Below are 56448 nucleotides of genomic sequence, written 5' to 3' on the forward strand. Positions count from 1 at the left end.
TATTATGGCTTAGCAAACCTTTATTACAATGGGGAACGCTATGCTGAGGCTGTAAAGCTTTATGAACAAGCACTTAAGCATCATATCGAAGGCGCAGATGTGTACTATATGATGGGGAAATGCTTTGAGCGTATGGAGAATCCAAAATTAGCATTGCCTTATTTACAAAGAGCCGTGGAAATTGCTCCGGAAGATGCACAGATTCGATTAGCCTATGCAATTGTGCTATGTGCATTAGAGATGTTTGAGCAAGGGAAGAAGGAGCTGGATCTTTTAATTGAACAGGACTGGAACAATGCAGATGCCCACTATAATTTAGGTGTACTGTATGCAGTGTCTACAGAGCAAACAGAGGATGCGATGTATCATTTAAAACAGGCCTTTACCTTACAGCCAGAATACGATCAAGCTCGTTATATTTATGATATGATTGCTCAGCGATTTAACTAATAGATAAAAGCAGCAAGTGTGATTGGCTGAACTTGCTGCTTTTTTATGCAGTTCTATAGTAGGATGTCGATGGATTGTGGATTGAATTATTATGGTCATTTGATATTTTGTATAAAAATTATCCTATCCTCTTTTATTTTTAGGTTAAATTTGTTAGTGTATGTCATGCAGGAAAGGAATAGGTGACACGATGAATAAAGTATTTATGGCACTATTACTTGTAACAGCGCTTGCGGCAATTGAAGGAACGATTGTTAGTACAGCTATTCCAAGTATAACGGCAGATTTATTAGGCGTAGACTTAATAAGCTGGATTTATTCTGCTTATTTATTAGCCTCTGCTATCGCTGCGATTATTTTTGGTAAGCTAGCCGATTTATTTGGGCGTAAACGGATGATTATTACGGGTATTATTATTTTCTTATTAGGTTCCATGTTATGTGGGTTAGCACAGTCTATGGAACAATTAATTGTCTTTCGTGCGATTCAAGGGATAGGTGCAGGCTCGATTTTACCAATTACATTAACGATGGTTGGTGAACTATTTACGACTGAAAAAGCACGTGCTAAAGGACAAAGCTATTTAAGCATGGTATGGGGCGTATCAGGCGTAGTTGGTCCACTTTTTGGAGGTTTTATTGTTGACCAAGTATCATGGCACTTTATCTTTTTCATTAATGTACCATTTGGTTTAGCTTCTATCTATCTTATTGTTAAACATTATAAAGAACAGCTTGAGGCAGTGAAGAGGAAAATTGATTATTTAGGTGCTGGCCTATTTACGGTCGGAATGGTTTCGCTCTTATATGTCATTATTGAAAACAGTAAGACACAAGCATGGTTATCGAGTCAATCGCTCATGATGTATGTCGTTGCAGCTGTATTTTTAGGCGTTTTTATATGGGTGGAGCTCCGTGCAGAAGAGCCGATTATTCCATTAACATTATTTAAAAATGGTCGTCTCATGGTGATTAATTCACTCACATTAAGTACGATGTCAATTGTCATTGGTGTGACGGTCTATATTCCGATATATGCGCAAAGTGTTCTTGGAAAAAATGCCACGCAAGCTGGCCTACTTCTAACACCCATGTCTATTTTCTGGACGATGAATTCCATTGCAGCAGGCTATTTAATCGGTCGTTTATCGAATAAACGAATTATCCAAATGGGGACGATTTTATTAGTTACGGGAACGATTATGCTGGCTAGACTATCCTCAGGCTCTAGTGATTTAAGCGTGTATCTTGGCTCTTCATTAATCGGGCTTGGTATGGGCTTTATTATGCCAATGTTGATGATTTCCATTCAAAAGGTGGCTAATCCAAAGCAACTGGGTATTTCAATTGGCCTCAATTCCTTTACCAATACATTTAGTCAAGCGGTAGGTGCAGCGCTATTTGGTATGGTTTTTAACCTTGCCACGAGTGAGAAAATGGCTTCATTAGGTAAAGGTGAAATTCAGCTTAATGGTGAATTTGCAAAAGGCGGCTTTAGTCTAGAAGAAATAAGCTTTTTGAAGGGAACCATTGCGAATGGTGTAAGCTATGTATATATAACAACTTTAGTATTTGCCATTTGTGCCCTTATTTTATCTTTCTTTATTGTGACGAAATCCAAAGACAAGGCTTAAATATGAATGAAAATCCACTTTGCTTCCAGGCCGATATTTTTGCTGGAGCAAGGTGGATTTTTTGTTCAAGAGGATTTAATCATGATGATTCAGGTTTGGAAGTTGTGCAAAATATTTAGCTAGCTGTGATATAGGTGTACTATCTAATAAAGTGGGCTCGGCCTCATTTTCCTTTAATATATTAATCTCTTTATTGAGTCGCTCCATTTTTCGATCTAACTCAGCAGCTTGTAGTGCCGCTTCTTTTAATTCAACACGAATATGTTCTGGCACTTCTTTATTATATTTATAATAAATTTTATGTTCCAGGCTGGCCCAAAAGTCCATCGCAATGGTCCTGATTTGAATCTCTGTATAGACCTTCTCCATATGATCTGACATGAAAATAGGGATTTTTATAATAAGGTGTAAGCTTTGATAGCCATTTTCTTTAGGACTAGCAATATAGTCCTTCACCTCTACAACCTCAATGTCATGCTGTGCCTGCAACATGGCACTAACTTTATAAATATCCTCGACAAATGAACAAGTAATGCGAGCACCTGCAATGTCACGAATGTTTTCGCGTACGTCCTCCATCGTTGGAGAAAGTTCCTTTTTTAACATCTTTGTTAAAATGCTTTTCGGTGACTTTACGCGTGTTGAAATATGCTCAATGGGATTATATTCATGAATAAGCTTAAATTCCTCTTGCAAAATATTAATTTTCGTTTCCACTTCCTGTAAAGCAAATTTATAAGCTAAAAAGAAGCGTGTTAACTCCGTTTGAAATGATTTTAAAGAGTTTACTTCGAGTTCGGTTTTCATATTAAAAAAATCCTTTCCCTTATGTCTGTGGACACTTAATGATGTTCCACTTCTCATTCTATGTAGAATAGTCCTTCATCTCAATAAAATAGCAGCCAAAGATTGGCAAGGTTTAAATGTTAGGATAGTTTTTCATAAGGATAAAACCCTTCTACATCATATATAACTCACATAAGAGGTAAAAGGTTTCAAAAAGGCTAAAATGGATTGTAAAAGGTGAAGGAGGGGGAGTATTGTTGCAAACAAAGGGGAGAAAACTACCCCTTTGTGTTAACTAATAATTTCAGCATTTAAGTTATACCGTTTATTAAACTCATCCACAAATATTTGTAAGTCAATAGAGGTTCCTATATAGGGCTCTGTTTCTTGATCGCGGAGGAAACCACAAGTTGCCTTTAACGATTTAGAAAACTCTAGTAGCATTTGTTCATTATCAAGTTGAACATGAATGGCAAGCGAATGATCTTTTTTATTTACTTTGAAATACTTGCCATCAATGATACGTTCCAAATTTGTTTCTTGAAATGGAAAAACATAATCTTTATAAATGAGGTTCACATAATCCCGCCTTTTTTACAATATTTCACGACATCTGTATAGGGTAGCTCTCCTCCAAAAATAGAGAGAGCACTCCCGATTGTGATATGAAGCTTTCCATTGGCTATTTGGTTAAACTTTTCTAAGTCTTCTATTGAACGAATGCCTCCTGCATAGGTGGTTGGGATGGAGGTCCAGGCTGCAAGATCTCGTACCAAGCTTTCCTGCATCCCACCTTTTTTTCCTTCCACATCGACTGCGTGAATTAACAGTTCATCACAATAATTCTCAATATCTTGAATAGAGGCCGCATTAACTTCGAAGTGACTAAATTTTGTCCATTTATCCGTCATCACAAACCACTTACCGTCTCGCATTTTGCAGCTGAGATCAATGACAAGATGTTCTTTACCAATCAATTTGTTTAAATGTTGTAAACGTTCTAAATCTAGCTTGCCATCATGAAAGATATAGGAAGTGACAATCACATGTGAGGCACCAGCATCAATATATTTTTGGGCATTTGCAGCGGTAATGCCACCACCGACTTGTAAGCCTTGTGGAAATGTAGCTAAAGCAGCTAGAGCAGCATCTTCATTTCCCTGACCAAGCATGATGACGTGTCCACCTGTTAAGTGATCCTGTGCAAACATTTGTGCATAGTAGCTAGAATCATAACTAGAAATAAAATTCTCAACGACTGTTTGATTGGTAGTACCTAAAGTACTCCCGACAATTTGTTTTACTTTGCCTTCATGTAAATCGATGCAAGGTCTAAATTCCAATTACTTCACGATCCTTCCGTGCCACTCATTCTATTTATCATAGCATGGAAATATGGATAAAAGCTGAGAATTGTCATTTGTCGAAATAATGTAAAAATAATAAAGGGGAAATATTTTTATCAACGATATTTCGAAAGGTCTATGGTAAAATAAAAAGATTGAAAACAATTAGAAAGGGCGGACCGAATATGACAGATCATCTCGATTTATTTGAACTCAATAAATTTTTTATTCTCGGACGTCCGATTGTCTCTATTTTTCATAACACACAAAATATGTATTCCATTATACGAGTGAAAATTCAAGAGACAAACTTACAGTATGAAGATAAAGAAATTATTGTTGTTGGCTATTTTCCACCGTTACAAATGGATGAGCAATACCGCTTTACAGGTATATTGAAACAGCATCCTAAATATGGTGCACAATTCCAAATCGAGACATTTACAAAAGAGGTACCCGCTACTGAACAAGGAATTATTCATTATTTATCTAGTGACTTATTTGTAGGAATCGGGAAAAAAACGGCTGAAACCATTGTTGAAAAACTAGGTGCTAATGCATTACGTCTTATTTTAGAAGATCCGAGTGCACTGGATGCTGTTCCACGTTTATCATCTGAAAAAAAAGAAGTGATCCATCGCACGATTGAGCAAAATCTTGGTTTAGAACGGGTAATGATCCAGCTAAATGAATGGGGCTTTGGTCCACAGCTTGGAATGAAAATATATCAAACCTATCGAACTGAAGCCATTGAATTACTAACTGAAAACCCATATCGCTTAATAGAAGATGTGGAAGGGGTAGGGTTCTTTCGAGCAGATGAGCTTGGTGCCAAATTAGGCATTACCGGAAAACATCCTGACCGTGTCAAAGCAGCGATTTTCCATGTTTTAAATACGGCTGCACTATCTGACGGGCATGTTTATCTAGATGCGGAGCATGTTCTACCACTTGTAAAGGAAATGCTTGAACAAAGCCAACGTCAGGAAATTCCGTTTGAAGACATCTCAAAAGCATGTATCGAGCTACGAGAAGAAGGCAAAATTTGTGGGGAAGAAACAAGATTATATTTACCCTCTCTTTATTTTTCTGAGGTGGGAATTGCTTCTAAAATATTGACGCTTGTTGAACGAAATAGCAAGGCTGAGCATTTTAGCAAAGATGAGATTCGTAAAGCGATTGGTGAAACTGAGGAACTACTCCATGTGACTTATGCTGAAACACAAGCAAATGCCATTGAACAGGCTTTAAATTCAGCCGTAATGATTTTAACAGGTGGACCTGGTACGGGTAAAACGACTGTTGTACGTGGGGTTGTTGAAGTTTATGCGAAGCTTCATGGCTTATCATTAAATCCAAAAGAATATGCTCAAAAAGAGGAGCCTTTTCCTATTATCCTTTGTGCACCCACTGGGCGAGCTGCGAAGCGCTTAGCTGAATCGACTGAACTACCAGCTATGACTATTCATCGTTTACTCGGCTTTACTGGTCAAGAAAAAGAAGAAGAGACTGAACGAGAGGTCACAGGTAAGCTTATTATTGTAGATGAAATGTCAATGGTGGATACGTGGCTTGCTCATCAATTATTAAAAGCTTTACATGAGGATGTACAGGTTGTCTTTGTAGGGGACCAGGACCAATTACCGCCTGTAGGACCAGGACAGGTGTTGAAGGATTTATTAGCATCCAAGCAGCTTCCAACGGTGGAATTGACAGATGTTTACCGACAAGCAGAGGGCTCTACAATTATTGAACTAGCCCATCAAATCAAAAAAGGAACCATTCCGAAAGATTTAACATCGAAAACTACTGATCGCTCGTTTATTAAATCATCCGTCGATCAGGTAGGAAATGTTGTGACACAGGTAGTAAAAAGTGCTGTTGCTAAGGGGCAAGAAATTCGTAATATACAAGTATTAGCTCCGATGTATAAAGGTCCTGCTGGCATTGATAATTTAAATAAAATGATTCAAGAGCTTATTAATCCTAATGATACAGGGACAAGAAAGGAACTTGTCTTTGGGGACGTAACATATCGAATAAAGGATAAAGTTCTGCAGCTCGTCAATCAGCCTGAAAGTAATGTTTTTAATGGTGATATGGGAGAAGTCATTAGTATTATTAAGGCAAAAGAGACAGTAGAAAAACAAGATTTACTGATTGTCTCCTTTGATGGCATTGAAGTGACCTATCAACGAAGTGACCTCAATCAATTGACACTAGCTTATTGTTGCTCCATTCATAAATCTCAAGGTTCAGAGTTTCAAACCGTCATTATGCCTGTTGTCAAAGGGTATTCTAAAATGCTGCGGCGTAATCTTTTGTACACAGGTATTACAAGAGCGAAAAACTTTTTGATTTTATGTGGGGAACCCGATGTCCTGGCAGATGGTTTGCAGCGTACAGACGATTTACAGCGTTTTACTTCGTTGCGCGCTCGATTAAATCCAATGGATGTCGACGAAGTCATTGTTGAAGTCGAGGCAGTTCCAGTAAAACAAGAGGTTGTGCAAGAAGCGGCTATCGAGGACCCTAAATTAACAGTAGAAACAGCTCCTTATATTCATCCAATGATTGGTATGGATGATGTCTCCCCCTATGATTTTTTGGAAAAGTAACGATTGTACCCGATTAGATTCTTCCTAATCGGGTTTTCTAATACGCTGTATCGTCACCTAATATTTGGACATTTCATATACTACATAAGTACAAAAACATAGGAAATGTTTAGGAGTGACAACATGCCAATAATGACAGGACAGCAGTATATGGAACGTATCGATGCTTTAAATACGTATATTTCAATTGATGGGGAAGTTGTGACGGGCAAGGTGTCAGAACATCCTGCATTTAAGGGAATCATGCAAAGTCAGGCAAAGCTTTTTGATCTACAACATCAAGAAGCATATCTTGAAAAAATGACTTATGAATCGCCAACTAGCAAAGAGAGAGTCGGCATGTCTTTCCTTCAAGTCATGAGTCCCGAGGATCTAGTAAAAAGACGTTTGGCCGCAAGAGAATGGGCTTTACAAACAAACGGTTTGATGGGAAGAAGTCCTGACTACATGAATACGACATTGATGGCTTTGGCATCAGCATCGAACTTTTTGAAAGATAAGCCAAATTGTTTTCCAGACCATTTGCTGAAGTTTTATGAATATGCCCGTGAGAATGATATTTCCATGACACATACCTTTATAGAGCCGCAAGTAAACCGCAAGCGTTATTACTATGAGGATGAAGAAGTAACGATAGCTGCTAAAATTGTTGCAAAAACGGGCGAGGGCTTAGTCATTAAAGGAGCTAGATTACTAGCCACACAGGGAGGAATAACGGATGAACTTCTTGTTCTATCAACAAATGGCTATGATGAAGGAAAAGGTTTTGGCTTTTCTATACCGAGTAACACAAAGGGCTTAAAGTTTTTATGTCGGCAATCTTTTGTCGGAGGAGATTCTAGGTTTGATCATCCTTTAAGTGCACGCTTTGAAGAAATGGATGCGATTGTTGTTTTTGATGATGTAGTTGTTCCATGGGAGCGTGTATTTTATTATGAAAATGTTGAAGTAGCCAATCAATTTATGAATGTTAGTGGCTTCCAAGCGTATACATTGCATCATGTGCTATCACGTCAAATTGCTAAGACCGAATTCATCCTAGGGGTTGTACAAACGATTGTGGATACCATAAATATCGGGGATTACCAGCATGTCCATCAAAAAGTGGTAGATGTCATCGTAGCATTAGAAACGATGAAAGCACTGCAATTAAAATCAGAAATTGAGGCACAAAGGGATTCCTTTGGCTTTATAAGACCAGACCTATCGACATTACAGGTCGCTATTCATATTTTCCCGAAAGTATATCCTACCTTTACAGATATCATCCAGCTACTTGGAGCAAGTGGATTAATGTCCATACCGAGTGCAAAAGCTTTTGCAACGGATGATGGGGATCTTGATCATTATCTGCAATCATTTCAAGACAAAGGGGAGGAACGAGTTAAAAAATTCCGTTTAGCTTGGGATTTAACGATGAGTAATTTTGGCACAAGGCAAACGCTGTATGAACGATTTTTCTTTGGCGATCCTGTTCGTCTGTCAAGCCTACTCTATCAATCGTATAAGCGCGATCATTTAGTACAAAGAGTAGAAGACTTTTTGAATAATGATTGATTAAAAGTTTGACAGTTGTGAAACTATCCGTTATTATGTACAGGAATAAAAAAATAAGACTCCCTTCGTTAGGTGAGGCTCCTATGTGGAGATACGCTACTACCCAAAAATGTCGAGAGACGCCAATGGGTCAACAGAAATCATCGAAATAAGGTGTTTTTTAACGTAGCTGGATAATTTCCTATGCCGCATAGTGCTAAAACTCAACGTTTGAAGGTAACAAATATGCAAAGTTTTTTTGCTATTTTTTGATATGTGTATTCAACACGCCTTCATTCGTAGAAGGCGTGTTTTTGTTATGAAAGGAAGGTGATGAGAAATGGATAGTAGTCCTGAACCGAGTAAGCTTGAGGTAGATAGTCAGCATTTATGGAGACAGCCGTCGTTTCTTATCGCCAGCACCGACAGAAGGGTTTAAACAATGACCTTTTGTTACTTTTTATAATAAAACACGAGGTGAAGTATCATGATTAAAATTCACTATTTCAATCACAATAGCAAAACAGTTCAACACGATTTCAATATGAATGATTTACGACTTCCCATTCATAGCGAGGATTTATTATGGGTGGATTTATATGCGTATAGTCATAATGAATTAAATAATATAGCAGATGTATTTGGCTTTCATCCACTAGCAGTGGAAGATTGCTTACATGAAGGCTCACGCCCGAAAATGGATAGTTATGGGGATTATAAATTTTTCGTTTTCCATGCACCTATCTACAATGAAAAAAGTAACAATGAAATTACAACGGTCGAGTTAAATATTTTTATGGGACCCAATTATATTGTTACGGTCCATAAACAAAAATTACAATGGCTTGGGCATATAGAACAAGTTTGTTTAAATAGTGCGAAATACTTGGAAAAAGGCACTGATTTTTTATTGCATACGATTATTGATGGAATTACAGACGAGTATTTCCCTGTATTAGAGCGAATTCGAGCACGGATTGATGAGCTAGAAGAAGAAGTTTATGATTATCAACCGAAAGTTGTAACAGAAGAATTCCTTTCTTTAAAACGAACAATTATTTTAATTCGTCAGGCTATCATGCCACAACGAAGAATTTTTTCTACAATTAATGGCCAATGGAAATTTGATATACAAGAGGAAAATATCCCTTTCTATAAGGATTTAAATGATCATCTTGAGCGGATTGTCGACTCCACTGAAACGTATCGAGACTTAGTCAACAGCACATTAGATACGTATTACTCGATTATTAGTGGCAAGTCTATTGAAAAGCTGAACTTATTAACCGTTATTTCTACAATTATGTTGCCTTTAACTGTTATTACTAGCTTCTTTGGCATGAATGTACCATTACCTTATCAAGATTCACCTATTACTACGATTGCGCTGAGTGCCTTTTTAGTGTTATTTACATGGGGAATGTGGGCATACTTCAGAAGAATGATTGCTTAGTATGATTTGTAGTAGTAGTGCCAATTGACAGGTGAATAGATTTTTCTTATAATTTCGTTAGAAAAAGTAAACACGACGATGGAAAAAGTACGTAATTGCACGTGTAGAAGAAAGGGATTTCTTGGCTGAAAAAATCCTCACAGTGCAAATACCGAAAGCTACTCCGGAGTGCAGTTAATCCCTGCCGTTCACTGACGTTACAAGTGCTAAAGAGGTAAGTAAGAATGTTTACTTACAACTAGGGTGGTACCGCGAGACAGATGATAAGTCCTCGTCCCTTTTTGGGGATGAGGGCTTTTTTATTTTCGTTTAGTAAAATAATTCCAATTATAGTGGTTGGTACCAATATTTGTTTGCAGGGAATAGATAGGGCGTCAAGGTCTGATTCATATCGTGATTTTACAATATAAACTAGGAGGAATTTATCCAATGAAAGCAGTAGATATTCGTCAAATGTATTTGGAATTTTTTAAAGAAAAGGGGCATCACCATGAACCGTCTGCGCCTCTAGTGCCAATCAATGATCCATCCCTACTTTGGATTAACTCAGGTGTTGCTACACTTAAACCGTATTTTGACGGTCGTGTTATTCCTGACAACCCTCGAATTACAAATGCACAAAAATCAATTCGTACTAACGATATTGAAAATGTAGGTAAAACGGCGCGTCATCATACTTTCTTTGAAATGCTAGGAAACTTTTCTATTGGGGATTACTTCAAAAAAGAAGCTATTCATTATGCTTGGGAATTTTTAACGGATAAAAAGTGGATGGGCTTTAATCCTGAATTACTATCTATCACTATCCATCCTGAAGATCAGGAAGCATATGATGTTTGGCATCAAGAAATTGGTATTCCTGAAGAACGTTTAATTCGTTTAGAGGGGAACTTTTGGGATATTGGTGAAGGTCCATCTGGTCCAAACTCAGAGATTTTCTATGACCGCGGCGTAGAATATGGCTCAGACGAAAATGATCCAGAAATGTATCCAGGCGGGGAAAATGAACGTTATCTAGAAATTTGGAACCTAGTGTTCTCTCAATTCAACCATAATCCTGATGGTACGTATACACCACTGCCAAAGCAAAATATTGATACTGGTATGGGACTAGAACGTATTGTCTCCGTGGTTCAAAATGTACCAACGAATTTCGATACGGATTTATTCATGCCTATCATTGAAAAAATTGAGGAATTTGCCAACCGTAAATACAAACGCCCAAGTGAAGTAGATTTAAATGAAATCTTTGGCTCTGAAGAAGATATAAATACGCCATTTAAAGTTATTGCAGACCACATTCGTACGGTAGCGTTTGCTATTGGTGACGGTGCCCTTCCTTCAAACGAAGGCCGTGGCTATGTATTACGCCGCTTACTACGTCGTGCTGTACGCTATGCAAAACAAATTGGTATTGAGAAACCATTTATGTTTGAATTGGTCCCAACAGTGGGCAAAATCATGGAAGGCTTCTATCCAGAGGTAACGGAAAAAAGTGAATTTATTCAACGTGTTATTAAGAATGAAGAAATTCGTTTCCATGAAACATTAGATGGTGGTCTTGCAATTTTTAATGAAGTAGCAGAATCACAAAAAGCGGCTGGTCATGATTTTATCCCAGGAGCAGATGCTTTCCGTTTATATGATACTTACGGTTTCCCAATCGAGTTAACGGAAGAATATGCAGAAGAAGTAGGAATGAAAGTCGATCATGAAGGCTTCGAAACGGCGATGGAGGAACAACGTGAACGTGCGCGTGCGGCTCGTCAAGATGTTGACTCTATGCAAGTACAAAATGAAGTATTAGCAAACTTAACGGTTGCCAGCGAATTTGTTGGCTTTGACACATTAGTAGCTAAAACTGAAATTGCTGCAATGATTGTGAATGGTCAAGTAGAAAAAGTAGCATCTGAAGGCCAAGAAGCTTTAGTTATTTTAGCTCAAACACCATTCTATGCTGAAATGGGTGGTCAAATTGCCGATAGCGGTATCATTTCTAATGATAGCTTCACCGCTGTAGTAAAGGATGTTCAAAAGGCACCAAATGGTCAGCCACTCCATACAGTAGTTGTTGAATCAGGTGAAATGCATGTGGAAGATGCTGTCCAAGCAATTGTTAATCGTGATGATCGCAATTTAATTATTAAAAACCATACAGCTACACATATTATGCAACGTGCGTTAAAAGATGTATTAGGTGATCATGTCAACCAAGCTGGATCATATGTAGGCCCTGATCGTTTACGCTTTGACTTCTCTCACTTTGGTCAAGTGACTAAAGAGGAATTACAGCAAATTGAACGTATTGTAAATGAAAAAGTGTGGGATGATATAGAGGTCGTTATTGAAGAAATGGCCATCGATAAAGCGAAAGCAATGGGTGCAATGGCTTTATTCGGCGAAAAATATGGCGATGTTGTACGTGTCGTTTCAATCGGAGACTATTCCATCGAGCTATGCGGTGGTATCCATGTAAAACGTTCTTCTGAAATTGGTTTCTTTAAAATTGTTTCAGAAGGTGGAATTGGTGCGGGTACTCGTCGTATTGAAGCTGTTACAGGTAAAGTGGCTTATGAAGTAGTCAAAGAAGAAGAAGCTCTTTTAAATGATGCAGCAGCATTGTTAAAAGCAAATCCTAAAGATATCGTAACAAAAGTACAAGCCTTACAAGGTGACTACAAAGAATTACAACGTGACAATGAAGCATTATCTCAAAAAATTGCCAATGCTCAGGCTGGGGCAATTGTTGATGCAGCACAAACAATTGGAGATGTCACAGTTCTTTCTACAAAGGTAGAAGCAAAAGACAATAACCAACTGCGTCAGATGATGGATGATTTGAAGGCGAAAATTCCAAAGGCTGTTATCGTTCTTGGAGCAGTGGATGGCGATAAGGTTATGCTATGTGCTGGAGTATCAAAAGAATTAGTTGGTGGCAATTACCATGCTGGAAATATCGTGAAAATGGTTGCAGAAGCTTGTGGTGGTAAAGGTGGCGGTCGTCCGGATATGGCGATGGCAGGAGCAAAAGAAGCTTCAAAACTTGATGAAGCACTACTTTCTGTGTATGATTATGTTAAATCCATTTAATTAATTCACCAAAACATGTTATAATAAAGAGAAATTGGAGATGAGCTTGTTCGCACATCTCCTTATTTCTGAAAGCGAGGTGCTGGTCATGAGTTCATTTGATCAAACGATGAAATTTAATTTTCCAGAAGAATCAATGGAACAGGAAGTCAAGCAGGTAATGTTGAAAGTTCATTCTTCATTAGAGGAAAAGGGATATAACCCTATCAATCAGATTGTTGGTTACTTACTTTCTGGTGATCCGGCGTATATTCCTCGCCATCAGGATGCTCGTAATTTAATTCGCAAGCTTGAGCGTGACGAAATTCTAGAAGAGCTTGTTAAATTTTATATCAAAAAGAATAACGAGGACTAGAAATGAGAATTATGGGATTAGACGTTGGGTCGAAAACCGTTGGCGTTGCTGTCAGTGACGCACTTGGTTGGACTGCCCAAGGTATTGAAACCGTAAAAATTGATGAGGCTAATGGCGAGTTCGGTATCGATCGTATCGCTGAGCTAGTAAAGGAATACGCAATAACAGAATTTGTTGTAGGCTTCCCGAAAAACATGAATAATACGGTTGGACCGCGTGGAGAGGCTTCTGAAAACTATAAAACGTTATTGGAAGAAACGTTCTCACTACCGGTTAAATTATGGGATGAACGTTTAACAACGATGGCAGCGGAACGTATGCTAATCGAAGCAGATGTGAGTCGCAAAAAGCGCAAGCAAGTCATTGATAAAATGGCAGCTGTGATGATTTTACAAGGCTATTTAGATAGCAAAAATTAATTGATGAGGTGACTATACATGGCAAACGAGCATAACCATGAAGAAGAATTACACGTTCAACACATTACAGTGATTGATGAAAACGGAAATGAACAGCTTTGTGAAGTGATTCACGTACATGAATCTCCAGAGTTTGGAAAATCATACGTATTTTACTCAATGGTAGGCGCAGAAGAAGATGAAGATGGCTCAGTTGAAATTTTCGTTTCTTCATTCGTACCGTCTGAAAACGGTGAAGATGGTGAACTAACACCTATTGAAACTGAAGCAGAATGGGATATGGTAGAAGACGTATTAAACGCTTTAGAAGATGAAGACGAAGAATAAGAATAATCTTCTTTCTTAAAGCTTGGAACAAGGATCGCAGCTTGCAGTCCTTGTTCCTTTTTTATTGAAAGTATGTAAATATCCGAATAATGGTGAGATTCTGCTCGAAGATATTTAGTACGTGTAGAAGTAACTACTTAAGTAAATGACATTAAACTGTCAGAAGGAGATAATCGAATGAATGAAGAAACACAAGAATTTATGATAATCGATGAAAATGGGAAGGAACAACGTTGCCATGTGGTCTTTACATTTGATGCAGAGGATAAATCCTATGTGCTATTTTCTTTGTTGGATGCCAATGGTGAAGAAATTCCAGGAGATCTATCAGCGATGACTTTCGATTATGACGATAACAACGGCGAGATGACCAATCTACAGCCTGTCGAAACGGATGCTGAATGGGAAATGATTAATGAGGTGGTATTAACACTTCTAGATGAATTTGAAGAAGAGCCACAGCTTATTACCGTGACAAATGAAGATGGAACTGATCAAGTTTGTGAGGTAATTCATACTTTTGCATCCGAGCAATTCGGTAAATCGTATGTATTATATGTGCCCGCGACAGATGAGCCAATGGATGAGCGTGAAATTTTCGCGGCTCAATATCTGGCTGGAAACGATGGTTCTATTGAAGAGTTATTACCAATAGAAACAGATGAAGAATGGGTGTACGTTGAAGATATATTAAACGAACTATAAGAACTTTGAGTGGTTAGGAGCCACTCGGAGTTTTTTGTTTTAGTAAAGAATCTTACCATCAAGTTTAAACATTTCTATTACAATAATCGAACATCTTAGAAGAGCAATTATGACGGTCTGTTAGTATTGTAAAGTGATACTATTAAAGTTTTTAGCAAGACAATCTGCTGGAATAAATAGCTAGCAGATTTTTTTATATATGCAAATTCTCCTGAATTGTCGATTTCTGTTTGTCGTGATAGTTGATTTCTAGTATGATATTGGATAGTGATAGGGGGGAAACCCGTGGATAACGGTACTAAAAAACAAGAAATGTTTTCAAAAATGCAGGAAAAAAAATCAGAGGTAAAAATCGTGAGAAAAATCGTTGCCATTGTGGCAATTGTTTTTGTCCTCGTTATAGGGATTGTCGGTTTATTCGGGTACAATTATGTTAAGGGTGCTTTAAAACCACTAGATCCTGACGCGACAAAAGCAATTGCAGTAGAAGTACCAATCGGTTCTAGCTTAAGTTCTATTTCTACATTATTAGAGAAAAAAGGTGTTATTAAAGATGCACGTGTTTTTAAATATTATGCAAAATTTAAAAACGAGTCTCAATTCCAAGCGGGGAATTACGATTTAACGCAAGCGATGACATTTGATGAACTTATTGAAAGCTTAAAAACAGGGAAGGTATACCGAAAACCTGTCTTTACAATGACGATTCCTGAAGGCTTAACAATTGAGCAAATTGGGAAAGTTATTGAAAAGAAAACGCCATATACACAAAAGGAATTTATGGATTTAGTAACGAGTGACACATTTGTTCAACAAATGATGGCCAACTACCCTGAGCTCGTAACGGATGCAGTGTTAGCTGACAATATTCGCTATGATTTAGAAGGCTATTTATATCCAGCAACTTACTCGTACTATGAGGAGAAACCATCTCTAGAAGCGATTGTTGAAGAAATGATAGGGGCTATGAACAATGTGGTGAAAAATTACAGTGATGTTTTAGTGGAAAAACAAATGTCCGTTCACCAACTGTTAACATTTGCATCATTATTGGAAGAAGAAGCTACGGCTCAAACAGATCGAGAGACAATAGCAAGTGTCTTCTATAATCGTATTGATGAAGGGATGCCACTACAAACAGACCCGACTGTTTTATATGCGCTTGGTGATCATAAAGATCGTGTGCTGTATGAAGACCTAGAAGTAGATAATGCCTATAATACTTACAAAAATAAAGGCCTACCACCAGGCCCAATTGCGGGTGCTGGAAAGACTTCTATTGAGGCGACATTAAACCCTAGTCAAACAGATTATTTCTATTTCTTAGCAGATAAAGAGGGTGTCAACCACTTCTCGAAAACATATGATGAACATTTACAGAAAGTAGAAAAATATTTACGAAAAGAAGAATAAGCGTTAGCAAAGAGTAAATGGCATAGAGCAAACAAAGGAAGTAGAAGGAAAGAAAAATAGCTTTCCTTCTATTTTCATGCTATTATAAAGTGTGATTTTTGATCAATCCGTTTATTCGGGACAAATATGCGTGGTGGCAATTGTTTGAGCATGTCAAAAACAATTGCTCATTTTTGTATGGCAAAGTACCAAGACATCACGTTTGGTCTTTTTCTTTTTGTTGATAAATGATGAAGTACGGACAACGGCTACATGCACGTTGCCTTTTAATTGAGGGTGGAACAATGGAATTATCAGATGCATATATACAATCATTTATACAGCCACGTAATGAATTGCTTTTAGAAATGGAAGCATATGCGGAGGAGAATCATGTACCGATTATGCAACTTGCAGGTATTGATGCTTTAAATCAATTGTTGCGCATTCAAAATCCGCAAAAAATTTTAGAAATTGGCACGGCAATTGGTTATTCTGCTATTCGCATGGCAGAAGCTTTACCAAATGTCCATATCGTTACGATTGAACGCGATATAGAGCGTGTGACAAAAGCTAAAGCCTATATTGAACGGTCAACCGTATCTGATCGAATTAAGGTCATTGAAGGCGACGCTTTAGAGGTAGAGGATAAGGCCATTGACACAGAGTTCGATGCAGTATTTATCGATGCCGCAAAGGGACAATATCAGCGATTCTTTGAAAAGTACGCGCCCCTCGTAAAATCAGGCGGAGTCTTGTATATCGACAATATGTATATGCATGGCTTGTCAGATCTAGATTTGAAGGATGTCCCACGTCGAAAGCGCACAATGATCCGCAATTTAAAAAACTTCACAGAATGGATAATGCAGCACCCAGATTACACCAGTGCTTTTTTACCAGTAGGTGACGGTTTATTACTATGTTTGAAGAGGTGACTACTATGAAAAAACCAGAATTGCTTGTGACACCACAATCATTAGAACATATTAAAGCACTTTTAGACGCTGGAGCGGATGCTTTTGTTATTGGTGAACAACAATTTGGTCTACGTCTAGCAGGAGAATTCTCAGTAGATGAGGTGGAAGAGGCAACGAAGCTCATTCACGCGGCAGGTAAAAAAGTTTATGTTGCAGTGAATGGCCTTTTCCATAATGAAAAACTGGAGGCACTTGCCGACTATTTAACAGAAATGCAACGTATCGGTGTGGATCGTTTAATTTATGGCGACCCAGCAGTATTAATTATTCGTCGTGAGCAAGGCGTAACAATTCCATTGCATTGGAATCCTGAGACGACTGCAACAAACTGGTTTACGGCTAATTACTGGGGAAAACGCGGTGCGACTCGGGCAGTGTTAGCACGTGAGCTTTCTCTTGATGAGGTTTTAGAAATTAAAGAAAATGCGGAATTAGAAATTGAAGTACAAGTACATGGTATGACGTGTATGTTCCAATCAAAACGCCCGCTTCTTGGCCATTATTTCTTATATCAAGATAAAGTGATGGAAATTGAAAATCGTAAAGAAAATCGTAACATGTTCCTACACGATGATGAGCGCAATAATAAATATCCAATTTACGAAGATGTAAACGGTACACATATTTTTAGTCCTAATGACATGTGTGTTATTGATGAACTTGGCGAATTATTCGAAGGTGGCATCGATGCCCTAAAAATTGAGGGTGTGCTACAAACTCCAGAATATGTGGTAGCTGTGACTGAGGCCTATCGCAAAGCCATCGATGCATATTTTGACGAATCCGAAGAAGCATATGATGACATAAAAGATGAATTATTAGCAAAAATTGAAGATATTCAACCAGCCATTAGACCATTAGATACAGGCTTTATCTTCAAGGAAACTGTTTACTAAGAGGGGGCAATAACATGGCATTAGCGTTAGAACAAAATGACAAAATCCGTGACATTGTCGACGGTAAACGTGTCATTACAAAAAAACCAGAGCTACTTGCCCCAGCGGGTAGCTTAGAAAAATTAAAAGTAGCCGTGCATTACGGAGCGGATGCTGTATTTATTGGGGGACGAGAGTTTGGTTTACGTTCCAATGCAGATAATTTCTCTATAGATGAAATGCGTGAAGGGGTAGAGTTTGCTAATCAATATGGTGCGAAAATTTATGTAACGACAAATATATTTGCACATAATGAAAATATGGCAGGCTTGGAGCGATATTTAAAAGATATCGAGTCGGCAGGTGTGACAGGTATTATCGTTGCGGACCCACTAATTATCGAAACATGTCGTACAGCTGCTCCTAAACTTGAAATTCATCTTTCTACACAGCAGTCATTGTCCAACTGGAAGGCAGTGCAGTACTGGAAGGAAGAAGGCTTACATCGTGTTGTATTAGCACGTGAGGTAGGCGGAGAAGAAATGAAAATGATGAAGGAAAAAGTCGATATTGAAATCGAGGCCTTCGTTCATGGCGCCATGTGTATTGCTTATTCTGGCCGTTGCGTTCTATCTAACCATATGACTGCTCGTGACTCTAACCGTGGCGGTTGCTGCCAATCATGCCGTTGGGATTATGATTTATATGAATTAGAAGATGGGGAAGAAAAAGCACTGTTTGATGATAATCACGCATCTTTTGCTATGAGTCCGAAAGATTTAAAATTAATCGAAGCGATTCCACATATGATCGAGCTTGGTATCGATTCATTAAAAGTAGAAGGGCGTATGAAATCGATTCACTATGTGGCAACCGTTGTATCCGTATACCGCAAAGTTATCGATGCTTACTGTGCTGATCCTGATAATTTTAAAATTAAACGCGAATGGCTAGAGGAGCTAGATAAATGTGCAAACCGTGATACGGCTGAAGCATTTTTCCATGATGCACCTGGCTCAGAGGAGCAAATGTTTGGTATTCATGGCCGAAAAACAACATATGAATTTGCTGGTTTAATTTTAGAACATGATCCAGAAACAAAAATGGTTACGATGCAGCAACGAAATTATTTTAAACCTGGTGACGAAGTAGAGTTCTTTGGTCCAGAAATCGAGAATTTCCGTCTGACAATGGGAGAAATTTGGGATGAAGATGGCAATAGCCTAGATGCAGCACGTCATCCATTACAAATAGTTAAATTTAAATGTGACACACCATTAATGCCGCATAACATGATGCGAAAGGAGAATAACTAATGGAAGTGAAGCGTCCTGTTGTTATCGGTATCGCTGGTGGCTCATGCTCAGGTAAAACGAGTGTGACACGCGCCATCTATGATGTTTTCCGAGGGCATTCAGTTGTTGTTATTGAACAAGACTTTTATTATAAAGATCAAAGTCATTTAACATTTGAAGAGCGATTAGGAACAAACTACGATCATCCGTTAGCATTCGATAATGATTTATTAATACAGCACATAAAAAAACTTTTAGTGCGACAGCCAATCGAGAAGCCAGTTTACGATTATGTGCAGCATACTAGAGCAGCAGAAGTGATCCATGTTGAGCCGGTAGATGTTATTATTCTAGAAGGAATTCTCGTGCTAGAAGATGCCGATCTGCGTGATTTAATGGATATTAAATTATTTGTAGATACCGATTCTGATTTACGAATTATTCGTCGTATTATGCGTGATATTAAAGAACGTGGACGTACAACAGATTCAGTTATCGATCAATACTTATCAGCGGTTCGACCAATGCATAATTTATTTATTGAACCTACAAAACGTTATGCTGATATCATTATTCCTGAAGGTGGGGATAATGAGGTAGCGATTGATTTAATGGTAACGAAAATTAAAACTATTCTTGAAACCGACAACGTATTGTAATAAGATAGAGTGGTATTGACAATATTTACATGCATATTTAAAAAAAGCATGCATACTATTAGGTCAAAGCGTAATTTGAAAAACGTTTAAAAATAATAAAATTCGATTAAATGCACCTACCAAGCATTTAGTCGAGTTTTATGTTTTTATATTGAAGAAACAAGGAGTGAAGGACTTTGGCAAATGAAAAACAGTACCCTATGACAGCTGAGGGAAAACGAAAATTAGAAGAAGAATTAGTGAAATTAGAAACTGAAACACGTAAAGAAATCGTTGAACGTATAAAAATTGCTCGTGATTTTGGTGATCTTTCTGAGAATGCTGAGTATGATTCAGCAAAAGAAGAACAAGCCTTTTTAGAAGGTCGTATTTCAACTTTAAAATCGATGATTCGCAATGCAGTGATTATTTCTGAGGATGAGACAGATAACAGTGTGGTATCACTTGGGAAAACGGTTACATTTGTAGAAATTATTAATGGTAAACCATCAACTGATGAAGAATCTTATACAATTGTAGGTTCGGCTGAAGCAGACCCAATGGAGTTCCGTATTTCAAACGAATCACCAATCGCGAAAGGCTTACTTGGCCGCGCTGAAGGCGAAGAAGTAGCTGTTCAAACACCTGGTGGCGAAATGAAAGTTAAGATTGTTTCAATTAAATAATATGTAAGTGGACAAGCAGCTGGTCTTTCTAATTCAGGGAGGCTAGCTGCTTTTATATTTCAGGCTGAAATGCCACGAAATAAATTAATGAGTATAATTGTTTTGCAAGTGCTGTCGAACTTGATAGAATATTTGCTAGAGAGGGGGAGGAAATATGAGTGAACGACAAACTCGTAGTAGTCGTCATTTGCAGCCATCTCGTAATAAAAAGCTAGATAAACTATTGAATGTTTTAATTGGTGTAGTAGTTGTACTAATTATTATCACAGCAACTTATGTGTTTAAATGGCAAGATGATGCAGAACAAACAGTGAAAGATGAACCGGCTCAAGAGGAAAAAGATGACAACAAAGAAGTAGATAAAGAGCCTGTGAAAGAGGATGAAAAGGATCTGGCTGTAGAAGAAGATCAAGCTGAGGAAGAGCATGGATCACAACCTGAAGAAAATCAACAGGAACAAGGTGAGCCAGAAGAATCAACTTCAGATAATCCAAACGTAGAGAAAGTTATCACAAATAAAAATTGGCAGCCAACACCTACAACTCAAACGGGACAGCATGTATCATCCTACGATTCTTCATCCGTAGACTGGTCTGAAAAAGTAGCAACTGTTACAGGTGTAACCGGTATTAATCAAGATAATATGATTATTTGGCGTATGCAAAATAATGGTGGTCCTAATTCTTCAATTGCCACAGTTTCAACAAAAGATAAGACACAGATGTACCGTGTCAGTATGGAATGGGTGGATAATGAAGGATGGTTGCCTGTAAAGCTTGAACAGCTGAATACATTAGAAGGCGCCTATTGACGAAAATCACTCTTTTGATTATTTTTAATAGAGTTGATAAAGAAGGGAAGTAACATTACATGAAAATTGCAGTAATTGGGGCAATGGAACAGGAAGTTGAATTACTACGAGCATCTTTAAGCAATGCACAAAGTACAACGATAGCAGGTAGTGAATATACAACAGGAACATATGAAGGCAAGGAAGTCGTGTTATTAAAAAGTGGTATTGGTAAAGTCAATGCGGCTATGTCCACAACCATTCTTTTGCATGAGTTTAAGCCCGATGTTGTGATTAATACAGGCTCTGCAGGTGGTTACGACGAAGCCCTTGAGGTGGGAGCTGTAGTCATTTCGGATGAAGTCCGTCACCATGATGTGGATGTCACAATTTTTGGTTATGAAATTGGACAAATGGCTGGCATGCCAGCAGCTTATAAATCAGATGAACGATTAATGAAAGTAGCAGAGGAAGCTGTTAAGGCAGTTGGAGAGCATCAATACGGTATTGGTCTAATTTGCTCTGGGGATGCATTTATGAATGATCCTGTGCGTGTAGAAGCAGTTCGTCATCATTTCCCTCAAATGAAAGCGGTGGAAATGGAAGCGGCTGCGGTTGCGCAAGTTTGTTATCAATTTGCTACACCTTTTGTAGTAATTCGTGCTTTATCAGATATTGCAGGTAAAGAGTCAAACATTAGCTTTGATGAGTTTTTACCAGTTGCTGCAAAACACTCGACACAAGTTGTCTTACAAGCAATCGCCTCACTATAATACACAAAACGGTCAAAATGTGTTGTTTCTAATGTGAGAAAAATCACAGTGATTGAATAGTATAAATGCTACACTAGCTGTAATAAATCTCTTCATATTAGAATGGGAGGCATTCATGATGCTATTATTAACAGTAGGTGTAGTGATTATCACTACTTTAATAGGTACATTGATTACGGCAGAATTATCAGAATCAGCACATTCATGAAATGTAAAAGTTCCTTTGCGACATAACAATGTCGCAAAGGGCTTTTTTTTATGCCATAAAATCGGCACATTCTCCGCCAAAGATACATTGAATTTTCCTAGTGAACATTTTACAATATATTACTCAATTGACTTTTGGTCTCGTTTGTATAATTGATAGAGTTTAATGAGTGCCCGTTTTTCAATCCGAGATACATAACTTCGAGAAATATTTAAGCGAGCTGCAATCTCCTTTTGCGTGAGGGCATCTTGTTGATTTAATCCATAGCGAAGTGTCACAATTTCTAGTTCTCGTTCATCAAGCATATGCAAGTAATGATATAGCTGTGCCACATGCTCTTTATGTTCGATTTTCTCGGTTGCACTTTCTTCATCACATTGGAGTAAGTCTCGAATTTGAAGCGCATTGCCATCTTTATCTGTTCCGATTGGCTCAAATAAAGAGACATCCTTCTGCACTTTTTTCTGTGTGCGTAGATGCATCAAAATTTCATTTTCAATACATCGAGCTGCATATGTGGCAAGTCTTGTTTTTTTGTCCGGGGTATAGCTTTCTACTGCTTTCATTAGCCCGATCGTCCCGATGGAAATATAATCATCTAGTTGTTCATGTTTTGGATGGAATTTTTTTACGACGTGCGCGACGAGCCTCATATTGCGTTCTATTAGGTCCAGGCGTGCTTGCTCGTCGCCACCTAAAAATCGTTCAATACAAGCAGCTTCCTCTTCTTTTGAAAAGGGTTTATGGAATGTTTGCCCCTTTAAATAGCCAAGTAACGCTGGGATCTCAAGCCATAACTGCAACATTGATGTAAAAATTCCGCTCATTGAATGATTTCATCCTTTCCCCATTTTTCGACAGTATATGTTTCAAAGCTGTGGGAAATGAAAAAAGTGCAACAGCAATTGTGCTGTTACACTTTTTTTAACGTAAATGTACTAATCATGAGGAAAGCTAAAATTGGAAAAAGGAAAAGATAAAAGGCCGGATGGAACGTAGTCGCTACAAAATACGTTAAAGTTAAGAACGTACCAGCAGCTGTAATAGGTAAACCTGTGAAATAGCCATTTGCTTCACTAATATTAAAGCGGGCTAATCGCATCGCACCACAAACGATAAACAGGACGGCCATCATCATGCCGACAAAACCAAAATCAACTAGAACAACTTCGTACATTAATAATGCAGGCGCCACGCCAAATGATATAATATCACTCATAGAATCTAATTGTTTACCTAACTCAGACACTTGTCCGAGTGCTCTAGCTACCTTACCATCATAGCGATCAAGTAGAGCTGCAATAAAGATAAACAAGACACTATAGCTATAGTATTCATGTAAAGTGGCCATTATAGCCGCGCCTCCAAAGGACATATTACTAATTGTAATGAAGTTAGCTGCGTGCGATTTCATTTTCTTAACCGTGGTATCCACCAACTTGTGATAAAAAAACAAGGGGGATCACTCCTTTGCACTTAAGATATTGTACCATTATACTTCGAATGCGAAAAAATTGACAGTCTAAATTAATGGATAGGGGTTTTTACTAATGAAAGAAAAACTATATCAACGCTTGATAGAACTAACGAATGGTAAGCAATCCTCCAACCTTTTGCAAGCTATTGCGAAAGCTAAGTGGAGTAAACGTATAATTCCAAGCTACATGAAGTTATACGATATAAACCTTGAAGAAGTTTCAAAAAAACAACAACAATTTGCAAGTTTACATGAATTTTTTACAAGAGAGCTTTTAGAAGAAGCACGACCGATTGAAAAAAATCCGATGGTGTATGTAAGTCCTGTAGATGCAAAGGTAGAATCCTTTGGAAGGATTGAATGGGATATGACTTTCCTTGTAAAGGGTAAGCCATATGCACTTGAGGATTTACTTGGTCATTCGGAGCGAGCAGCCAACTATGTAGACGGCCATTTTATTGTCTTTTATTTAAGTCCTGCTGATTATCACCGTATTCACAGCCCGATTGATGGGGAAGTACTAAGACAGTATACGCTTGGTCAGAAATCTTATCCTGTGAATCAAGTAGGTCTTACATACGGTAAAAAGCCAATTTCCCATAATTACCGTTTAGTGACAGAGTTGAAAACTGCACATAATCAACAAGTAGCGTTTATAAAAGTGGGTGCGACCTTCGTGAATTCCATTGTGCTCACGAATAGAACAATTCACTGGTATAAAGGGCAGGAAGTCGGTTATTTCTCATTTGGTTCAACAGTTGTGATGCTGTTCGAAAAGGATTCGATTGAGTTTACGGAAAATGTTGTTCAGGGCAACCCAATTCGAATGGGTGAAGCCTTTGCAAATATGCTATAATGGTCGAATAATACGTTAAGATTAGGGGTCGCTATTTTGTATAATTTTTTATTACCAAACGAATTTGTGACGAATATTTTCGAAATTACACCTGAAAAACTACAAGAATTAGGTATTAGAGGGATCATTACAGATTTAGATAATACCCTTGTGGAATGGGATCGTGAGGATGCAACAGAGGAACTGATTATCTGGCTGCGCATCATGAAGGAATCCGGTATTCGTGTTATTATTGCGTCTAATAACAATGAGGCACGTGTTAAACGCTTCGCAGAGCCTTTAGGTATTCCATATATTCATAAGGCAAAAAAGCCATTGCGAAATGCTTTTTATAATGCCCTTATTCAATTAGGCTTGCGTCCTAATGAAGTAGTCATGGTAGGCGATCAGCTTCTTACAGATGTAATGGGTGCGAATCGCTTAGGCTTGCATACAGTGCTAGTAAAACCTGTTGCACAGTCTGATGGCCTTGTAACAAAACTGAATCGATTCATTGAACGTCGAGTGTTTAATGATTTGAAACGAAAAGGAATTATAACTTGGGAGGAACAAGAATGATTGAAATGCCAAATTGTATTGGCTGTGGTACAACAATTCAAACAGAAGATAAAACAGCAGTTGGGTATGCACCCCCATCATCATTAGAAAAGGATGCGGTCATTTGCCAACGTTGCTTCCGTTTGAAAAATTACAATGAAATTCAACCAGTGTCATTAACTGATGACGACTTTTTACGCATTTTAAATGGCCTTGGTACACAGCAAGGCTTAATCGTAAAAATTGTTGATATTTTTGATTTTAATGGGAGCTGGCTACCTGGCCTACACCGTTTTGTAGGGAAGAATCCTGTGCTTTTGATTGCGAATAAAGCTGATTTATTACCGAAATCGGTTAAACCGAAAAAAGTTATCAATTGGTTAAAACGCGAAGCAAAAGCGTTAGGACTTCAGCCTGTTGATGTGCTGTTAGTAAGTGCCCATAAAGGTAAGGGAATGGCCGAAGCCATGGAAGCCATTGATGAATATCGACAAGGGCAAAATGTTTATGTTGTGGGCTGTACCAATGTAGGAAAATCCACATTCATTAACCGCATTATTAAGCAGGCAACAGGAGAAGGTGAGGTTATTACTACATCCCATTTCCCAGGTACTACATTAGATATGATTGAAATTCCATTGGATGATGGAAGTGCATTATATGATACGCCTGGTATTATTAATCACCATCAAATGGCCCATCATATTGATTCAAGTGAATTAAAATACATTATGCCTAAAAAAGAAATCAAGCCGAAAGTCTACCAACAAAATGCGGGACAAACCTTATTTATTGGGGCATTGGCGAGATTTGATTTTATTCAAGGAGACCGTTCTGCCTTTACCATCCATGTGGCAAATGATTTACCGATTCACCGAACAAAGCTTGAGAAGGCAGAAATGCTGTACGTAGAACATAAGGGAGAACTTTTGGCACCACCGACTGCAGAGTTTATTGACCAACTTCCACCTTTAGTTCGCCATGAGTTTTCCATCAAAGAAGCGAAAACAGATGTTGTATTTTCTGGGCTAGGTTGGATTACTGTACAGCATGCCAATGTCGTAGTAGCAGCATACGCGCCTAAAGGTGTACAAGTTTCAATACGTCCATCACTTATATAGAAGATGAAGGATGCAGGAGAGAAGAGGGACTAGGAAATGAAGAAGTGGTTTGCAGTTATTGGTGATCCGATCGAACATTCAAAATCACCAGCCATGCACAATGCTTGGTTTGAGGAAATGTCCATAGATGCGACATATATTCCAATACACGTATCTTCTGAGCAATTAGAGTCAGCAGTTGCTGGCTTGAAAACTTTAGGGACAAGTGGCTGGAATGTAACAATTCCTCATAAAACAGCAATCATTCCCTATTTAGATGAGCTAGATGAGTTGGCGCAAAAAATGGGTGCAGTGAATACAGTTGTACGAACAACAGACGGAAAGCTGAAAGGCTTTAATACAGATGGTGTCGGCTTTGTGCGTTCACTAGAAGAAGCAGTAGGTTCATCTCATAAAGACAAGCCTATATTACTTGTTGGTGCAGGTGGCGCTGCTCGAGGTATAGCATTTGCTATGCAGCAGCAAGGCTATAATGATTTGACCATTACCAATCGTACAGTAGCCAATGCCCAAGCTATTGTGGATGAAATGGGTATTGGCCGTGCCATTTCATTAAAGGAAGCGCAAGAGACATTGGCTGATTTCAGCATCATTGTGCAAATGACTTCGGCAGGTCTTGCTACGGGCAATTTTTCAATGCCATTTTCCTTAAATCGTCTTGAGAAAGGAGCAATTGTTGCGGATATTGTGTATAATCCATTAATGACGCCTTTTTTACAAGCGGCTGAGGAAAAAGGGGCAACAATTGTGACAGGTTTAGGGATGTTTGTGCATCAAGGAGCCATCTCTTTTGAGCACTGGTTGGGCAACTATCCAAATACAAATTCAATGATTGCGCAGCTAAAGGCGCAATTAGGAGGAAACTAATTTTTATGTTAACAGGTAAACAAAAACGTTTTTTACGTGCAGAAGCACACCATTTATCACCAATTTTCCAAGTGGGAAAAGGTGGCGTAAATGATGAAATGACTAAGCAAATTCGTGAGGCATTAGAAGTACGTGAGCTAATTAAAGTGCGTATTTTAGATAATTGTGAAGAGGATAAACATGAAGTGGCAGAAGCACTTGCAAAAGGTGCACATGCAGAGCTTGTCCAATTAATCGGCCTTACAGTTGTTTTATATAAAGAATCACGCAATCAAAAAAAGATTGTATTACCAAAAGCAACGAAATAAGGTGAGACGATGAAAAGGGTCGGTTTACTAGGAGGTACGTTTAATCCTCCACATATGGGGCATTTATTAATGGCAAATGAAGTATTTCATGCGTTGCAACTCGATGAAATACGCTTTATGCCGAATGCCATACCGCCACATAAGCATGCACGGTATGATGCCAGTAATGTGGAACGACTTGAAATGGTGGAGCGTGCAATTCGCCCATTTCCTAATTTTTCGGTAGAGTCGTATGAGGTAGACAAGGGTGGCGTATCCTATTCCTATGAGACACTTTCGGCATTATGTAGAAAGGAACCTTCTGTAAAATTCTACTTTATTATCGGTGGCGATATGATTGATTCGCTACATACATGGCATTGTATAGATGACTTAGTAGAGCTTGTCCAATTTGTTGGTGTCAAGCGTCCAGGAACGGCCGCTATTACAGAGTACCCTATATGCATGGTGGAGGTGCCTCAAATCGATTTATCGTCCACGCTGATTCGTGAACGCCTGGCAACTGGAGGAACGGTGACACTTTTACTACCAGAAGCGGTAGAGTCGTTCATACGAGAGGAAGGTCTTTATGGAACGCGAACAGTATTTAGCGGCGATTAAGCCCAGAATGCCGGAAAAACGTTACATTCATACAATCGGTGTTATGGAAACGGCCATCGATCTTGCACGAAAGTACGGCGAGGATGAGAAAAAGGCTGAGACAGCTGCAATCCTTCATGATATTGCTAAATATGCAGAAATAGAGTGGATGGAGCAAATCGTCCGAACGGAAAAGTTAGATGAACGTCTCATTGGCTGGGGCAGTGAACTACTTCATGGCCCAGTTGGTGCATATATTGCAGAAAGTGAATTCGGCATCAAAGATGATGAGCTGTTGAATGCTATTCGTTTCCATACGACAGGACGACCTAATATGAGTCGTTTAGAAAAAATTATTTTTGTCGCAGATATGATTGAACCAAATCGCCAATTTGATGGTGTGGATCGTCTGCGTAAAAAGGCGCAAAAAAATTTGGATAAGGCCATGAGTGCATGTGTCCGTCATACATTGGCATTTTTAATCGACACAAGGCAGCCTATTTATCCGTTATCAATAGAATGTTATAACGATATGATGAACAGAGAGGATAGTGAAGGATGACTTCAACTTTATTACAAGCAGCTTACAAAGCGATCGACGACAAACATGGTGAGGATATTGTCGTTTTAAATATGCAAGGAATTTCTCTTTTAGCAGATTACTTTATCATTGCCCATGGTAACTCTGATCGTCAGGTGCAAGCAATTGCACGCGAATTACAGGATGTAGCCGAAAAAGATGGCTATGAAATTCGCCGTGTCGAAGGTTTTGATGGAGCTCGTTGGGTTCTAGTAGACCTAGGAGATGTAGTAGCACACGTATTCCATAAAGATGAGCGTGCTTATTATAATTTAGAGCGTCTATGGGGCGATGCACCACAATTAGACATGCCAGAGGCCTAAGTGAGTAGTTACGAACGCTTCGCCCATGTCTATGATGAGCTACAAGCAGATATTCCTTACAATCTTTATGTAGATTGGGTTGTACAGCATGCACCTAGCGGCCAATACAAAAAGCTATTGGATATTGGTTGTGGAACTGGTGTGCTTAGCTTGTTATTTGCACAGGCTGGCTACAAAGTCAGCGGCGTTGATTTATCAGAAGAAATGCTTTCCATTGCGACTGAACGTTTTACTGATACAGGATACGAGGCTCCGTTTTATTGTATGTCCATGGATGAGCTCGATGGCTTTGAGGAAGTAGATGTGGTCACAATTGCCATTGATTCTCTGAATTATGTTATAGAGGAGCAAGCAGTCTATACGACGTTAGAACGGATCTATCAGGCATTACGAGATGGGGGCCAGCTATTTTTTGATGTCCATTCACTATTTAAAATGACTGAAATCTTTTTAGATGGTCCATTTACGTATGACGATGGAGACATTAGTTATGTATGGCATACTGAGCCTGGAGACTTTGAGCATTCCATTATTCATCAAATGACCTTTTATGTGCGTGATGCTACAAGTGATTTATATGAACGCTTTGATGAGGAACATATTCAACGCACGTTTCCTATCGAACAATATATGACTTGGCTTCGCGACATCGGCTTTAGTGATGTGGAAGTAACATCAGATTTTACAGACGAAGCACCCGAATATGAAAGCGAACGCATTTTCATCCGTGCGGTAAAATAGATATGGAAAAGTACCACACTGCCGATTGGTAGTGTGGATTTTTTTTATAGAGCTGGTGGAGAGAGCATCGAGGGTGATGGATAAAGAGGAGTCAGAATGACGGATAGAACAGCAAGAGTGACGGATAAAGCGAGAGTGATTCATAAACCGAAAGCGATGGATAATGGAGTCAGAGTGACGGATAGGGCAGCAAAAGTGACGGATAGAACAAAAATAACCAATCGAGCGATCAAATGAGAGCTTTTCGTCCCTGCTTTCAGGTTTGCATTCCAGGTTTGTTAGTGTATGATGAGGGTACCTCCATATGATGACCTTTTGCATTGAAAGGATGGTACTATGTTGCAATCTTTATGGCAAAAGTACAAAAAAGGTATGCTAATCCCTGGCGTACTAGTAATCAGTGGACTGTTTTTTTACTTCTATTTTTCGAGTTCTGACTCTTCACTTCCCCAAGAAGAGCTCATCGAAACCATCCAACCTATTGAAGAAATAAATCAAGTGACATCTACTGTGGAGGAGGCGGTCCAGCAGCAGATATTTGTTGATATAAAGGGTGCTGTTATGTATCCCGGCGTTTATGAGCTTCAGCCAGATAATCGTATTATCGATGCCATTCAGCTTGCAGGTGGTTATATTGAGAATGCGGATACGCAACTTGTTAATCATGCGCAAAAAGTTCAGGACGAAATGGTCATTTATATTCCCATCAAGGGTGAGCATCTTGAAGATGCATCTACAAATCTACTCTTTTCACCTATAGAGAGCGAGAATAAGGATCAAAAAATTAATATCAATATCGCTGATACGGAGACTCTTGCCACATTACCAGGAATTGGCCCCTCAAAAGCTCAAAGTATTCTTAGTTATCGGGAGCAGAACGGACGCTTTCAAACTATTGATGACTTAAGGAATGTTAGTGGTATTGGTGAGAAAACATTTGAGAAATTAAAGGATTCTATTACAGTTAAGTAAAGCTAATAGCATATGACATATTGACGCCCCTTTTCCAAAAGGGCTACACTATAGTAGAAAAGCAACGAGATCGAAAAACTTGTAAGGCAAAATTTTGGAGGTAGTCATATGGAGCGAATTACTTGGGATCAATTTTTTATGGCACAAAGCCATTTACTCGCATTGCGTAGTACATGTACAAGACTAGCGGTAGGAGCGACTGTTGTCCGCGATAAGAGGATTATAGCAGGGGGATATAATGGGTCCATTACGGGTGATGAACATTGTATCGAAAATGGCTGCTATGTGGTGGACAACCATTGTGTGCGTACGGTGCATGCTGAAATGAATGCGTTGCTACAGTGTGCTAAATACGGCACACCAACAAAAGGTGCAGATTTATATGTGACTCATTTCCCATGTCTCCCTTGTACAAAATCTATTATTCAAGCAGGCATTGAGCGTGTTTGTTATGCAACTGATTATAAAAATAATCCATATGCTCAAGAATTATTTGAAAAAGCAGGTGTGACAGTCGTCCATGTACCATTTGATGAACGGAAAATCGATTTTTTACGAGATGAAAAACTAGCCTTGTATACAGAGATGCTTCATGAGCTTCGCGAGAACGGATTGCCAGCAGAAAAATTGCTTCCCTATGAACAGAAGGTGAGTACACTATTTGGTATAAAGCTTTAAGGCATAAATGGATTTATATAGCTCTCGCTGTACTTGTGGCATCCTTAGCGGCTCACAAGTCGGCATGGCTACTCGTATTAGTACTTCTTTTAGCCCTGTGGCTCATCTTAAAGGGTGAGTCACGTTTCTTAGCGATGATTGTGTTAATAGGTGGATTAATATCGCATATTTTTTTTGTGACAATTCAATTAACAGCACCTTCCCCACTGCCATCCTCTTTCCCTTTAACTTGGTCAAACGACTATAAAATAAGCGGCCAAAAGCTCCGTGGATTTGCTACAACTACAAATGGTCAAAAGTTATATGTAGTATATACATTTTCCTCAGAACAAGAAAAAGTTAATTATGAACATACATCTATAGCAGGAATGACGTATCTTGCGAAAGGTGAGCTTGTGACTCCTTCGCCATCAGCCCATGATTACGCGTTCTCCATGTCAACTTATTTAACGAGTAAGGGGGCAACTGGTATCGTTGAAGTCACTAGTTGGACCTTTATGGAGAAGCGCAGTTCCCCCACCATATTTCTCGCTAAACTGAGACAACAGATGAAAAGGCATATAGAAATGACATTTCCCCAAACACTAGTAGCGGAGGCTCAAGCCCTACTCATTGGAGAACAGGATCAAATGGATGATGAGCTACAACGAGCCTATCAAAAGCTAGGAATCACTCATTTATTTGCTATCTCTGGTTTACATGTAGCACTGATGTCATGGTTATTTTTTGAAGGCTTACTACGCATACGTATTCGCAAAGAGATGGCGACTGTGGCCTTGTTCATTTTACTACCGATCTACGGGGTCATTGCGGGGGGTGCTCCGTCTGTATGGCGTGCAGTTTCAGTCGTAGAATTAATGATGTTGCTCCGTTATTTGAAATGGACGCTGTCAATCGATGATGCACTTGCTATCAGCTTTATAGGGTTTGTTTTACTTGAACCGGGAGTAATCTTTCAAATTGGTTTCCAACTGTCCTATTTAGCAGCGGCTAGTCTAGTTCATTCTAGTTTTATTTTTATACAGACTAGCAATTGGATATCCCGTTCTTTTTTCGTCACATTCGTCTGTCAGCTACTCGTCTATCCATTATTACTTCATCATTTTTATGAACTTTCCATTTCCTCGTTTTTTGTCAATATTATCTTCGTTCCATTGTTTTCCTTCTTTATTTTACCTTTTAATATTGTAGCGCTAGTTCTTACGTATATTTCCTTACCATTAGCAAACCTTTTATTTGCAGGCTACGAGCCTCTGCGAAATGGGCTAACGAATGTCATTTTTTCAATACAAGCACTTCCTTTTCAATTATGGTCACCAGGTAAACCATCCATCTGGCTTTGTTGTTTAGCGATGCTAAGCGTTCTCGCGTGTTTCTATTTCTTAGAAACAAAACGTTTTGGGCATGCGATTGTTGTTTTAGTCATCCCAGCGATCTGGATTCATTTTTATCCAATGCTTTATAGTGACACAAAGATAACGTTTTTAAATGTAGGGCAGGGTGATTGCATTGTGATTGAATTGCCATTTAGGGAGGCTGTATATGTCATTGATGCTGGTGGCCTTTTACGCTTTGAACAAGAGCAATGGAAGAAGCCAAATAATGTTTACGAGGTGGGGAAACAAGTGGTAGTCCCATTTCTGAAAGGGAAGGGAATACGAACCATTGATATTTTTATTGTTTCGCATGCAGACGCTGATCATGTGGAAGGAGCCGAGGAAATTTTACAAGAGATTGGGATGAAAGAAATTCACGTTACACCTGGTTCGTTGGGACAGCCTATTATGAGGGATTTGTTAAGGGAAGCCCAAAAGCAAAACGTTCCTATAAAAGAAAAGATGAAGGGCACTTCATGGCAGAAAGGCGAGACTAGCTTTTCTTATTTATGGCCTCATGATACCTATTACGAAGGTAATGATGACTCCCTTGTTTTATACATGCGACAGAAGGCGTTTACAGCGTTATTTACAGGTGATTTAGAGAAATATGGCGAACAACAGCTAATGATGCATTATGGACCTCTGATAGCTAATATAACCCTTCTGAAGGCTGGTCATCATGGCAGTAAAACATCTAGTATCGAATCATTTGTAGAGCTCCTACAACCTCAATTCACCGTTTTCAGTGCTGGGCTTCAAAATCGTTATGGACATCCACATGAAGAGGTAGTTGAGCGATTTGTCAATCGTAATTTAGCTACTTGGACAACGGGGGTGGATGGCACAATCGAAGTACGTGTTCGGGGGAATCGTTTGACAGTCACAGCAAAAGAAAAAGACCTTGTCCAATGATCAAGGTCTTTTTCCTTCGTATTTAAGTCTGATTACTGTGATACGAACTCTACTATTGTCGCGATAATAAACATTAGTGTGAAAACGCCAAATGATACACCGAAACCAACACCTGAATCGATTGCATCGTTACGTCGACATTGTATGTTTTTTCCTTCAAATGGATTCATTGTTATCCCTCCAATTCTGTTATTTATTATAAGACAACATGTACATAAAAGCTATATCGAAAAGGAGAATTCCCCGGCTGGCAAGGAATCGACACAATTCGGTCAAACTCACTACAGGACACCTAAGATAGCTTGGTGATTGCTCGACTGAAATGTAATCTTGGATTGGCTTACCAAATGAACGCCATATAAGTATGGCATCTATCAAGGTTGTAGCCTGCTCAATCCAGATAAAATCATGTATACTTATAGTATTGCTAGATGGAGGGAAAATTATGATTTCAACGGTTTGGAAAACAATAAAAAAAGGTGAGCTGGCACCAGTATATCTACTAGTTGGTGAAGAAAGCTATTTTATAGATGAAACCATTAAGCGTATAAAAGAAGCAATGGGACCAGAAGATGAGCTGGAAATAAGTACTTTTGATTTAGATGAAGTACCTGTTGATGCTGTTATGGATGAAGCGGATACCATTCCCTTTTTCTCTGCGCAAAAGCTCATTATTGCCAAAAGTGCTTCGTTTTTAAAGGCAACAGAGAAAGGAAAAGAAAAGATTGACCATGATGTGAAACGACTGGAGACATGGTTGTCCAACCCTTCTGATTTTTCCGTAACCGTTTTTATTGCTCCATATGAAAAGTTAGATGAGCGTAAAAAAGTGACAAAAATGATGAAAGAGCATGCATTACTGGTCGAAGCAGAAACACCTAAAGAGCAGGATTTAGCTGTTTGGATTCAAAGTAATGTTAAGGCACAGGGCAATAGCATTACACAGGATGCGATTGAGCTTCTTGTGACGATGGTTGGGGCGAACATGCTTCAATTACAAATGGAAATAGACAAGCTTACCCTTTATCTTGGTGAAGGCGGAGAAATTACGGTATCGCTAGTGGAGGATTTAGTGGCAAAAACATTGGAGCAGGACGCCTTTAAAATGCTCAACGCCTATTTGGCTAATGATTCGGTCAGCGCTTTGTCGATTTATCATGATTTATTGCGACAAAAACAAGAGCCGATTATGCTTGTTGGACTACTAGCATCCAATGTTCGCACGATGTCGAATGTTTTTTATTTATTGAAAAAAGGGTACCATCCGCAGCAAATCGCCAAAAACCTAAAAATACATCCGTATCGTGTCAAATTAATGACGGAGCAACGTAATCGACCGTCAGAAGAAAGCTTACTGAGAGCATTATATCAACTAGCGGAGGTCGATTTACAGTTGAAATCAACAGGTGGTAATCGCGAACGTTATTTGGAGCTCTTTTTACTTCGTCAACTTTAATACAAAAGCTGTCCAATAGCGGACAGCTTTTATGTTTTCTATAAAAATTAAAAAGACCAGCTACTCTTAATAGAGTATCTGATCCTTTAAACAATTACGCTTTTTTAGCAAGGCGAGACTTTTTACGAGCCGCCGCGTTTTTGTGGATAAGTCCTTTTGAAGCTGCTTTATCTAATGATTTGAAAGCTGCTTGTAAAAGTTCTTGTTTGTTTTCAGCATTGTCAGCAACAGCGTTTTCAGCTTTTTTCACTGTAGTACGCATAGCAGATTTAGCTTGAGAATTAGCAATGTTAGCTTTTTCGTTAACTTTTACGCGTTTAATCGCAGATTTAATGTTTGGCATATATTTCACCTCCTAAATTAGGTACGAGATGATATCTTCTCATTGATTTCTTGTGTTAATACAACAAAAATCATTTTAACAAACGCTTGGCTAAATTGCAATAGATAAATGCAAAGAATATTTACTTGACAGTTTGAACAAACTACTGCTTGAGGTGATTTGTATGCAAAATTTTAACTGGTATCGGACAGATTTAATCGATGAATCTGAAGAGGTAGTTGTCCATCAAACGAAAGAGCAAAAAGAAAAGCTTAAACAATCGAGTGGCGTTCAAATTGAAGACCGAACAGCCGGACGAGTGAAAATTACGGATGTGCTAGTGGATGGTGAAGGTGAGAAGCAAATTGGCAAAAAAGAAGGCCAATATATTACCCTTTCTGTTCCTACACTGACATTAGAAGATCAGGACGGATTTGTACAGTTAGAGCAAGAATTGCTAGAGAATTTTAAAAAATTACATGAATCGCTCTCCTGGCAAGAAGACGATAAAATTTTAATTATTGGTTTGGGTAATCGCACTATTACACCTGATGCAATTGGTCCGTATCTGATAGATCATTTGCATAGTTTAGATGTGATTGATGATAAATTTGTTATGTATGCCCCAGGTGTCACTGGACAAACGGGCTATGAAACGGGAGAGTTTGTAGCCGCAATTGCTGAGCGATTAAAGCCAAAACTAGTCATTGTCGTTGATGCGCTTGCGACAAGAGCTAGTAATCGACTTTGCAAAACGATTCAATTAACGAATACAGGTATACATCCAGGGTCAGGTGTAGGGAATCAAAGGCAAGAAATCTCCTATGAAATGCTTGGCATTCCTGTAACAGCCATAGGTATACCGACAGTGGTAGATGCGCCTGTTTTAATTGCTGATGCGGTAGAAGTTATGCTGCGATCAATAGCGGCTCGCGTAGCTGAACGTAGTAATCCTTCATCGAAGCTATCATTATCCTCATGGCAGCCAAATATCGACAAGGAGCTAGATATGTCATTGGTTGAACCTATTTTCGGGGAATGGGCAACATGGACGAGAGAGGAACGTCAGCAATTGTTTGAGGAAACCTTTGCAGCCTCACATAGACAATTGATGGTAACGCCTAAAGAAGCGGATTATTGGATTGATCGCTACGCAAATTTAGTCGCTTCAATGCTGATGAACTGGGCCAGTGATTTATAAAAATTAGCTAACATTATGCATAAATCAGGAAAAATTTTTACGTTCTAAATAACACCCCCCCTCCATACGATATGGGGAGGAGGGTGTGACTTTGCTAAAAAAACTACAATGGTCTTTTGGTATATTATTGTTCTTTTTCGTATTACCTGTCATTGCTGGGCAACTTCCGTTCAACAAGCAAGCATCGACTCCGATTAAACAACCTGAAGATAAACAAGTCGTGTTTGCCGCTACTAATCTAGAAGAACAGAATGTACTTGAACAAACGAAAGAGCCCGAACCAGATTTAGATCCGTTTAAGGTGTTAGTATTATTTACGCATACGCATGAAGCATACGAACCGATGGTGAAAGCTGTGAGTGGTAAGGTAGCGACTTCTCATGAAACGGTCAACATTATGAGCTTGAAGGATAAGATTGTGAATCATTTTAATGTCAATGGTTTAAAGACGGATATTCTTGATGTAGATACTATGAAGGAATTACAAGCACAGGGGAAGGGCTATCATCAATCCTATGATGTAATAAGACCTTTTCTTAGTAAACATTTAGAAACCAATAATTATGATTTAATACTAGATTTACATCGTGATTCCTTAAAACATGATCTTACAACGATCTCATATAATGGGGAAAACTATGCGAAAATCGCTATCGTCGTTGGGGCAGAGCATGCTAATTACCGCTGGAATACAGCTTATGCAGAAAGTTTATCTTCCACATTGAATGCCATCGTTCCGAAAATATCAAAAGGTGTTATTTCCAAAAGTGGAGATGGTGTCGATGGGAGATATAATCAAGATTTAGCAAAGCAAATGATGATTATTGAAATCGGTGGGATTGGCAATACAGAAGAAGAGGTAAATCGAACGATTGCGGTAATCGGGAAAGCCATATCAAAGGCATTTGTTAATGATTCAAAAAAATAAACATAGTATTCAAAAAGTGAGTCTCCTAAAGGCTCGCTTTTTGATATTTTATTATAATAAAAATTTCCAGAAAAAAATCTAATTATTGGGCTTTCCATTGCTCAATTCTTGCCTTATAATTTTCAAGTTGGCTCACGATTTTATAATGAATGAAGGCATATGCTAACAGGGTGAAAGAGCTTTTGTAGTATCTACCATTTATGGTAATGCCTTTTTAGAAATACATATGTAGAGAATGAATTTTATAAGAGACTAGAAAAGTAATGACATTCAATATTTCTCTAAAACTTTTATCGTTTCTCAAACGTCAAACATATAAGTGAACAAACTAATCATTTGAGAGGGGATGGTTTTCAATCAAGGTTTCACATTACTTGACAATAGGTTTTATAGATTATTGAAGGAAGGAATAGTATGTCAGGCAAGTCATTAAATCATCGTTACATTCCTGGACTAGACGGGATTCGAGCATTAGCTGTATTAGCAGTTATTGCTTATCATTTTAACTTCAGTTGGGCTAGAGGTGGCTTTTTAGGAGTTGATATCTTTTTTGTACTATCAGGCTATTTAATCACCTCTACCATGTTACCTTTAAAGGGAAACCAATTAACAGTCAGTCTAAAGAAATTTTGGATTGGGCGATTTAGACGGTTACTACCGGCTGCCTACGTTATGATTATTACATCATTTGTTTGGGCAATGCTCTTTCATAAAGAGCTCCTTCATACATTACGTGGAGATGCACTGTCTTCTATTTTCTATTCAAGTAATTGGTGGTTCATCTTTCATAAACTTTCTTATTTTGATAGTTTCGGTTCTCCATCACCCTTAAAGAATTTATGGTCATTAGCCATTGAAGAACAATTTTATGTAATTTGGCCAGTGCTTTTAATGATAGGACTGTATGTTGTAAAAAAACAAAGTAAACTAGCAAAGATTGTTTTCTTTGGAGCTATTTGCTCAGCCTTATTAATGGCGATACTTTACCAGCCAGGTGCTGATCCGAGTCGTGTATATTATGGAACGGACACACGCTGTTTTGAATTATTAATTGGCTGTTGGTTAGCGCTTATTTGGCCAATGAAAAGACTATCATCACAAAAATTATCAACAAGCCATATGAAGAAATTAAATGCTATTAGCTTTATTTCGTTTACTATTTTTCTTGTCAGCATTATGTATGTGGATGAATTTCAAACATTCCTTTATAGAGGAGGAATGTTCCTATTTTGCTTGAATGCAGCCGTATTAATTGCTTGTGTTTGTCATCCAGTTAGTATTTTAGGAAGAATACTTGCATGGAAACCACTATGTTGGATTGGCTCTCGATCCTACGGTATTTATCTTTGGCACTACCCCGTCATGGTATTAGGTACACCTATTCATGAAATTGGAAACCCCTCCTATTGGCGAATTGCGCTTCAGCTAGTACTCATCGTGACGATTGCAGAATGCTCCTATCGCTTTATTGAAATGCCGATTCGTAAAGAAGGGTTCTGGGCCTATTATCGGACATATTTCGTATTCAATAAAAAGAAATGGGGAAGCCTCACATTTTCAAGAAAAGTATCTACTGTCATGGTTCCACTTTTCCTACTTGTATTTTTCACAGGGATTACAGGGGTCGTGGGAGAAGGCCAGCAAAGTTCAAAGGATTCGTATCCAACTGCCATTAAAATTAATGGTGATGAACCTACTGCTAATCCAATAAAAGAACCGGACAAAACAACCGACAATCCTTCACCTAGTAAGGAGGAAGAAGTAGCTGATGTTCCAAATATAGAAACACCAAAGCCAGAAGAAAACGAAACAAATGTTGTACCTGAGAAAGAGGATACTTATCAAAACATACTAGCAATTGGTGATTCTGTTATGATCGATATAGCAACGAGCTTACATAAGGTTTTTCCGAACATTACAATTGATGGGAAGATAGGTCGTCAAGTTTCACAAGCTGTCAAGCTAGCACCAAATTATGCGAGTTTTAATCAATCTAATAATGCGATAATTATCCAATTAGGGACAAATGGCTATTTTACGAATGACCAAATAGATACACTTCTAGCTGCATTTGCTAATGCAGATATTTATTTAGTAAATACACGTGTGCCTCGTTCATGGGAAGGGAAAGTGAATGCGTCTTTACACCAAAAGTCAGAGGAACATGAAAATATTACACTCATTGACTGGCATGCGGCAGCCCTTAATCATCCAGAATACTTCGCTCCAGATGGTGTTCATTTAGAGAAAAAGGGTGTTGAGGTTTTAACAAATCTTATTCAACAATCTATCAACAAATAAATGAATAAAAAAGTCAGTATATACAGCTTTTGTCTGTGTAGCTGACTTTTTTTATTTCGTAGAATAAAATAATTTTTCTATCCATACTGAGTGAGGAGTCCAATCCCACTGTATTTATATACTTAAAACTATGAAAATTAATAGCGGTAGCGAACATTGAAAGTATTGATATTATAGGCTTTCTAGTCTAGTTGCTGTTGTACTTTGAGTAGCGTTCATAGTATAATTCATTATAGTTTAATTAGGAGTGGAAAAGATGAACCGAGAAGCACGTTTAAAACGACAAGAGAATATACGAAATTTCTCTATTATTGCACATATTGACCACGGGAAATCAACGCTTGCTGACCGTATTTTAGAGCAAACAAAATCATTAACATCCCGTGAAATGAAAGCACAGCTCCTCGACTCAATGGATTTAGAGCGTGAGCGAGGCATTACGATTAAATTAAATGCAGTTCAATTAAAGTACGAGGCAAAAAACGGTGAAGTATACACATTTCATTTAATCGATACACCAGGACATGTCGATTTCACATATGAGGTTTCCCGTAGTTTAGCTGCTTGTGAGGGCGCCATTTTAGTGGTGGATGCTGCACAAGGTATTGAAGCGCAAACACTGGCAAATGTTTATTTAGCACTTGATAATGATCTTGAAATTTTACCTGTTATTAATAAAATTGATTTACCAGCAGCAGATCCTGAACGCGTACGTCAAGAAGTGGAGGATGTCATCGGGTTAGATGCATCTGAAGCAGTATTAGCTTCTGCTAAGGCGGGAATTGGGATTGAGGATATTTTAGAGCAAATCGTTGAAAAAGTACCAGCACCAACAGGTGATCCAGATGCACCTCTACAAGCCTTAATCTTTGACTCAATTTATGATGCCTATAAAGGCGTTATCATCTCCATTCGAGTTATCAACGGGACTGTAAAGCCTGGAGATAAAATCCGCATGATGGCAACAGGAGCGGAATTTGAAGTCATTGAAGTTGGGGTACATACACCAAAAGTTGTGCCGCAATCTGAATTAACGGTTGGAGATGTAGGCTATTTAACAGCATCTATTAAAAATGTAGGGGACACACGCGTAGGGGATACAGTAACCTATGCAAACCGTCCTGCTACTGAGCCACTAGCAGGGTACCGTCGCTTAAATCCAATGGTATACTGTGGTTTATACCCAATCGATACAGCTAAATACAATGATTTACGTGAAGCTTTAGAAAAATTAGAGTTAAATGACTCGGCTCTACAGTATGAGCCAGAGACATCTCAAGCACTTGGTTTTGGTTTCCGTTGTGGGTTCTTAGGATTACTACATATGGAGATTATTCAGGAGCGTATTGAGCGTGAATTTAATATTGACCTAATTACAACAGCGCCTTCGGTAATTTACGAAGTCCATATGACAGATGGCTCTTCCATCAAAGTAGATAATCCTTCCTTTATGCCAGATCCACAAAAAATTGATCGTGTAGAGGAACCATATGTAAAAGCTACAATTATGGTGCCAAATGATTATGTAGGAGCGGTCATGGAGCTATGTCAAATGAAGCGCGGTAATTTCATGACAATGGATTATATCGATACAACTCGTGTAAGTATTATTTATGAAATGCCACTATCAGAAATCGTGTATGATTTCTTTGATTATTTGAAATCAAATACAAAAGGCTATGCATCATTTGACTATGAATTAATCGGTTACCAGCAATCAAAATTAGTGAAAATGGATATTTTATTAAATGGTGAGCAAGTCGATGCACTAAGCTTTATCGTACACCGTGATTTTGCCTATGATCGTGGTAAAATTATCGTTGAAAAATTAAAAGAATTAATCCCACGTCAACAATTTGAAGTTCCTATTCAAGCAGCAGTTGGCCAAAAAATTGTGGCACGTTCAACAATTAAAGCGATCCGTAAAAACGTTTTAGCGAAATGTTACGGTGGGGATATCTCACGTAAACGCAAGCTTCTTGATAAACAAAAAGAAGGTAAAAAACGTATGAAACAAGTAGGTTCAGTCGAAGTCCCACAAGAGGCATTCATGGCTGTACTAAAGATGGATGATACGAAGTAATATTGGTCTAACAGGGTTGAATAAAACGAGTGCTTTTTAAAAGTTAGGTGGGTCTACCACTAGTAATTTTGATAAAGTGTGAGCGAATGAATCAAAGAGGTATGTAGCACCCTTGACCATTTTCTCTCTGAGGTGGACATAGCGAACTGTTACGGCAGCTTGCTATGTCCTAATCTTTTTTCTACTGTTATAACAGATGTACCGTTTTGGATTAAAGCTGTTGCTTACATGTGTGTGGCGTAAGGAATGCTTGCTAAAACAGATGTTTAATTTTTTGCTTATTTTAATAGTATTATATTTAATTACACTTGGCGTGCAACGTCCGCCATTTTCTTTTTTACATACATAATCGTTTTCAGGATCCATTAAACAAGTAAACGCAGCATTAGCTAGCATTATTTTTTATATCTAAACCACTAACATTTTTGAAAAACTAATTAACATTCCTCAATATTTTATATTTATATATATGCATATAGTTAAAGTGGGGAAATAAGTGTTAGGATATCTAATGTTGACGGATCGCCGTGTGCGATGAAAGTCGCCTGCTCGGTGAAGGCTCGTTATAAAACCGAGATAAAATGGTATAAGACGAGAATAGCGTACCATCAACACCGAATGTAACAATAATGCCTGGATTTGAGAGTGGACATGCACGTTCTATGTCCATAAATAGTGTTACTGTTTATTATTTAGAAGCAATAATATTTGAAAACTCAGGAGGGACCGTTACATTTAAAAATCCAACATCTTCGAATTCATCAGTAGTAACAGTATCTTTAGAAAATGGTGCTGCACTAAAGATAAATAAGGTATTAACTGGAAGTTCAGTAATAACAGTAGATTATATAGATAGTAAGGGTGTTACAGGTATGTATGTAATAAATGTTGACAACTAATTATTAAACCTCACCATTTGGTGGTGAATCTTTTTTAAAGCCTTCCACAGATAATTGTGGAGGGCTTCTTTTATACAACAAGACCAAAGCAATGCACTGTGCCGAACAGTGCTATTTTTATTTGTGAGGTATTGACATGGACAGTCAGACAGTAGCTTTAATCGGAATTTTATGTACAGTATTAGGTGCTTTTATTGGGGTGCTCACTTACAACCGTAATCGAGACAAGGATGTAAAGAACGATGCATCTGATTCAGCTGTAATACGCACTAAATTAGACAATATTAACGCTGGGGTAGGAATCGATTAGGATTGATATTAAAGCGCAAGAAATGCGTGTTACAGGATTATCAGAGCGTGTGATTCGTGTAGAGGAATCTAGTAAACAAGCACATAAACGTTTAGATAAAATGGAGGGAATTACACATGAAAATTAATTGGAAAGTTAAGTTCGTTTACAACATAAACAATTTTGGGTGTCATTAATCGCATTATTACTAGTGCTCGCTAATCAAACAGCGGGCATTTTTAATGTCGATATTACAATTTACAATGCACAAATCACAGCCATTTCAGAGACTGTATTAAGCATTTTAGGATTACTTGGTATTATTATCGACCCTACTACAAAAGGCACCTCAGACAGCGAGCAAGCATTGAATTATGACAAGCCAAAGGGTGATGTGAAATGACAAGCATTACAACAACCTGCCGAGACATTTCAGAACTATTACCAGCTGCACAAACTGCCTGTCGATTGTTATTCCAAGAGTGCTTTAAAGCAGGTATTAAGAATGTCTTTATTACTGAAACGTATCGCTTACATGAACGACAGAAGTACCTTTATGCACAAGGAAGAACTCGACCAGGGCAGATTGTCACTTGGACACTAGACAGTAACCATAAGTTACGATTAGCGTGGGATATTGCCGTTGGTCCTCCACAGGTTTTATATGATGTGGCAACCCTAAGTCGAGTAGGAGCTATTGCACGTAAGCTAGGCATCACATGGGGTGGAGATTGGACAGGTAATATTGATCGTCCTCACTTTGAGGTTAAGCCAAATTGGATTATGCCGAAGGGGTACAAAATTGAAGGACAAGTGATTATTCCAACCAATAGCAAATACCAAGTGCAATTAACTGTGGAAGGCAATACAACTAAACCAATTGCAAAGGATGATGATAAAATGTTATTGACTAATGAAACAACTAAGGCAGCTGTACGTGACTACATTAAATAAGCAGTCGGTAAAGGACTAATTAATAAATCTTGGTTGGAGAAATTCGATAATGGCAATATGACAAGTGGTGATTTGAAGGATTGAAGATTATCATTTCACAGCGTAGTGAATAAGTAAGTATAAGAAGGCTTAAATACAAAAGAGATTCAAAAGACTATCATTTCTAATTCAAACTTTATACCATTTGAACAATAGCAAATGACCAGGGTTGTAAATTAAAAAAAGCCGTAGTAAATGAAAATGAGGACTGCAAAGCTCTTTCATATTCTTCTTGTAAAGAATTTAAAAGAGCTTTGCAAATATTTTTTTAATTAGTTAACATTAATTAGTCTTTATATTTAATAACACCAAAACAAACACCAATAGGTTTTAATGCTGTGCCATCACCTGTTCTTTTACCATCTCTATAAACATCATATTGTTTAGATAAATACGTTGGGTTAGCAACAACGTTCCATGTTTGTCCAGCTGGAACTTTATCAGACCAAGTTTCTGTTACCATATATTCCTTGCTTACATCAAAGCCGAGTGCTGCGGATATTACACTTAAATCGACTTTAACATTTGCACTGAGCTGTGCTCTAACTTTTTGATTAATTTCCATTTTAGCATTTCCGGCAGGAAAGTAAGATGATCGTATCAGTTCTACTCCACATACTTGGCCAGTATTTGTAACCTTAATAGATGGGGGTCCTGCGAAAGTTGTAAAATTCGGTAGTGAATCGGCATCTTCTATTACTTCATTGCTTTCAGGCAAATAAATAGATATACCCATTATTTCCTTGCCATCTAATTCTAATGGGATGTTGTTATCAACTGCTGCTTTTTCAAAATCAATAACATCATATATTTTACTTCCGTTATTTGACTCAAGGTCAGATTCTTTTAAAGTGTAACTAGTTAAGTCATATGTACACGAATTAACTAACGTATTTGCTGATGCTTCATTGAAATTACTTAGCGCGAAAATAAAAGTAAATGCAGCCGCAAAAATGAGTTTTAATGTATTTTTCTTCATTTTATGCTCCTTTTTGGTATAATTAACAATTATGTACCGGTACAAACAAATTGTAACATATTTACAAAATAAAGCAAGATTGGAAGTGTGCATCGTGAAAATAGTTGGAATTGTGCTTTTAGTTATGTCTGGATTGATTTATACTTTAGAAAGAGGATTTACAATGCTATCAACTAGCATTGCACAAGCTGGTTTTTTTGCAGGTAAAATGTCCGGAGAAGTTCCGGATATTAAAATGAGTTCGTTTATCGACAATTTATTTGTTCCACTTTTTTTTGTTTTAGGAATAATTACACTAGTTTATAGCTTTCTTAAGAAATAAAAAAACAAAGTTTGTTCCTTATAAAGTTAAGAAGCCCTAGTACTCATTAATTTGATTCTAGGCTTTTTTATTTCCACAAATTAATGCTTGTCAAAACGAGAACGTTTGTTCTTAAACAATACAAGCGAATGTTCTTGTCGAGAGGGTGGAGTTGTATGTGAATCCTGAGCAATGAATTTTTAATTCTAGAAATGGCAGTTCAATCATTGCAACGTGACTTCTTCTTTGTAATTGAAAATTTGAAAATGAGTAAAGTTTATTTATCAATCCTTGATAAGCTACTAAAAGACATAAGCTATGATTATTACAATTCAAAAAGGCTGTTGGCAAAGGATAAAATAAGATTGGTAAAGTGCGAAAAGATAGACGAATATTTTAGTGCTGTGCATATTGCGACAGCAGGAAATGATGTAGTACTCAGATATGCTAGTAAGGCTCTTAAAATTCAGATAGAAAAATTATTAATCAGTCACTAAAATAAAGTCCAGGCGCTCAATTGAAAGTGAGTACCTGGTAATTTTTTGTTTAATATTCTCTTACTTCAAATGAAGCAATTTTATCATGTACAATATATTCTGTTACTTTTTTATATGGAGATATCGTTTTAGAAAATTTGAATGTTGATGTACCTTGTGCACTTTCAAACCAATTTAAGTAATTGTTTAATACTGTATTCGTTACATCATATTCCTTTGTTATGCCGTTTACTAAAGTGATACTCAAAATAGCGTTAGAAAATGCATTATCTGGTTTCTTAACGATAACTGTACTTGTAGCAGAAATATCTGTGTTTTCTATTGTTGCTATAATGATTGCTGTACCTTCATTAATTGCAGTTACATTACCATTTTGATCAACAGTGGCAATTGATTCATTACTAGATGTCCATATTACTTTCGCTGTATCTGGTATAACTGTTGCGAATAATTTATCTAGACTACCTTCTAAAAGTTCTAATGTATTTCTATCTAATGAAATTGATTCAGGTTTAGAAGGTGTTGATAGTTTTTCCATCATTTGTAGTTCACAAATTGCTAGATTTACCTGGTTATTAGTACTATTTGTTAGGGTAACATTAACTCTGTATTTGTTATATTTATTAGTATTTTCAAACGTGAAACTTTGCTCAGGTTTTTCTACCCAATCACTTTTAGTTACATTGCTATGGGAATCTAATACAACCCAATTTGAACCATCCCAAGCTTCGAATGTCCAAGAATTAGGAAATTGTTCTGGCCAATTACCTTTATTATGGATTACGTATTTACTGATTACCTTTGGTTCTGTAAACTCATATGCTAACCAACCTGATTTTTGAGATGTTCCCCATGCTCGGTACTCACCACCATTTTGATAGCTTAATACTCCATCAAAAGCTTTCCAACTTGGTGTAGAACCATAGTAATTTGAAGATGATGCTTTACCAAATTCTGATTCATTTGAAGTCATTTTAGGTATTAAATTTTCTGAATACCCATCTTCAGCATGTGCATTTTCAACATTAAAACTGATTAATGTTAGCATAATTAATGCTAGGTAAATAAAACGTTTTTTTAATAAATTAACCACGTATGTATCCTCCTTTAAATTAACAAGGCTATTATAAATAACCTATAAAAACAACTTTAACCAATAAGATGCTTATTTACCATGATAAGTATCTTGCGTATTTAATAAAAAAACCACTCGATTGAGTGACCTAAAATCATTATTTTACAATCTCGCCTTTATATAATTTCCAGTTAAATTTCATTTCCATATCCCTCATGAGCACCAACCTCACTGCTCCAATGTAAAATAATTTCTTCATAAATAACACCCCTTGATATTACCATTTTAGGAAATAACACAAAGAAAGCATACAAAAAAACAGACAACCTTGTTTAGTTATCTGTTTTAAATCTTCGTACCATCTTCCATTACGAAAGTCTTCCACAATCAATAGTGCTTAGTGAACCATCGCTAGATAATTGGCTTGAGTGGCAAATGGAAATAGTTATCCAAATGAAAGTTATATGAGGTATTATTAAACTTATTAAGTAGTTTAATGCAATAGAATTTTGAAGAAATTTACATAGAATTGAGTCGAGAGGTGAGGTGTACTATGAACAAAATTACGTGCCCATGTTGTGGTTATAGAACATTGAATAGTGTTGGAGATTATGATATATGCCCAATTTGTTTTTGGGAGGACGACCCTTTTCAAAAAGACAATGAGTACAATTTAGGTGCTAACCAAGTGCCCCTTATTGAAGCACAAAAAAATTATATTAGGTATGGTGCTTGTGAGAAAAGGTTTGTTAAAAATGTTCGAAAGTCTAATGAACGAGATAAAAGAAATCCTAATTGGAAGGCATTGAAGGATGATTTGTATGAGTTGGGATTAGTTTGTAAGAAGTTTAAAGAAGGGGTGTATAATATTGCAGATTTAGAACATAACTTATCTTTGATTGATGTTCCAAAAGAGATAAACAAAATTGTAGAACAAGCTATGAATGATTTAGAAATGATTAGGTTTTGCACTTCTGACTATAAGCAAAGAGACGAAGCTATAGAGATTGTTGGAAATTTGTTAAAACGGTTGAATATTAAACGATAGAAACTTAAAATTAAAAGGGCTTCACCTAAATAAACCATAAAAGAATACACCATGATGGGTGGTCAAAAAATAAAACACTAAATAGCAGCCTTGGATTATAACGAAGTTGATTTGCTTTTTTTCGAATTTCTAACGTCTCCAGGTGGGCGATAGCTGTTGTTATTATAAACTTCTGACATTTACTACTGATTTTACATGAATATAATGACAGAGATAAGGGAGAAATATGTACACGATTAGCAGATTTTCACAGCTTTGCAAAATGAGTGCTCGCATGTTACGACACTATGACAAGGAAGACCTTTTGAAACCAGCACTTGTTGATACAATAAATGGTTATAGATATTATGAACACAGTCAATTAGAAACAGCATTAAGAATCAAGAAATTAAAAGAGTATAGATTTTCCCTACCTGAAATTAATGTGATCCTCAAATCAACAGATATTACAATGTTTATAGGAATGATAAACTCTAAAATAGATGAAATATCAAACGAAATGAATCAGAATAGGCAGATTATTGCAGAAATGCAAGAATTGATTGAAAAGAAAGTGGATATATTACATGGAGTAAGAAAATCGTATGATATATTGCTCGGAATTAGAAATGAGATTAGTGTAATAAGTCAAAGAGTGTACATTAATATTAATGACATGGACAAGTATATTGATTCCCTTTATGATAAGGCAAAAGAAAATAATATAAAATTACTTAGTGTCCCTTCAGCCATTTTTATGGGTGAAGAGTTCACTCCTGAAGAAAGTGATATTGAAATACTGATTCCAATCACTAGTGGAAGTGAAGAAAAAATATCAAGTGAATGGCAGATAAAAAAACTTCCTCAAAATATTGTTGCTACTACTTTACATATTGGAAGCTATGACTATATCGGATATGCACACGTTGCACTTGAAGAATGGGTAGAAAGCAACGGTTACAATTTGGTTGGTCCGCCATATGAATCCTACTTGAAAGGTTCGGAATGTGACTGTCCCGAAGAGGATTATGTGACACAAATTAGCTTCCCTGTTATCAAAAAGACTATGAAATAATCGCTTGACCTTAACACTATGTCAAACCTTATTCTAATTACATCAGAGAACCAATCACAACATAAGGAGATCATAGTTATGAAAAAAATTATTGTATTTTGCACAGGAGCTGTATTAACGGCTGGTTTCATAATGGGAGGGTGTAATCAAACTATAGTAGAGGGAAGTCAAACTGTGAATAAACAATCCGTAGGTAAGTATACAATGCCTGATGAAAGTAGTAAACATGAAGGAACTTGGTTGCATTGGCCACATTCCTTTACATATGGTAAAAGATATGCAGAAAAGATTGAACCAATTTGGATTGAAATGACGGCTGCGCTTAGCGAAGGAGAAAATGTTCATATAATCGCTTATGATAAATATGAAAAAAACTATATATATGACCTTTTGTATGATGAGGGTATTAATATGGACAAAATCGATTTTTATATTGTACCTACTGATGATGTATGGTCAAGAGATACAGCACCAATTTTTGTATACGATAAAGATAACAATATGAAACTCATGGATTGGGGATTTAATGGATGGGGAAAGAAAACACCATATAAAAAAGATGCATTAGTACCAAGTGTTCTTAGTAAACAGTTAGGTATGGAAAGAATAAATCTTAATAGTGTGGTACTCGAGGGTGGAGCATTTGAACTGGATGGTAATGGTACTTTTTTGTCAACACGTAGCTCTGTTATTAATAAAAATCGAAACCCTAATCTATCAGAATTAGAAATTGAGGAATCTATGAGGGAAAATTTCGGTGTTACTAACTTTATTTGGCTAGATGGTGTGCCGAACTTAGATATTACTGATTTTCACATTGATGGTTTTGCAAAATTCTATGATGAGTCTACTATTATTACAATGAATAAAGATGATTTAAAAAAATGGGGTCTCTCCAATAAGGATATAAAAAAATTGATTAATGCCAATAATTCCTTTGACAAGCCATATCAGTATGAATATTTACCAATAAGTCACAACAATGTGATTTTAGATAATGGAGAGGATTTAGGCTATAAAGGTTCGTATGTAAATTATTATATTGGGAATACGGTTGTATTGGTTCCTAATTATAATGACCCTAATGACAAAATAGCAAACGATAAAATCCAAAAACTATACCCTAATCGTAAGGTAATTGGTATTGATGTAAGGGAACTTTATAAAGATGGTGGTATGATTCATTGCGTTACACAACAACAACCAGTCAATTTAAAGTGATAAATTTTTTACGCCAAATCACAATCGTTTGAAAACAATGCTACCGTTATGTTGTTTTATATTTTACTATGAATATATATTACAGATATTGCTTCTAAAACATATAAACTTGGTTTTTTTGTAACTACCTGTATGCAGTTAAATAATTTTAAAAGACCACTCCGTGATGGGTGGTCTTAAATTTTCCCCATCATATCCCCACCAGTCGTAGAAAATAAAGCTCGATAAGTAAAAATATCCATGAATAAAATTAAATAAAAAAACAACCGACAAACCCTTATATATTATAGGATTGTCGGTTATATAGAAGTATAAAAAGATACGCCTGAATACAGCATTTCTATAGGAGGCATTCATGGCTGTACTGAAGATGGATGATACGAAGTAAGATTGGTCTAACAGTGTTGAATAAAACAAGTGCTTTTATATCAGTAAGGGGGGGTACCACTATAAAATATATAAGCAATTCTTATAAAGCTTGCGAATGAGTCAGAGATGTATGTAAAATTTTTGTCCACTTTCTCACTTTGGTGGACAGCAATCTATTACGGCAGCTTGCTATGTCAATGTCTGTTGTCATTAGTAGGTTCCTTTGACTCATTAATAAAACTAAAAACTAATATAAAAAAAGACCACTTCAAATGAGCGGTCTGAATAGATAAAACGTTAAATAGTCTTAAATTATAATGAAGTGGACTTACCTTTTTTCTCATCAATAATAAGGTCTTCTTTATCTGGGTGAGGGAGTTCAGTATATCCCTTACGGCCATTAGATTCTTTAATATTGCTTGGATCTGCTGCCCTAGAAAATGATTGTTTTGTTGGCTCATCCGTTGCAAATTCTGTATTTTTTTTATCTCTTTTCATTTTGACACCTCCTAAAGATATTATTTAACGTATCCAATTAAATATCCCTCGTTTATTTCAAATTTTTTCAACAAGCGATTTATAATAATGGAACGTCATTTATTTAGCAAGTATTACTTACGCTCTAAAAAATTAGACTCACTTGGAAAATAGTATGTTTATTATAGGCTGCGTCGTGATAGGCAGTTATTCTTTTGTATTATAATAATGGCGTAAAGGACAAATACTTTTTTGTAATAAAAATAGATAGCAGCACGAAGTTGAGTGAATGGGTATGTATATCCATGGAAGCACTGACATTATTCATTAATTGGCAAGAGACATTTGTCAAAATTGGCTGGAACACTATTGTAAAGGATGCTTCCAATATGATGGAATGCGGTTAGAATGGTCTAAATGGTTAAAGAATATACTGGATGTAATGTAAAGGATAGAAAAGGGGATGGGGATTATTGGATTATTAAATATTATTATGAGTGCTTTTGGGATTACGATGATAACTTTATTTCTTTTTCTTTGGTCACTTGATGAAGACAAATGGAGTTTAATGGGTATTTCCTCTTATGTAATTCCTGCCATATTAATTTATTTTGTTGTTTTTGTGTATGTGTAGAAATTAGATAATTCTAGCAGTGAACTTCATGTATAGTAAATGAATATGAACACTTCTTTTCAGGAGGTCGCAGAAGGTCGAAAAATCCATGGACAAGTACACTTATACAAAGATAAAATATTCATTTTCTTTATGTAGAAAATTCCAAAATTGGTAATCTTGATGCTGGAGTGATTGCTTTAAAAATTATTACTAGTAATGGAAGTGAAAATGAATGGCCATCATAAAAGATAGATCATTTAGTGCCTCGAAAACAAGTATGGAATTTACGATAGTGGAAACGGATTCTGTTTCTAGTACAATTAATATTCATTTTTATTGTGGTAATCATCATTTGGGTTATACATTTTTTGTTTTACGAAGTGACCTGATGATGTTACATACGTTAATTCTAAGAAATTGGGATGAATTTTTAGAAGCAGGAGTATGGGATTCAACGGATCCTTCCTTTTCGTTGTCTATCTCGGCAAACAAAAGTGAGTTGATTGAAGAACAAATTTACCAATTCCAATGTTGGATAGATGCTGGTGAATATATGTCAAGTCGATCTACTCGTTCTGGGATTGGAATTACCATTTATCAAGATCGAAAAACGATTGAAGAATTTACATTACAGATAAAGCATGAACTTAATTAGGTTTAATAAGCTCCAGGCTCGCGTTCAGGACGGAACATGGGCTTTTTTGAGGTGATTATTGGGGCAAAGCTTTTATAAGCTAACGCATTTTTCTTCATATAAAGTGAATAGCAAGATCATTTTAATATATATGGGCGAGAAACTGTAAATGGGCCAATTTAATTGGCTTTGTATCCCTTTTGGATTTGTTTTTTTTATGGTAGATTACAGTTTAGTTGGTTTGGCCTCATTGATTGGGTCACACTTGCTGTCTGACAACACTGTACATATTTCATATAGAAGATTGTTTTGCAAAAAATAAAATGGGGGAATTTAATGAAATGCTGACATATGAGCTTCTGGACACAATGCTTCTAGCAGACGAGGGAACGATTAGCCCTGTTGTGCTGGCAGGTCCATTTCCTATGGTTATCATTCCGACACAGCCCGTATTTATTCGAGCAGAGAAAGGTATTTATCGAATAGGTAAAGGGCAATTTGTCTTGCTTTTACAACAAGAGCAGGATATCTATCTAGTTCCAAGCGATAGGGAGGGTTTTGCACCTGTTTACAGCATCTCATTTACTAGTTACCGGTTGGCAAAACGGGAGAAGGATGAGCTATTATATGTGATTGATTTAACGCATTTGCCTGCACATGGGCAGATCATGGAATTTCCTCGGTATGCAGAAGGTTTGCTTAAAAATTTGCTGGAACAGTTCCAGCGAACGCAAAATCTGAATACAACCCCTAAGCTCCATTTGCTTCTGCACGAATTACTCGATACCATTTTTGAAAGAAAGAGTATTGATAACAGTTTTGTGACGAACGATCAAGCAATTCAACAGGCTGTTACATATATCAAACAACATTTTGCAGCACCGCTAACGCGTTCTTTTATGGCCGCTATGACTGGCTTTAACGAAAGCTATTTCTCCTCGCTGTTTAAGAAGGAAACAGGGTGGAGCTTTGCTGAGTATGTGAATCAAATTCGGGTAGATCAAGCAAAGCTTCTACTACTAAGAACAAATGACAAATTGCAGGATATTGCGTTGAAAACAGGGTTCGCAGACGGTTCATATTTGGGGAAAACCTTTACTAAATATGTTCATCTTTCACCTAGCAGTTTTCGTAAGAGGAGGCATTCTCATCGTATAGTTAGTATACAATTTCTAGGGGCATTAGTAGCATTGGGCATTCAACCCCTCGCTACTACACGGGAGCTACTTCAATCTTCTAAGCTATTGCACAAACGATTGCCGACCATTGTGGAAATAGAGTCCTTTGATCAACTCGAAGAGATACGCCAGCTCGAACCAGAGTTAATTGTGGCACCAACTTATTTTTATAACTATCCTGATATAATGAAAATACTCGAACAAATTGCCCCTGTTTTAACAATTCCTTGGGGGCAGTTGGACAAGCTGGAAGAGGTAAGACTGCTTGGAACACTACTAGGGCGTACACAACAGGCTGAGGAGTGGATTGCAAAGCTACAACAGTCGGCTCAAGAAGCAAGAGAAGTCATTCAACCATTTTTAAAGTCAGATACAACAGCTGGTATCTTTGAATTAAGTCATGATAATTTATGGCTAATCCCTTATCTATCGGTGCGCTCCGCCTACACTCTATTTGAATTATTAGGGCTACGAGCCCCTCAAACCATTGAACGGGAGATACTTCAAACTGGTAAGCATCTTAAAGTGACAGAACAGGATTTGCCCATATATGCGGCAAGTCATATGTTTTTGATTGTGCCAACGGATGATACGGAATCTTTTCGTGCCCAGCTTATGCAGCGTTCCATTTGGCAACAATTAGTGTATGAGCAAGGCTGCCAATTACATCTACTGAAGCTCAATGAATTTTGGTTTGATGATGGTTTCTCATTGGAGCTCCAGCTGGATGTAATGGTAAAATTGTTAATTAAATAAAACTAAATCCAACAATTTTCCCTATAAAACATCCAATTTAAAGGCGTTGTTCTTGTACAAGACTGTCTCTATAATGAATATATCATCGTGAATGATAATCATTATCAAATAAGGAGGTACAATCTTGTACTTACATAAGTTGTTAAAATCGATATTATTTCTTGCTTTAATCACCATACTTACGGCATGTGGCAATGCCAATGACAGCACTAAAACCAATACAAATCAGGATGCTTCTACAGCCGAAACGTCAGAATCAGCAACAAAGATTATTAAAACACAACGTGGGGATTTGGAAATGCCAAGTCATCCAAAGCGTATTGTGACAGACGGTTATTTACCAGAGCTACTTGTACTAGGTGTCAAGCCGATCGGTTCTACACAATGGGATTTGGAGAACAAAGTAATCCAAGATCAGATTGATGGAATTGAAACAACTGGAGAGAGATCATTAGAGACCATCGTACAACTGAAACCAGATTTAATTATTACTTGGGTGAGTGATGAAGCAATCCTTCAGCAATATGAGAAGATTGCACCAACTCTTGCAATTCCTTATAGCTCAACAGGGGATATTTATGAAACTATGCGTCTATTAGGTGATGCTTTGGACAAAAAGGATGAAGCGGAAATATGGATTAAGCAATTAGATCACACAGCTGAGGAAGCACGAGCACAGCTTGCAACTATAATTAAACCTGATGATACGTTTGCGCTGATGGGCGTTTTTGTAGTAGATAAAGGGTTTTATATTTATGGTGACGGAGGCTATAGAGGCGGAGAAGCTATTTATAAGCATCTTCAACTAAAGCCACCAGCGAAACAGGCGAAAGAAATGATAGGGAAAGAAGCTTATCGTCAAGTTTCGTATGAAGTCATACCTGAATATGCCGGCGATTATATTTTCATCGATCAAGGTGATTTAATCTCAGAGGTATGGGGGGAGAGCGAAGGACTTTGGAAGTCACTTGACGCTGTGAAGAATGACCGAGTATTCAAGCTTGACCCAGAGCTGTTCTGGGGCAATGACCCAATCTCATTAGAACTGCAAATTAAAGAAGTGGTGAAAATGCTGACTGAAAAACAATAATAAATAGTTCCAATCTTAAAGATCACTCTAAAGGGTGGTCTTTTTCTTTTTACCTCTACTAGGGTGTTCTGTGTTAATTAGTACTTTTTCCATTGATAAGAAAAGAATTAATTGAGAAAAAATGGGGTATATATTAAAATCAATTTATACATACAATATATTGTATTAAATAACGTATTGGAGAATTCATAATGGAATATTTATCGCTAAAAGACCATGTTTATAATTATATTGTGGAACAAATTAACAATGGGAGCTTGCTGGCTGGAAAAAAGGTGAATGAAAACCATATTAGTGAAAGCCTCAATGTAAGTAGAACACCAGTAAGGGAAGCACTCATTCAGCTGACATCAGAAGGTTTACTAGAAAATATCCCACGTAAAGGGTTTGTCATCAAAAGTTTAACGAAGGAAGAAGCGAAGGAGACTTATTTTATTATTGGGGCATTGGATGGATTAGCTGCTTCACTGGCATTGCCATTTTTAACGGAAAAAGATATGAAGGAGATGGAGTTTTATATTCAAAGTATTGATTTAGCTATTAATACAGAAAATTACAGGATGTACGATAAAATGCAAGAGGCTTTTCATGGTGTTTATCATAAGCTATGCCCGAATAAAAGTTTGATTGAACTTTTACTGCAATTAGAGAAAAAATTTATGAAAAACTTAGGGGAAAATGACTCAACTGATCGAGTAAAGGAAATGTTAACGCAGCTCAACAATGAACATCGGGAAATTCTTGATTTTTTCAAAAATGGAGATGCCATTGCTTTAGAAAGATTCCTCAAAGAAGTTCACTGGAATATGGAAAGAGCGGAGAAAGTATTGCTATAATTGCTAGAAAAACTGGAAAAACTAAGAATCTGTTTCGAATGAGACAGATTCTTTTTTTTATTGACATATAAAATAAAATATATAATATATAGAATTAAATGAATATTATATATTGTCTTTCAACAAAGGAGAAAGGGGATTATTTTGTTTCAACAAACTT

58 protein-coding genes, 1 pseudogene, 1 riboswitch and 1 other annotated feature (1 of these 61 cut by a window edge) are annotated in these 56448 nt (G+C 37.4%); of the genes and pseudogenes, 49 read left to right on the plus strand and 10 right to left on the minus strand.

Translation table 11 applies throughout. The annotated features are described in order from the left end of the window. Together PI85_RS04935 and PI85_RS04940 are read left to right on the plus strand one after the other, a co-directional pair. Positions 1-450, plus strand: the 3' portion of a protein-coding gene (locus tag PI85_RS04935; RefSeq protein ID WP_036119104.1) for a lipopolysaccharide assembly protein LapB. 210 nt of this gene lie to the left of the window's left edge; 450 of the gene's 660 nt are visible here — the last part of the coding sequence; its start codon lies off the left edge, out of view; it ends in the stop codon at positions 448-450. Positions 451-640: 190 nt separating this feature from the next. After that, entirely contained in the window at positions 641-2083 is a 1443-nt protein-coding gene (locus PI85_RS04940) for an MDR family MFS transporter (protein WP_036119102.1), read from the plus strand. 75 nt (positions 2084-2158) lie between these two features. Here PI85_RS04940 and PI85_RS04945 read toward each other — a convergent pair whose 3' ends face one another. The 3 genes from PI85_RS04945 to hisA form a co-directional block, all read right to left on the minus strand. Next, the gene (locus PI85_RS04945; protein ID WP_036119096.1) at positions 2159-2890 is read right to left on the minus strand and encodes a GTP pyrophosphokinase family protein; all 732 of its coding nucleotides are present in this window, start codon (positions 2888-2890) and stop codon (positions 2159-2161) included. A gap of 270 nt (positions 2891-3160) precedes the next feature. Next, entirely contained in the window at positions 3161-3448 is a 288-nt protein-coding gene (locus PI85_RS04950; protein WP_008181526.1) for a hypothetical protein, read from the minus strand. Beyond that, complete coding sequence (gene hisA / locus PI85_RS04955) at positions 3445-4212, minus strand: phosphoribosylformimino-5-aminoimidazole carboxamide ribotide isomerase (protein ID WP_036119090.1); 768 nt, start codon at positions 4210-4212, stop codon at positions 3445-3447. The genes PI85_RS04950 and hisA overlap by 4 nt, the downstream gene beginning before the upstream one ends. Before the next feature lie 188 nt (positions 4213-4400). Between hisA and PI85_RS04960 the strand changes: the two genes are divergently transcribed. From PI85_RS04960 to mtnN, 16 genes are all read left to right on the plus strand, one after another. After that, complete coding sequence (locus PI85_RS04960; protein ID WP_036119087.1) at positions 4401-6833, plus strand: ATP-dependent RecD-like DNA helicase; 2433 nt, start codon at positions 4401-4403, stop codon at positions 6831-6833. A gap of 123 nt (positions 6834-6956) precedes the next feature. Beyond that, the gene (gene hpaB, locus PI85_RS04965) at positions 6957-8390 is read left to right on the plus strand and encodes a 4-hydroxyphenylacetate 3-monooxygenase, oxygenase component (protein WP_036149205.1); all 1434 of its coding nucleotides are present in this window, start codon (positions 6957-6959) and stop codon (positions 8388-8390) included. Positions 8391-8447: 57 nt separating this feature from the next. Beyond that, positions 8448-8612, plus strand: a riboswitch (M-box (ykoK) riboswitch). Between the two features lie 244 nt (positions 8613-8856). After that, positions 8857-9822: a magnesium/cobalt transporter CorA gene (gene corA / locus PI85_RS04970; protein WP_036127283.1), complete on the plus strand. Its 966-nt coding sequence runs from the start codon at positions 8857-8859 to the stop codon at positions 9820-9822. Between the two features lie 66 nt (positions 9823-9888). Further along, positions 9889-10104 (plus strand) — a binding site (T-box leader). A gap of 147 nt (positions 10105-10251) precedes the next feature. Further along, complete coding sequence (gene alaS / locus PI85_RS04975; RefSeq protein WP_036127279.1) at positions 10252-12912, plus strand: alanine--tRNA ligase; 2661 nt, start codon at positions 10252-10254, stop codon at positions 12910-12912. Positions 12913-13000: 88 nt separating this feature from the next. Further along, on the plus strand, positions 13001-13267 hold the full coding sequence (locus tag PI85_RS04980; protein ID WP_004226839.1) for an IreB family regulatory phosphoprotein: 267 nt from the start codon (positions 13001-13003) through the stop codon (positions 13265-13267). 2 nt (positions 13268-13269) lie between these two features. Next, complete coding sequence (gene ruvX / locus PI85_RS04985; RefSeq protein ID WP_008180957.1) at positions 13270-13686, plus strand: Holliday junction resolvase RuvX; 417 nt, start codon at positions 13270-13272, stop codon at positions 13684-13686. 18 nt (positions 13687-13704) lie between these two features. After that, on the plus strand, positions 13705-14013 hold the full coding sequence (locus PI85_RS04990; RefSeq protein ID WP_036127277.1) for a DUF1292 domain-containing protein: 309 nt from the start codon (positions 13705-13707) through the stop codon (positions 14011-14013). A 177-nt stretch (positions 14014-14190) separates the two neighbouring features. After that, a complete protein-coding gene (locus PI85_RS04995) occupies positions 14191-14718 on the plus strand; it encodes a DUF1292 domain-containing protein (RefSeq protein ID WP_036127275.1) in 528 nt (175 codons plus the stop codon). A 285-nt stretch (positions 14719-15003) separates the two neighbouring features. Beyond that, a complete protein-coding gene (gene mltG, locus PI85_RS05000; protein ID WP_036127268.1) occupies positions 15004-16131 on the plus strand; it encodes an endolytic transglycosylase MltG in 1128 nt (375 codons plus the stop codon). Positions 16132-16415: 284 nt separating this feature from the next. Next, complete coding sequence (locus PI85_RS05005) at positions 16416-17048, plus strand: O-methyltransferase (protein WP_036127267.1); 633 nt, start codon at positions 16416-16418, stop codon at positions 17046-17048. A gap of 5 nt (positions 17049-17053) precedes the next feature. Next, complete coding sequence (locus PI85_RS05010) at positions 17054-17986, plus strand: peptidase U32 family protein (protein WP_036127266.1); 933 nt, start codon at positions 17054-17056, stop codon at positions 17984-17986. 14 nt (positions 17987-18000) lie between these two features. Then, positions 18001-19281 (plus strand): U32 family peptidase, encoded by a 1281-nt coding sequence (locus PI85_RS05015; RefSeq protein WP_008180945.1) that lies wholly within the window; start codon positions 18001-18003, stop codon positions 19279-19281. Then, entirely contained in the window at positions 19281-19919 is a 639-nt protein-coding gene (gene udk, locus PI85_RS05020; RefSeq protein ID WP_025114351.1) for a uridine kinase, read from the plus strand. Before PI85_RS05015 ends, udk begins: the two co-directional genes overlap by 1 nt. A gap of 176 nt (positions 19920-20095) precedes the next feature. After that, complete coding sequence (gene greA / locus PI85_RS05025) at positions 20096-20584, plus strand: transcription elongation factor GreA (protein ID WP_008180941.1); 489 nt, start codon at positions 20096-20098, stop codon at positions 20582-20584. Between the two features lie 154 nt (positions 20585-20738). Then, positions 20739-21395 carry a YrrS family protein gene (locus PI85_RS05030; RefSeq protein WP_036127264.1) on the plus strand — a complete coding sequence of 219 codons (657 nt, stop codon included), beginning with the start codon at positions 20739-20741 and terminating at the stop codon, positions 21393-21395. 59 nt (positions 21396-21454) lie between these two features. Further along, entirely contained in the window at positions 21455-22147 is a 693-nt protein-coding gene (gene mtnN / locus PI85_RS05035; protein ID WP_036127262.1) for a 5'-methylthioadenosine/S-adenosylhomocysteine nucleosidase, read from the plus strand. A gap of 327 nt (positions 22148-22474) precedes the next feature. On the opposite strand, the gene sigK is transcribed toward mtnN, so the two are convergent. Then, a complete protein-coding gene (gene sigK, locus PI85_RS05045) occupies positions 22475-23182 on the minus strand; it encodes an RNA polymerase sporulation sigma factor SigK (RefSeq protein WP_008180932.1) in 708 nt (235 codons plus the stop codon). 86 nt (positions 23183-23268) lie between these two features. Beyond that, positions 23269-23769: a CDP-diacylglycerol--serine O-phosphatidyltransferase gene (gene pssA, locus PI85_RS05050; protein ID WP_008180930.1), complete on the minus strand. Its 501-nt coding sequence runs from the start codon at positions 23767-23769 to the stop codon at positions 23269-23271. A 136-nt stretch (positions 23770-23905) separates the two neighbouring features. On the opposite strand from pssA, the gene PI85_RS05055 reads away from it, so the two are divergent. From PI85_RS05055 to PI85_RS05110, 13 genes are all read left to right on the plus strand, one after another. Next, positions 23906-24688 carry a phosphatidylserine decarboxylase gene (locus PI85_RS05055; protein WP_036127257.1) on the plus strand — a complete coding sequence of 261 codons (783 nt, stop codon included), beginning with the start codon at positions 23906-23908 and terminating at the stop codon, positions 24686-24688. Between the two features lie 36 nt (positions 24689-24724). Beyond that, the gene (locus PI85_RS05060) at positions 24725-25246 is read left to right on the plus strand and encodes a YqeG family HAD IIIA-type phosphatase (RefSeq protein WP_036127255.1); all 522 of its coding nucleotides are present in this window, start codon (positions 24725-24727) and stop codon (positions 25244-25246) included. Beyond that, positions 25243-26346 carry a ribosome biogenesis GTPase YqeH gene (gene yqeH / locus PI85_RS05065; RefSeq protein ID WP_036127253.1) on the plus strand — a complete coding sequence of 368 codons (1104 nt, stop codon included), beginning with the start codon at positions 25243-25245 and terminating at the stop codon, positions 26344-26346. Before PI85_RS05060 ends, yqeH begins: the two co-directional genes overlap by 4 nt. Positions 26347-26382: 36 nt before the next feature. After that, positions 26383-27213, plus strand: a complete 831-nt coding sequence (gene aroE, locus PI85_RS05070) for a shikimate dehydrogenase (RefSeq protein ID WP_036127252.1) — start codon at positions 26383-26385, stop codon at positions 27211-27213. A 5-nt stretch (positions 27214-27218) separates the two neighbouring features. Next, entirely contained in the window at positions 27219-27521 is a 303-nt protein-coding gene (yhbY, locus tag PI85_RS05075) for a ribosome assembly RNA-binding protein YhbY (protein WP_008180921.1), read from the plus strand. 9 nt (positions 27522-27530) lie between these two features. Continuing rightward, entirely contained in the window at positions 27531-28121 is a 591-nt protein-coding gene (locus tag PI85_RS05080; RefSeq protein WP_036127251.1) for a nicotinate-nucleotide adenylyltransferase, read from the plus strand. Continuing rightward, positions 28090-28662 (plus strand): bis(5'-nucleosyl)-tetraphosphatase (symmetrical) YqeK, encoded by a 573-nt coding sequence (yqeK, locus tag PI85_RS05085; RefSeq protein WP_036127250.1) that lies wholly within the window; start codon positions 28090-28092, stop codon positions 28660-28662. The genes PI85_RS05080 and yqeK overlap by 32 nt, the downstream gene beginning before the upstream one ends. Then, the gene (rsfS, locus tag PI85_RS05090) at positions 28659-29003 is read left to right on the plus strand and encodes a ribosome silencing factor (RefSeq protein WP_008180916.1); all 345 of its coding nucleotides are present in this window, start codon (positions 28659-28661) and stop codon (positions 29001-29003) included. The genes yqeK and rsfS overlap by 4 nt, the downstream gene beginning before the upstream one ends. Then, positions 29004-29744, plus strand: a complete 741-nt coding sequence (locus PI85_RS05095; protein WP_036127249.1) for a class I SAM-dependent methyltransferase — start codon at positions 29004-29006, stop codon at positions 29742-29744. Positions 29745-29840: 96 nt separating this feature from the next. Beyond that, on the plus strand, positions 29841-29981 hold the full coding sequence (locus PI85_RS24600) for a hypothetical protein (RefSeq protein ID WP_191967668.1): 141 nt from the start codon (positions 29841-29843) through the stop codon (positions 29979-29981). A gap of 99 nt (positions 29982-30080) precedes the next feature. Further along, positions 30081-30716: a helix-hairpin-helix domain-containing protein gene (locus PI85_RS05100; RefSeq protein WP_036127248.1), complete on the plus strand. Its 636-nt coding sequence runs from the start codon at positions 30081-30083 to the stop codon at positions 30714-30716. 108 nt (positions 30717-30824) lie between these two features. Further along, positions 30825-31394: a ComE operon protein 2 gene (locus tag PI85_RS05105; RefSeq protein WP_036127246.1), complete on the plus strand. Its 570-nt coding sequence runs from the start codon at positions 30825-30827 to the stop codon at positions 31392-31394. A 35-nt stretch (positions 31395-31429) separates the two neighbouring features. Beyond that, positions 31430-33685: a DNA internalization-related competence protein ComEC/Rec2 gene (locus tag PI85_RS05110; RefSeq protein ID WP_235318457.1), complete on the plus strand. Its 2256-nt coding sequence runs from the start codon at positions 31430-31432 to the stop codon at positions 33683-33685. Between the two features lie 32 nt (positions 33686-33717). Here PI85_RS05110 and PI85_RS23810 read toward each other — a convergent pair whose 3' ends face one another. Further along, a complete protein-coding gene (locus PI85_RS23810; protein ID WP_004226902.1) occupies positions 33718-33855 on the minus strand; it encodes a YqzM family protein in 138 nt (45 codons plus the stop codon). Positions 33856-34130: 275 nt separating this feature from the next. Here PI85_RS23810 and holA point away from each other — a divergent pair, with 275 nt between their 5' ends. After that, positions 34131-35141: a DNA polymerase III subunit delta gene (gene holA / locus PI85_RS05120; RefSeq protein WP_036127244.1), complete on the plus strand. Its 1011-nt coding sequence runs from the start codon at positions 34131-34133 to the stop codon at positions 35139-35141. 94 nt (positions 35142-35235) lie between these two features. Here holA and rpsT read toward each other — a convergent pair whose 3' ends face one another. Further along, the gene (gene rpsT / locus PI85_RS05125; RefSeq protein WP_008180898.1) at positions 35236-35484 is read right to left on the minus strand and encodes a 30S ribosomal protein S20; all 249 of its coding nucleotides are present in this window, start codon (positions 35482-35484) and stop codon (positions 35236-35238) included. A gap of 163 nt (positions 35485-35647) precedes the next feature. On the opposite strand from rpsT, the gene gpr reads away from it, so the two are divergent. The 8 genes from gpr (at position 35648) to PI85_RS23495 (ending at position 44118) form a co-directional block, all read left to right on the plus strand. Further along, positions 35648-36664, plus strand: a complete 1017-nt coding sequence (gene gpr, locus PI85_RS05130) for a GPR endopeptidase (protein WP_008180896.1) — start codon at positions 35648-35650, stop codon at positions 36662-36664. Positions 36665-36749: 85 nt separating this feature from the next. After that, complete coding sequence (gene spoIIP, locus PI85_RS05135) at positions 36750-37592, plus strand: stage II sporulation protein P (protein WP_225316126.1); 843 nt, start codon at positions 36750-36752, stop codon at positions 37590-37592. A 414-nt stretch (positions 37593-38006) separates the two neighbouring features. Beyond that, the gene (locus tag PI85_RS05140) at positions 38007-39893 is read left to right on the plus strand and encodes an acyltransferase family protein (protein ID WP_036127242.1); all 1887 of its coding nucleotides are present in this window, start codon (positions 38007-38009) and stop codon (positions 39891-39893) included. A 256-nt stretch (positions 39894-40149) separates the two neighbouring features. Continuing rightward, positions 40150-41976 carry a translation elongation factor 4 gene (gene lepA / locus PI85_RS05145; protein ID WP_036127241.1) on the plus strand — a complete coding sequence of 609 codons (1827 nt, stop codon included), beginning with the start codon at positions 40150-40152 and terminating at the stop codon, positions 41974-41976. A 629-nt stretch (positions 41977-42605) separates the two neighbouring features. After that, positions 42606-42875, plus strand: a complete 270-nt coding sequence (locus PI85_RS05150; RefSeq protein ID WP_036127240.1) for a hypothetical protein — start codon at positions 42606-42608, stop codon at positions 42873-42875. Between the two features lie 136 nt (positions 42876-43011). Continuing rightward, complete coding sequence (locus tag PI85_RS24815) at positions 43012-43185, plus strand: hypothetical protein (RefSeq protein WP_235318458.1); 174 nt, start codon at positions 43012-43014, stop codon at positions 43183-43185. A gap of 166 nt (positions 43186-43351) precedes the next feature. Next, positions 43352-43567, plus strand: coding sequence for a phage holin (locus PI85_RS05160; RefSeq protein WP_235318459.1), 216 nt, complete (start codon positions 43352-43354; stop codon positions 43565-43567). Beyond that, positions 43564-44118: a M15 family metallopeptidase gene (locus tag PI85_RS23495; protein ID WP_052323445.1), complete on the plus strand. Its 555-nt coding sequence runs from the start codon at positions 43564-43566 to the stop codon at positions 44116-44118. The genes PI85_RS05160 and PI85_RS23495 overlap by 4 nt, the downstream gene beginning before the upstream one ends. 325 nt (positions 44119-44443) lie before the next feature. Here the strand turns inward: PI85_RS23495 and PI85_RS23500 are convergent, their stop codons facing one another. Continuing rightward, positions 44444-45136 carry a hypothetical protein gene (locus tag PI85_RS23500; RefSeq protein ID WP_051998118.1) on the minus strand — a complete coding sequence of 231 codons (693 nt, stop codon included), beginning with the start codon at positions 45134-45136 and terminating at the stop codon, positions 44444-44446. A gap of 94 nt (positions 45137-45230) precedes the next feature. Between PI85_RS23500 and PI85_RS05175 the strand changes: the two genes are divergently transcribed. Together PI85_RS05175 and PI85_RS05180 are read left to right on the plus strand one after the other, a co-directional pair. Further along, the gene (locus PI85_RS05175; RefSeq protein WP_036127239.1) at positions 45231-45458 is read left to right on the plus strand and encodes a hypothetical protein; all 228 of its coding nucleotides are present in this window, start codon (positions 45231-45233) and stop codon (positions 45456-45458) included. Between the two features lie 206 nt (positions 45459-45664). Then, the gene (locus PI85_RS05180; protein WP_369794226.1) at positions 45665-45934 is read left to right on the plus strand and encodes an aconitate hydratase; all 270 of its coding nucleotides are present in this window, start codon (positions 45665-45667) and stop codon (positions 45932-45934) included. Positions 45935-45983: 49 nt separating this feature from the next. Here the strand turns inward: PI85_RS05180 and PI85_RS05185 are convergent, their stop codons facing one another. Further along, positions 45984-47027, minus strand: a complete 1044-nt coding sequence (locus PI85_RS05185; protein ID WP_036127237.1) for an Ig-like domain-containing protein — start codon at positions 47025-47027, stop codon at positions 45984-45986. A gap of 535 nt (positions 47028-47562) precedes the next feature. Here PI85_RS05185 and PI85_RS24820 point away from each other — a divergent pair. From PI85_RS24820 to PI85_RS05200, 3 genes and pseudogenes are all read left to right on the plus strand, one after another. Continuing rightward, positions 47563-47817, plus strand: a pseudogene (locus tag PI85_RS24820) (CPCC family cysteine-rich protein); the annotation flags it as partial. Between the two features lie 466 nt (positions 47818-48283). Next, complete coding sequence (locus tag PI85_RS05195; protein ID WP_036127236.1) at positions 48284-49111, plus strand: MerR family transcriptional regulator; 828 nt, start codon at positions 48284-48286, stop codon at positions 49109-49111. Positions 49112-49189: 78 nt separating this feature from the next. After that, positions 49190-50332, plus strand: coding sequence for an agmatine/peptidylarginine deiminase (locus PI85_RS05200; protein WP_036127235.1), 1143 nt, complete (start codon positions 49190-49192; stop codon positions 50330-50332). A 681-nt stretch (positions 50333-51013) separates the two neighbouring features. Here PI85_RS05200 and PI85_RS05205 read toward each other — a convergent pair. Beyond that, positions 51014-51199: a hypothetical protein gene (locus PI85_RS05205; protein ID WP_036127234.1), complete on the minus strand. Its 186-nt coding sequence runs from the start codon at positions 51197-51199 to the stop codon at positions 51014-51016. 827 nt (positions 51200-52026) lie between these two features. Between PI85_RS05205 and PI85_RS05210 the strand changes: the two genes are divergently transcribed. The 4 genes from PI85_RS05210 (at position 52027) to PI85_RS05225 (ending at position 56288) form a co-directional block, all read left to right on the plus strand. Further along, positions 52027-52449, plus strand: a complete 423-nt coding sequence (locus PI85_RS05210; protein ID WP_036127232.1) for a hypothetical protein — start codon at positions 52027-52029, stop codon at positions 52447-52449. Positions 52450-52769: 320 nt separating this feature from the next. Next, a complete protein-coding gene (locus PI85_RS05215) occupies positions 52770-54362 on the plus strand; it encodes an AraC family transcriptional regulator (protein WP_036127230.1) in 1593 nt (530 codons plus the stop codon). 124 nt (positions 54363-54486) lie between these two features. Beyond that, entirely contained in the window at positions 54487-55452 is a 966-nt protein-coding gene (locus PI85_RS05220; RefSeq protein ID WP_036127228.1) for an ABC transporter substrate-binding protein, read from the plus strand. A 191-nt stretch (positions 55453-55643) separates the two neighbouring features. Beyond that, entirely contained in the window at positions 55644-56288 is a 645-nt protein-coding gene (locus tag PI85_RS05225) for a GntR family transcriptional regulator (protein WP_036127225.1), read from the plus strand. Positions 56289-56448 lie beyond the last annotated feature (160 nt).

Source organism: Lysinibacillus sp. A1 (assembly GCF_000801965.1).
Classification (GTDB): Bacteria; Bacillota; Bacilli; order Bacillales_A; family Planococcaceae; genus Lysinibacillus; species Lysinibacillus fusiformis.

Bases quoted from the DNA above. Each gene is read 5' to 3' on its own strand.
- PI85_RS04940 (WP_036119102.1), top strand. From the start codon at position 641: ATGAATAAAGTATTTATGGCACTATTACTTGTAACAGCGCTTGCGGCA.
- PI85_RS04945 (WP_036119096.1), bottom strand. From the start codon at position 2,890: ATGAAAACCGAACTCGAAGTAAACTCTTTAAAATCATTTCAAACGGAG.
- PI85_RS04960 (WP_036119087.1), top strand. From the start codon at position 4,401: ATGACAGATCATCTCGATTTATTTGAACTCAATAAATTTTTTATTCTC.
- hpaB (WP_036149205.1), top strand. From the start codon at position 6,957: ATGCCAATAATGACAGGACAGCAGTATATGGAACGTATCGATGCTTTA.
- corA (WP_036127283.1), top strand. From the start codon at position 8,857: ATGATTAAAATTCACTATTTCAATCACAATAGCAAAACAGTTCAACAC.
- alaS (WP_036127279.1), top strand. From the start codon at position 10,252: ATGAAAGCAGTAGATATTCGTCAAATGTATTTGGAATTTTTTAAAGAA.
- PI85_RS04980 (WP_004226839.1), top strand. From the start codon at position 13,001: ATGAGTTCATTTGATCAAACGATGAAATTTAATTTTCCAGAAGAATCA.
- ruvX (WP_008180957.1), top strand. From the start codon at position 13,270: ATGAGAATTATGGGATTAGACGTTGGGTCGAAAACCGTTGGCGTTGCT.
- PI85_RS04990 (WP_036127277.1), top strand. From the start codon at position 13,705: ATGGCAAACGAGCATAACCATGAAGAAGAATTACACGTTCAACACATT.
- PI85_RS04995 (WP_036127275.1), top strand. From the start codon at position 14,191: ATGAATGAAGAAACACAAGAATTTATGATAATCGATGAAAATGGGAAG.
- PI85_RS05005 (WP_036127267.1), top strand. From the start codon at position 16,416: ATGGAATTATCAGATGCATATATACAATCATTTATACAGCCACGTAAT.
- PI85_RS05010 (WP_036127266.1), top strand. From the start codon at position 17,054: ATGAAAAAACCAGAATTGCTTGTGACACCACAATCATTAGAACATATT.
- PI85_RS05015 (WP_008180945.1), top strand. From the start codon at position 18,001: ATGGCATTAGCGTTAGAACAAAATGACAAAATCCGTGACATTGTCGAC.
- udk (WP_025114351.1), top strand. From the start codon at position 19,281: ATGGAAGTGAAGCGTCCTGTTGTTATCGGTATCGCTGGTGGCTCATGC.
- PI85_RS05030 (WP_036127264.1), top strand. From the start codon at position 20,739: ATGAGTGAACGACAAACTCGTAGTAGTCGTCATTTGCAGCCATCTCGT.
- mtnN (WP_036127262.1), top strand. From the start codon at position 21,455: ATGAAAATTGCAGTAATTGGGGCAATGGAACAGGAAGTTGAATTACTA.
- sigK (WP_008180932.1), bottom strand. From the start codon at position 23,182: ATGAGCGGAATTTTTACATCAATGTTGCAGTTATGGCTTGAGATCCCA.
- pssA (WP_008180930.1), bottom strand. From the start codon at position 23,769: ATGAAATCGCACGCAGCTAACTTCATTACAATTAGTAATATGTCCTTT.
- PI85_RS05055 (WP_036127257.1), top strand. From the start codon at position 23,906: ATGAAAGAAAAACTATATCAACGCTTGATAGAACTAACGAATGGTAAG.
- yqeH (WP_036127253.1), top strand. From the start codon at position 25,243: ATGATTGAAATGCCAAATTGTATTGGCTGTGGTACAACAATTCAAACA.
- aroE (WP_036127252.1), top strand. From the start codon at position 26,383: ATGAAGAAGTGGTTTGCAGTTATTGGTGATCCGATCGAACATTCAAAA.
- yhbY (WP_008180921.1), top strand. From the start codon at position 27,219: ATGTTAACAGGTAAACAAAAACGTTTTTTACGTGCAGAAGCACACCAT.
- PI85_RS05080 (WP_036127251.1), top strand. From the start codon at position 27,531: ATGAAAAGGGTCGGTTTACTAGGAGGTACGTTTAATCCTCCACATATG.
- yqeK (WP_036127250.1), top strand. From the start codon at position 28,090: ATGGAACGCGAACAGTATTTAGCGGCGATTAAGCCCAGAATGCCGGAA.
- rsfS (WP_008180916.1), top strand. From the start codon at position 28,659: ATGACTTCAACTTTATTACAAGCAGCTTACAAAGCGATCGACGACAAA.
- PI85_RS24600 (WP_191967668.1), top strand. From the start codon at position 29,841: ATGACGGATAGAACAGCAAGAGTGACGGATAAAGCGAGAGTGATTCAT.
- PI85_RS05100 (WP_036127248.1), top strand. From the start codon at position 30,081: ATGTTGCAATCTTTATGGCAAAAGTACAAAAAAGGTATGCTAATCCCT.
- PI85_RS05105 (WP_036127246.1), top strand. From the start codon at position 30,825: ATGGAGCGAATTACTTGGGATCAATTTTTTATGGCACAAAGCCATTTA.
- PI85_RS23810 (WP_004226902.1), bottom strand. From the start codon at position 33,855: ATGAATCCATTTGAAGGAAAAAACATACAATGTCGACGTAACGATGCA.
- holA (WP_036127244.1), top strand. From the start codon at position 34,131: ATGATTTCAACGGTTTGGAAAACAATAAAAAAAGGTGAGCTGGCACCA.
- rpsT (WP_008180898.1), bottom strand. From the start codon at position 35,484: ATGCCAAACATTAAATCTGCGATTAAACGCGTAAAAGTTAACGAAAAA.
- gpr (WP_008180896.1), top strand. From the start codon at position 35,648: ATGCAAAATTTTAACTGGTATCGGACAGATTTAATCGATGAATCTGAA.
- PI85_RS05140 (WP_036127242.1), top strand. From the start codon at position 38,007: ATGTCAGGCAAGTCATTAAATCATCGTTACATTCCTGGACTAGACGGG.
- lepA (WP_036127241.1), top strand. From the start codon at position 40,150: ATGAACCGAGAAGCACGTTTAAAACGACAAGAGAATATACGAAATTTC.
- PI85_RS05150 (WP_036127240.1), top strand. From the start codon at position 42,606: ATGCCTGGATTTGAGAGTGGACATGCACGTTCTATGTCCATAAATAGT.
- PI85_RS24815 (WP_235318458.1), top strand. From the start codon at position 43,012: ATGGACAGTCAGACAGTAGCTTTAATCGGAATTTTATGTACAGTATTA.
- PI85_RS23495 (WP_052323445.1), top strand. From the start codon at position 43,564: ATGACAAGCATTACAACAACCTGCCGAGACATTTCAGAACTATTACCA.
- PI85_RS23500 (WP_051998118.1), bottom strand. From the start codon at position 45,136: ATGAAGAAAAATACATTAAAACTCATTTTTGCGGCTGCATTTACTTTT.
- PI85_RS05195 (WP_036127236.1), top strand. From the start codon at position 48,284: ATGTACACGATTAGCAGATTTTCACAGCTTTGCAAAATGAGTGCTCGC.
- PI85_RS05200 (WP_036127235.1), top strand. From the start codon at position 49,190: ATGAAAAAAATTATTGTATTTTGCACAGGAGCTGTATTAACGGCTGGT.
- PI85_RS05205 (WP_036127234.1), bottom strand. From the start codon at position 51,199: ATGAAAAGAGATAAAAAAAATACAGAATTTGCAACGGATGAGCCAACA.
- PI85_RS05210 (WP_036127232.1), top strand. From the start codon at position 52,027: ATGGCCATCATAAAAGATAGATCATTTAGTGCCTCGAAAACAAGTATG.
- PI85_RS05215 (WP_036127230.1), top strand. From the start codon at position 52,770: ATGCTGACATATGAGCTTCTGGACACAATGCTTCTAGCAGACGAGGGA.
- PI85_RS05225 (WP_036127225.1), top strand. From the start codon at position 55,644: ATGGAATATTTATCGCTAAAAGACCATGTTTATAATTATATTGTGGAA.